We start from the raw sequence: 56,442 nt of genomic DNA on the forward strand, positions 1-56,442 counted from the left end.
GGGGTGAGCCGGTCCCCGCCCAGCGCGAGCTCCCAGGAGAAGGCGAACAGCGCGGCGGCGTCGAAGAAGGCGGTGCCGTCGGTGGCGGAGCCGGGCGCGGCCTGCCGGACGACGGCGGTCGCCGTGAGGGTACGGGCCAGCTCGCGCGGCCAGTGCACCACGACCCCGGCCCGCTCCAGCCGGGTCGCGGCCGTGCCGAGGAGGTCTTCGAGCTCCGGGTCGGACAGCGCGAGCACATCGGGTACGGGCTGGTCGAGCAGGCGCAGCAGCGGCGGCCAGACCCGGCCGGCCCGGCGCAGGGCGAGTACGGCGTCGATCCGGGCGCGCGGCCCGAACCCGCTCGCGGCGGCTCCGGCCCACAGCGCGGCGGCGTCCGTCACCAGGGTCGGGTCGGCGAGGCTGTGCACCTGGACCACGGCGGACCCGGCGCGGCGGACCTCCTCCGGTTCCGCCTCGTCGAAGAGCCGGAAGCCGGACAGGTCGAGCCGCAGGGAGATCCCCACCCCGGCGTCGGCGCCCGCGGCGACCTGCGCCGCCCACTCCCCTATCCCGGGCACCGGCTGCGGCTGCGCCGCCGCGAACGGCGGCCCGGCGGCGAAGGGCGCGGCCGGGGTGCGGGGCAGGGTGTCGGCGACGGCGTCGAGGAAGGCCCGGACCAGGGCCTCCGGCTCGGGAAGGGCCAGCGGGCGGCGCCCGGGGAGCGGGGTGGCGTACCCCTCGTACGGGAGCGCGCCGGCGACGGCACGCAGATACGCCACGTCCTCGGCGTCGAGCGGGCCGGCCCGCCAGGCGTCGATCCCCTCCGGGGTGAGACCGGGCAGCAGCCGGCCCCGCGCGGCGAGGCCCAGCGCCTGCACGGCCGCGGTGCCCCAGGCCCGGGTGGCGGGGTGGGCGGCCGGGCTGTGCGCGGCCCGGGCCAGCAGGGGCAGGGCCTCGGCCACGGGCAGGGCCACCGCGGGCACGGTGCGGGTACGGACCCCGGTGCCGTGGGGCCGCACCACCTGGAGCGGCTGCGGGGCGCCGGCCTCCTCGGGCAGCGGCTCCCCCTCGGGGCACCAGAACGCCACCCGCCCCTCGCGGGGGACGGCGGCGGGGAGGAAGACGGCGGCCCTGCGCAGCAGCGGCCGCCACGGCGACGGCGGCATGGTCACGGGGTCCCCCTCCCTGGTCTCCGGCTCCGCCCGGTCATGGCGGATCCACTGCCGCCGAGTCTAGGCGGGCCCACTGACAAGGGCACTGACCTGGGCTTACGGGCCCCCGGCACCGGCGGCCCGCGTGGGACCATGGAAGAGAGGTCTCCGTCAGGGCGAGGCGATGGGCATGCGCACCGGAAACGAACCGCTGACCGCCCGCAGCCCGCTGCGGCTGCGGTTCTGGCTCAGTCTGTGGGGGCTGGTGTGGGCCGCCGCCGGGGCGGCCGCGTTCTCACTGGCCGGACGGCCCGGGTGGGCCGCGGCCTGCGCGGCGCTGGCGGTGGTGGCGGCCGTGGACCTGGCCGTCGTGGTGCGGCACATCCACCAGGGCCCGCACTACCAGCCCGGCCCGGACATACCCCCGTACGAGCCCCCGCGCGGCCGCTGACGGCACCCGGCCGGGGCACCGGCCCCGGCCGCCGCCGGCTCAGCCCTCGAAGCGGGCCGCGGCCAGGTACTCGGGCTGCGGGTCGAGGGCGGCGGCGAGCCGGAAGTGCCGGCGGGCCTGCTCGTGCCGCCCGGAGCGCTCATGGGTGCGGGCCAGCGCGAAGTGGGCGAAGGCGTTGTCGGGCTCGCGCTCCAGGACCAGCTCGAACTCCAGCTGCGCGGGCCGCAGCTGCGCCGCCGCGAAGAAGGCCCGGGCGCGCAGCAGCCGGGCCGCGGTGTTCTCGGGATGGGCGGCTATGACGGAGTCGAGCAGCCGGACCGCGCCGCGCGGGTCCCGGGCCGCGAGGAGCTGCTCGGCCGCCCGGTAGTCGATGACGTGCGTCTCGGGAGTCGGGGAGCCGGAGGGCTCCGGCGGCGACGGCGGTGTGGGCGTGGTGTCGGGCACGATGTGTCTCCTTCCCTCTGCGCACGCCGTCAACGCGCGTCCGCGCCACGGTTGTTCCCCCGTCCCCCGGCGGCCACCCTCCGTGACCGCCGCCGTCGCCCGGCGGACGGGGCACGTACCCGCGCCGCGGCCCCGGCGACCGCCCCGTCACTCCGCGCGCGCCGCCGCCCGCTCGCCGAGGCGTTCCCACACCTGGCGCACCTGGGGTTCCAGCGCCTCCAGCGGGCCGTCGTTGTCGATCACCAGCGTGGCCACCGCCAGCCGCTGCTCCCGGGTGGCCTGCGCGGCCATCCGGGCCCGGGCCTCCTCCTCGGTCATCCCGCGCAGCGCGGTCAGCCGGGCCAGCTGGGTCTGCGGGGCGGCGTCCACGACGACGACCAGGTCGTACAGCGGCGCGAGGCCGTTCTCCGTGAGGAGCGGTACGTCGTGCACCACGATCGCGCCGGGCCCCGCGGCCCGCTCCAGCTCGGCGGACCGGGCCCCGACCAGCGGGTGGACGATCGCGTTGAGGGTGCGGAGCTTCTCGGGGTCGGCGAAGACGATCGCCCCCAGCTTCGGCCGGTCCAGCGTCCCCTCACCGGTCAGCACGGACTCACCGAAGGCCTCCACCACGGCCGCGAGGCCGGGCGTACCCGGCTCGACGACCTCCCGCGCGATCCGGTCGGCGTCCACGACGACCGCCCCGTACCCCGCCAGCAGCCGCGAGACCTCGCTCTTGCCGGCACCGATTCCGCCTGTCAGGCCCACCTTCAGCATGCCCAGCACCCTAGCGCGCGGCCCCGGACGGCCCCACCCCGTCCCCCCGGGTCCCGGCTACCCCTCGCCCTCGCGCTCCGCGAGGAACCGCTCGAACTCGCGGCCGATCTCGTCCGCCGTGGGGATCTCCGCCGGTTCGGCGATCATGTTGCCCCGGGTCTCGGCCCCGGCGGCGGCGTCGTACTGGTGCTCCAGGCCCTGGACGAGGCTGACGAGTTCCTCGTCGCCCTCGCGGATCTGGCGGTCGATCTCCGTCTGGGTGCGGTGCGCCTCGGTCCGCAGGGCGTGCGCGACGGCCGGCAGGACCAGCCCGGTCGCGGCCGTGATCGCCTCCAGCGCGGTCAGCGCCGCGTCCGGGTAGGGGGAACGGGCGACGTAGTGCGGGACGTGCGCCGCGACGCCGAGCACGTCGTGCCCGGCCTGGCCCAGGCGGAACTCGACCAGCGACTGGGCGCTGCCGGGGACCTGCGCCTCGTCGAAGGGGCTGCGGTGGCCGGGCATGAGGTCGGTGCGGTTGCCGTGCGGGGTGATGCCGACGGGCCGGGTGTGCGGGACGCCCATGGGGATCCCGTGGAAGTTGACCGAGAGCCGGACGCCGAGCCGCTCGACGATCTGGCGGACGGCGACGGCGAAGCGCTCCCACTCCACGTCCGGCTCGGGGCCGGAGAGCAGCAGGAAGGGCGCGCCGGTGGCGTCCTGGACGAGGCGGACCTCCAGCCGGGGCTCCTCGAACTCCGTCCAGTGGTCGCGCTGGAAGGTGAGCAGCGGGCGGCGGGCCCGGTAGTCCACCAGCCGGTCGGAGTCGAAGCGGGCCACGACCTGGTGGGGCAGGGTGTCGAGGAGCCGTTCGACGATCTGCTCCCCGGTCTCGCCGGCGTCGATGTACCCCTCGAAGTGGTAGAGCATGACCAGTCCGGCCGAGTCCTGGGCGAGCGCCAGGTCGGCCACCGCCAGACCCTTGGCGTCCCATTCGTACAGACCCTGTGGATCAAGCACCCTCACCACTCCTCCCTCGCGCCGTGTTCTCTGCTGGCAACGTCCAAGGGGGCCCGGTCATTCCCCAGTTGGCCGGATTCACGAGAACGCAACACCTGCCGGGAGGTCCGGGAACGCGAGGAGGCCCGCCCCCCGGAGGGGACGGGCCTCGTCGTTCAGCTCACTTCACGCCGGAGCGTGGAGCACTCGCTGCGCTGCGATCAGCTCTGGCCGCCGGCCAGCTTCTCGCGGAGCGCGGCCAGGGCCTCGTCGGACGCCAGGGCGCCGGAGGTCTCGTCCGCACCCTCGGAGGAGTAGGAGCCACCGGAGATGCCCGCACCGGCGTTGCCACCGGCGGCCGGGGCGGTCTCGCCCGCGGCGGCAGCGGCCTCGTCGGCCTCGCGGCTCTTGATGACCTGCGCCTGGTGCTGCTCGAAGCGGACCTGCGCCTCGGCGTACTGGCGCTCCCACGTCTCGCGCTGGGTCTCGTAGCCCTCGAGCCAGTCGTTGGTCTCGGGGTCGAAGCCCTCGGGGTAGATGTAGTTGCCCTGGTCGTCGTAGGACGCGGCCATGCCGTACAGGGTCGGGTCGAACTCGACCGACGCCGGGTCGGCACCGAAGGACTCGTTGGCCTGCTTGAGGGACAGCGAGATCCGGCGACGCTCGAGGTCGATGTCGATGACCTTGACGAAGATCTCGTCGTTGACCTGGACGACCTGCTCCGGGATCTCCACGTGGCGCTCGGCCAGCTCGGAGATGTGGACCAGACCCTCGATGCCCTCGTCCACGCGGACGAACGCACCGAACGGAACCAGCTTGGTGACCTTACCCGGGACGACCTGGCCGATCTGGTGGGTCCGGGCGAACTGCTGCCACGGGTCCTCCTGCGTCGCCTTCAGCGACAGGGAGACGCGCTCGCGGTCCATGTCCACGTCGAGAACCTCGACGGTGACCTCCTGGCCGACCTCGACGACCTCGGACGGGTGGTCGATGTGCTTCCAGGACAGCTCGGAGACGTGCACGAGGCCGTCGACGCCGCCCAGGTCCACGAACGCACCGAAGTTGACGATCGAGGAGACGACGCCGGAGCGGACCTGACCCTTCTGCAGGGTGGTGAGGAACGTCTGGCGAACCTCGGACTGGGTCTGCTCGAGCCAGGCGCGGCGGGACAGGACCACGTTGTTGCGGTTCTTGTCCAGCTCGATGATCTTCGCCTCGAGCTCCTTGCCCACGTAGGGCTGGAGGTCGCGGACGCGACGCATCTCGACCAGGGAGGCCGGGAGGAAGCCGCGGAGGCCGATGTCGAGGATGAGACCACCCTTGACGACCTCGATGACGGTACCGGTGACGATGCCGTCTTCTTCCTTGATCTTCTCGATCGTGCCCCAGGCACGCTCGTACTGAGCGCGCTTCTTGGACAGGATCAGGCGGCCTTCCTTGTCCTCCTTCTGGAGAACCAGGGCCTCGATCTCGTCGCCGACCTTGACGACCTCGTTCGGGTCGACGTCGTGCTTGATCGAGAGCTCGCGGCTCGGGATCACGCCTTCCGTCTTGTAACCGATGTCGAGCAGGACCTCGTCCCGGTCGACCTTCACGATGACGCCGTCGACGATGTCGCCGTCGTTGAAGTACTTGATCGTCTCGTCGATCGCGGCCAGGAAGGCTTCCGCGTTACCGATGTCGTTGACCGCTACCTGCGGAGTGGTGGTGGCGGTGGTCTCGGTGCTGCTCGTCATGTGGGAAAGGGCTCCGGTTACGGACAGAAAGTCGTAGGTACTGCTACGCCGGGAGCCCTTATCGGCATCTGCCGATGAAGCCGGACAGCCAAGGAAGCCCATCCCCCGCAAGGGGTAGGGGCCTCGAAAACCGAGGGGACATTCAACAGATGCAAGCGCAGCCTGCTAGGTCTGAGGAGCACAGGCTCGCAGCGCAACTTGTAGCATACGGGGGCAGCCGGACAGGGTCAATGCGCGAAGGCGCACACCGCGGGCGGATCGCCCCATAACCGGCACAATTCATGGGCGGGAACGCCCTGATGAGCGATCCGCACGAATTTTCAGCCGTCCGGGTGCCGTACCGGCCATCCGCAGACTACGACGACGGGCCCCATGAACCAAGAGGACTACGCCCCCGAAGACGCCGCCGAAGACGCCCCCGGTGAGGACGCGTACGAGGACGACGCCGAGGCCACCCGGCGCGAGGCCGGGGAGGCGGAGAGCAGCCGCGCCAGCCGCGGCTGGTGGGACCGCAACGCCGACGAGTACCAGAGCGAGCACGGCGCCTTCCTCGGCGACGACCGCTTCGTCTGGGGGCCCGAGGGCCTGGACGAGGAGGAGGCCGCGCTGCTGGGCCCCGCCTCCTCCCTCAAGGGCAAGGACGTCCTGGAGATCGGCGCCGGCGCCGCCCAGTGCTCCCGCTGGCTCGCCGCCCGGGGCGCCCGCCCGGTGGCCCTGGACCTCTCGCACCGCCAGCTCCAGCACGCCCTGCGCATCGGCGGCGAGGTGCCCCTGGTCGAGGCGGACGCCGGCCGGCTGCCCTTCCGCGACGGCTCCTTCGACCTCGCCTGCTCCGCCTACGGGGCGGTCCCCTTCGTGGCCGACCCGGTGGGCGTCATGCGCGAGGTGCACCGCGTGCTGCGCCCCGGCGGCCGCTGGGTCTTCTCCGTGACCCACCCCATCCGCTGGGCCTTCCCCGACGAGCCCGGCCCCGAGGGGCTGTCCGTGGCCGCCTCCTACTTCGACCGGACCCCGTACGTCGAGCAGGACGAGCAGGGCCGCGCGGTGTACGTCGAGCACCACCGCACCCTCGGCGACCGGGTCCGCGACGTGGTCGCGGGCGGCTTCCGGCTGCTGGACCTGGTGGAACCGGAGTGGCCGCGGTGGAACACCCAGGAGTGGGGCGGCTGGTCCCCGCTGCGCGGCAACCTGATCCCGGGCACGGCGATCTTCGTGTGCGAGAGGGACTGAGCCCTTGACCTCCCCGCTCCGCCGGTCCGCCCTCGACGCCCTCCCCGTACGCGAGGCCGTCCCCGCCCTGCTGGCGGCGCTGGACGGCCACGGCACGGCCGTGCTGTGCGCCCCGCCCGGCACCGGCAAGACCACCCTGGTCCCGCTGGTGCTGGCCGGGCTGGCCGGCGACGGCCCGCGGCGGCGGGTGGTGGTCGCCGAGCCCCGGCGGATCGCGGCCCGCGCGGCGGCCCGGCGGATGGCCTGGCTGCTGGGCGAGGCGGTCGGGGGCTCGGTGGGGTTCACGGTGCGCGGGGAGCGCGTCGTGGGCCGGGACACCCTCGTGGAGGTGGTGACCACCGGGGTGCTGCTGCAGCGGCTGCAGCGCGACCAGGAGCTGGCCGGCGTGGACGTGGTGGTCCTGGACGAGTGCCACGAGCGGCACCTGGACGCCGACACCGTCGCCGCCTTCCTGCTGGACGTGCGCGAGACCCTGCGCCCGGAGCTGCGCCTGGTGGCGGCCTCGGCGACGACGGACGCGGCGGGCTGGTCGCGGCTGCTGGGGGACGCGCCCGTGGTCGAGGCCGCGGGGGTCTCGTACCCGGTGGAGACGGTGTGGGCGCCGCCGGCCCGGCCGGTGCGGCCGCCGCACGGGATGAGGGTGGATCCGGCGCAGCTGGCGCACGTGGCCTCGGTGGTGCGGCGGGCGCTGGCGGAACGTTCCGGCGATGTGCTGTGCTTCCTGCCCGGCGTGGGCGAGATCGCCCGGGTCGCCGGGCAGCTGGGCGGGGTGGACGCGGAGGTGCTCCAGGTCCACGGGCGGGCTCAGTCGTCCGTCCAGGACGCGGCGCTGACGGCGTCGGAGCACCGGCGGGTGATCCTCGCGACGGCGGTCGCGGAGTCGAGCCTGACGGTGCCGGGCGTACGGGTGGTCGTGGACTCGGGGCTGGCCCGCGAGCCGCGCGTGGACCACGCGCGGGGGCTGGGCGCGCTGGCGACCGTACGGGCCTCCCGTGCGGCGGGCCGCCAGCGGGCGGGGCGGGCCGGGCGCGAGGCACCGGGCACCGTGTACCGGTGCTGGGCCGAGGCGGAGGACGGGCGGCTGCCGGCCTTCCCCTCCCCCGAGATCCGGATCGCGGACCTGACGCAGTTCGCGCTCCAGGCCGCCTGCTGGGGCGACCTGGACGCGTCGGGACTCGCGCTGCTGGACGCGCCGCCGGCCGGGGCGATGGCCGCCGCCCGGGAGGTGCTGTCGGCCGTCGGCGCGGTGGACGCGGCCGGCCGGCCGACCGCCCGGGGCCTGCGGATGGCCCGGCTGGGGCTGCACCCCCGGCTGGCGCGGGCGCTGCTGGACGGCACCGAGCTGCTGGGGGCGCGGCGGGCGGCGCAGCTGGTGGCGCTGCTGAGCGAGGAGGCTCCGCGCGAGTACGGCGACGACCTGGCCGCCGCCTGGCGGCGGGCCCGTCGCGGGGGTGACGCGTACGCGTCCCGCTGGGGGGCGGAGGCCGGCCGCCTGCTGCGGGCGCTGGGCCCCGCCGGTGGCGGGGCCGCTGCGCGGGACGATTCCCCCACCCCGCCCCTTCCCGAAACCCGGGGCTCCGCCCCGGACCCCGCGCATCAAACGCCGGTGGGGCCATATGCAGCCCCGCCGGCGTTTGAGGCGCGGGGGTCTGGGGGCGGAGCCCCCAGGGGGTCCGGGGCGCATCCCCGGGGAACGGGCGAAGGGCGGGGCGGGGAGCTGCCCCACGGCGGCGCCCGCGCCGCCGGGAACGACGACCACGCCGCCGGGCTGATCGCGGCGCTGGCGTTCCCCGAGCGGGTGGCACGGGCCAAGGGTTCGGGGGCGTTCCTGATGGCCTCCGGGACCGGGGCCGAGCTCCCCGAGGGGTCCTCGCTGCGGCACGCGCGGTGGTTGGCCGTGGCCGTCGCCGACCGGGCCCCGCACTCGGCATCCGCGCGCGTCCGGCTGGCCGCCGTGCTGGACGAGGACACCGCCCGGGCCGCGGCCGCCCACCTGCGTACCGAGGGCGAGGAGGTGCGCTGGGAGGACGGTGACGTGGTGGCGCGGGCCGTCGAGCGGCTCGGGGCGGTCGAGCTGGTGGCGCGCCCGCTGCGGGAGCCCGGTCCGGCGCTCGTACGGGCCGCCCTGCTGGACGGGCTGCGCGCCGAGGGGCTCGGCCTGCTGCGCTGGTCCCCCGACGCGGTGGCGCTCCGGGCCCGCCTCGGCTTCCTGCACCGTACGCTCGGCGGCGCCTGGCCCGGCGTGGCGGAGGACGCGACGCTGCTGGAGCGGGCGGACGACTGGCTGGAGCCGGAGCTGTCGCGGGCCCGCCGCCGCGCCGACCTGGGCCGCATCGACGCCGGCCAGGCCCTGCGGAGGCTGCTGCCCTGGGCCACCGGCGAGGCGGTCCGGCTGGACGAGCTGGCTCCGGAGCGGATCGAGGTGCCGAGCGGGTCCCGGATCCGGGTGGACTACTCCGCCGAGCAGCCGGTCCTGGCGGTGAAGCTCCAGGAGCTGTTCGGGCTGGCCGAGACGCCGAGGGTGGCGGGGGTCCCCGTACTCGTGCACCTGCTGTCGCCTGCGGGGCGGCCCGCCGCCGTCACGGCGGACCTCGCGTCCTTCTGGCGGGGCGGCTACCGGGCCGTGCGGGCCGAGCTGCGCGGGCGGTACCCGAAGCACCCGTGGCCCGAGGACCCGGCGACGGCCGAGCCCACCCGGCACACGAGCGCCCGGCTCAGGGGCCGCTGACCGGCGCGCCCGGGGCCCGGCGGCCCCGGGCCTCCAGCCAGAGGGCGGCCGCGAGGAGGGCGAGGCCGGCGAGGGCGAGGCCGGCCGGGGCGTAGGTGTGCAGCGCGAGGACCTTCGTACGGTTGGCGGCGACGAGGTCGCGGGTGTACCTGGCGTAGTCCTCGCGCATCGTGACGTGCCCGGCGAAGGCGGTGAGCCGGCCCTCGGGGGCGCTCGCCGCGATGCCGCCGCGCATCTCCTGCTGGATGTCCTGCTCGGCGTTGACGGGGGCGCCGGTCACCGGGTCGACCCAGAAGCGGGCCTTGACCGTGTACCAGAGGGTGGTTCCGGTGGTCTGCTCGATGGTGGCCGGGTCGATGCCCTCGATCGGCATCTTCTTCGGCATGGGGACCTTGGTCCAGGGGACGGTCTGCTCGAAGTAGTAGACGTCCATGCCCCGGTAGGTGCGGGGGCCGACGTAGTGGATCGGCGAGGAGGTCCGGGTCTGGGCGTCGAAGTAGAGGTAGTCGCGCGGCTCGGTGAAGAAGGGCCACTTGAACTCGATGCCCTCGCGCGTGACGGGGTCCCCGTCGACCATCTCGCCGGTGGCGTGCACCGGGTCCTGGGTGTGGGCGTCGAAGACGTAGCGCTCGGGGATCCGGGAGACCATCTTGCCGTCCGGTCCCATGATGTAGGTGAGGGTGTCCCAGACGACGACGTCCTTGCCCGCGTCGGCCTCGATCCGCCGGGACGCCTCGACGTCGCCCTTGAGGGTCTGGACGATGGTCACCTTGTCGACCTTCCTGGGCTGCATCCCGCCGGTGTAGTCGAGGAGGGTGGCGTCCTTGGCCTCCAGGACCACGGCCTGGTACTGGTTCGCCGGGATCTTGGCCAGGCGGGGGTACGCGTACCAGCGCAGCAGCGGTGCGAGGGCTGCGCAGAACACGGCGAAGGCAAGCAGGACGAGGCTCGCTCTGCGTCGCACGGCCGGACCTCCTTACTCCTGTCCGGGCGCGGGGGGCGCGGTGGTGAGCAGGGGCTTGGGCGAGGTCCTGCCTTCGGGCACCCCGAACGCCGTGACGGCGAGGACGAGGGCCAGCGCGGCGGCCAGCCCGACGGCGGCGGCGGCGAGTGCGCGCACGGCGGGGCCTCCCTGGATCTGATGGGTCGTCAGGGAGGCGTACCGTAGCAACGCGGGGACCAGATGAGAACCGTCGGGCGGGCCCGGGCCCTAAGGGGCGGCGGGGGCGGGCTTCGTGGAGGCCGAGGGGCTCGGGGAGGCGCTCGGCTTCGGGGTGGGCGTGGGGGTGGCGCTCGGCTTCGGGGTCGGCGAGGGCTTCGGGGTCTGCGTGGGGCCGGGCGTGGTACTCGGCGTGGGCGTGGGGCTCGGCGTCGAGGTCGGGCTCGGCGTGGGCGTCGGGGTGGGGCTCGGCTTCGGCGTGGGCGTGGGCGTCGGGGTGGGACTCGGCGTCGGGGTGGGACTCGGCGTCGGCGTGGGGCTCGGCGTCGGCGTGGGGCTCGGCTTCGGCGTCGGCGTCGGGGTCGGCTTCGGGGCCGGGGTGCCCGGGGCGGGGAGCGGGGCCGGGCCGGTGCCGTCCGGGACCTCGTGCGCGCCCTGGAGGTAGTACGCGTACCAGGTGCGCACCGTCCGCAGGTACTCCGCCGACCGGTTGTACGAGAGCACGGCCCGGTCCAGTCCGGCGCCCGTCCTCAGGTCGCGGCCGCCCGCGCACAGGTAGCGTCCGGCCGCCAGGGCCGCGTCGTAGACGTTGCCGGGGTCGCGCCGCCCGTCGCCGTTGCCGTCCTGGCCCCAGGCGGCCCAGGTGGAGGGGATGAACTGCATCGGGCCGACGGCCCGGTCGTGGCGGGCGTCGCCGTCGTAGGCCCCGCCGTCGGTGTCGGAGATGTCCGCGAAGCCGTTGCCGTCGAGCACGGGCCCCAGGATCGGCCGCAGGGTGGTCCCGTTCGCGTCGACCCGTCCGCCGTCGGCCTGCCCGGACTCGACCTTGCCGATCGCCGCGAGCAGCTGCCAGCGCAGCCCGCAGCCGGGGTCGTCCGCCCCCACCCGCTGCTCGGCCCGCCGGTACGCGGCGAGCACGCTCGCCGGGATGCCCTGCGCGCCCTCACCCGCAGGCCGGACCACCGCCTCCGCGAGGGACGGCGCCGGTACGGGCTGCCCGCCGGGGGCCGCCTCCCCGTCCGGCAGGAGGGCCGGCGGCGGCACGGGGGCGGCCAGCGGCGGCAGTTCGGTCAGGTAGGAGGAATCCCCGCCGGAGTCCGGCGCGGCGGCGGGCGGCCGCGCGGCCCCCTCCCCGGCGGCCGCGATCCGCTCCGGGCCCGCGAGCGCGGGGCCCTGGGAGGCCGTCATCGCGGCGGCCACCAGCGCCGATACCAGTGCCGCGGCCGCGCCACGGCGCAGGCCGCGGCCGAATATTCGTGCCGACATGAGCGGGACCCCTCCACTGGACGTCCGGACGTCCGCGTGACCCTACGTCAACTCCCTGCACACGGCACGCAGTACGGGCCTGACATTCACCACATCCCCACGTGCCTGCGCGGGTCACGCATAATGTCCCGACATCGGCTACCCCCGGGAGGCTCCGTGCCGTTCACTCTCAGCCACGCGGCCGCCGTACTTCCGGCCATCCGCCGCACGGGCCGGGCGCGGGGGCCACTGGTCGCCTCGGCCCTGGTGCTGGGGTCGTTCGCGCCGGACTCCTTCTTCTTCGCGGACGCGGTCGTCGGCGGCCTCATGGGCTACGGGGACTTCGCGCACTCCCTCCTGGGCGTGGTGACCGTCGACGCCCTGCTGACCGCCGTCCTCGCCGCGTGCTGGATCCTGCTGCGCGAGCCGCTGGTCGCGCTGCTCCCGGCCGGCTCGCGCGGCCGCGTCCACGCCCTGGTGCGCGGTGAGCACTGGCGGGGGCGCCGACTGCCCGCGCTCGCGCTGCGGTTCTACCTCTCGGCCGTCGCCGGCTCGCTCACCCACGTGGTGTGGGACGCCTTCACGCACGGCGGCCGCTGGGGCACGGACGCACTGCCGTGGCTGAACCGGCCCCTCGCCCTCGGCCTGCCCCCGTACACCTTCCTCCAGTACGGCACCTCCGCGATCGCCGCCTGCGCCCTGCTCTGGTTCACGGCGAGCGGGCTGCGCCGGCTGCCGAAGCGGCCCGTGCCGCCCGCGGTGCCGGTGCTCGGCCGCGGGGAGCGGTGGGGCGCCCTGCTCCTGATCGCCGTCTGCACGGCCGTCTGGGTCACCCTGCGGGTGATGCGCTTCCTCACCTTCCACGACCGGATCCACAGCCCCCTCGACATCATCCCCACCGTCTGCTTCGGAGCCGGCGGCGGCCTCACGGTGGGCCTGCTGCTGTACGGGGCCCTGGTGCGGCTGCGCCACCGCCACGACCGCGACCGGCCCCCCGCCCGGACCGGGAAGCACGGACGCCCGTCCCCACCGCGTAGGCGGGGACGGGCGCCGGGCGCGCGGACGGGCCGCCGGGGTCAGTGCGCGGCGGACTCCCAGTCGCCGCCGACGCCCACGGACACGTCCAGCGGGGCCCGCAGCTCCACGGCGGCGCCCATCTCGCGGCGCACCAGCTCCTCGACGCGCTCCCCCTCGCCGGGGGCGATCTCCAGGACGATTTCGTCATGGACCTGGAGCAGCATCCGCGAGGACAGCCCGGCCTCGGCCAGGGCCTTGTCCACGCGGAGCATCGCGACCTTGACGATGTCGGCGGCGGTGCCCTGGATCGGGGCGTTCAGCGCCATCCGCTCGGCGGCCTCGCGGCGCTGGCGGTTGTCGCTGTTGAGGTCGGGCAGGTAGCGGCGGCGCCCGAAGACGGTGGCCGTGTAGCCGGTGGCCCGGGCCTCGTCGACCACGCGCTGGAGGTAGTCGCGGACCCCGCCGAAGCGCTCGAAGAAGGTCTCCATCAGGCCGCGCGCCTCGGCGGGCTCGATGTTCAGCTGCTGGGCGAGACCGAAGGCGGAGAGCCCGTACGCCAGGCCGTAGGACATGGCCTTGATCTTGCGGCGCATCTCGGCGTCGACCTGGGAGCGCTCCACCCCGAACACCTGGGAGGCGACCGTGGTGTGCAGGTCCTCGCCGGAGTTGAACGCCTCGATCAGGCCCTCGTCCTCGGAGAGGTGGGCCATGACCCGCAGTTCGATCTGGCTGTAGTCGGCCGTCATCAGCGACTCGTAGCCCTCGCCGACGACGAAGCCGCGGCGGATGGCCCGGCCCTCGTCCGTGCGCACCGGCACGTTCTGCAGGTTGGGGTCCGTGGAGGACAGGCGGCCCGTGGCGGCGGTGGTCTGGCTGAAGCTGGTGTGCACCCGGCCGTCGGCGGCGATCGACTTGACCAGGCCCTCGACGGTCACGCGGAGCTTGGCCTGCTCCCGGTGGCGCAGCATGATCACCGGCAGTTCGTGGTCGGTCTGCGTGGCCAGCCAGGCCAGCGCGTCCGCGTCCGTCGTGTAGCCGGTCTTCGTCTTCTTCGTCTTCGGCAGGTCCAGCTCGCCGAAGAACACCTCCTGGAGCTGCTTGGGCGAGCCCAGGTTGAACTCGTGCCCGACGGCGGCGTGCGCCTCCTTGACCGCCTGCTGCACGGCGCCCGCGAACTGCTGCTCCATGCCCTCCAGGTGGTCGCGGTCGGCGGCGATACCGGCCCGCTCCAGGCGCGCCAGCAGCTCGGAGGTGGGCAGCTCCATCTCGTGCAGCAGCTCGACGGCGCCGACCTCGGGGAGCTTGGCGGTGAAGGCCTCGCCCAGGTCCAGGACCGCGCGGGCCTGCGCCATCAGGGCGTCCGCCTCGGCGGTGTCGTCCGCGCCGAAGGCCAGCTGCCCGTCGGCGGCCGGCGGCTGGAGCTCACGGCCCAGGTACTCCACCGACAGCACGTCCAGCGCGAAGGAGCGCCGGCCCGGCTTGACCAGGTAGGCGGCGAGCGCGGTGTCCATGACGACGCCCGCCAGGGTCCAGCCGTGCTCCGGGAAGACCCGCATCAGACCCTTGGCGTTGTGCACCGTCTTCGGCGCGGACGGGTCCGCCGCCCAGGCGGCGAAGGCCTTCTCGTCGGCCTCGTCCAGCTCGGACGGGTCGAACCAGGCCGCCGCCCCGCCGGCGGCGGCCAGCGCCACCTCGGAGACGTTGCCCTGGCCCAGCGCCCAGCTGTCCACGGTCGAGACGCCGAGCGGGCCGCCCGCGTGCGCCGCGAGCCAGGGGGCCAGCTCGCCCGCGCCCAGCACCGACCCGTCCAGCTCCACGCCGGCCGCCGGGGCCGGCGCCTCCTCCCGGTCCGCGCCCGGGTCCACGGCCAGCAGCCGCTCGCGCAGCGAGGCGTTGCGGATCTCCAGCACGTCCAGCACGCCCGTGACCGCGGAGCGGTCGTAGGGGGCGCGGGCCAGGTCGGCGGGGGTCTTGGCCAGCTCCACGTCCTTGACCATCTCGGTCAGCACCCGGTTGAGCTTCACGGCCTCCAGGTGGTCGCGGAAGTTCTGCCCGGCCTTGCCCTTGACCTCGTCGGCCCGCTCCACCAGCTCCGCGAACGAACCGAACTGGTTGATCCACTTCGCCGCCGTCTTCTCGCCGACGCCCGGGATGCCCGGCAGGTTGTCGGACGGGTCGCCGCGCAGGGCCGCGAAGTCCGGGTACTGGCGCGGGGTGAGCCCGTACTTCTCCACGACCTTCTCCGGCGTGAACCGGGTCAGCTCGGAGACGCCCTTGGTCGGGTAGAGGACGGTGGTGTGCTCGGAGACCAGCTGGAAGGAGTCCCGGTCGCCGGTGACGATCAGGACGTCGAACCCGAGGGCCTCGGCCTGCGTCGCCAGCGTGGCGATCACGTCGTCGGCCTCGAAACCGTCGACCGCGAACCGCGGCACCTTCATCGCGTCCAGGAGCTCGCCGATCAGCTCGACCTGCCCCTTGAACTCGTCGGGGGTCTTGGAGCGGTTCGCCTTGTACTCGGGGAACTCCGTCGAACGCCAGGTCTTGCGGGACACGTCGAACGCCACCGCGAAGTGCGTGGGCGCCTCGTCACGCAGGGTGTTCGCCAGCATCGACGCGAAGCCGTAGATGGCATTGGTCGGCTGGCCCGTCGCCGTCGTGAAGTTCTCCGCCGGCAGCGCGAAGAACGCCCGGTACGCCAGGGAGTGCCCGTCCATGAGCATCAGGCGGGGGCGGTCCGCTGCGGTCGTCTGCTCGGTCTTCTTCGATGCTGTCTCTGCCACGCCCCCGATCCTAGGCGCCCCCACCGACAAATCCGCCGTCGGCGATGTCGGCGGAGCGTGACAGGATCGGGGCGTACGAGAAAACTGCTCGAAGGGGAGCGACATGGCCACCAAGCCGCCCGCAGGTGATCCGGTACAGGACGCGCCGCACGTGGGGCCCCCTCGGCACGCCGCGGCCGGCCTGCCGGCCATCGGGCACACCCTCAAGATCGCGAACGAGCAGATGGGCCTGGTCCGCACCGCGCGGACCCTCCTCAAGGTCAACCAGAAGGACGGCTTCGACTGCCCCGGCTGCGCCTGGCCCGAGGGCGACAAGCGGCACACCGCCGAGTTCTGCGAGAACGGCGCCAAGGCCGTCGCCGAAGAGGCCACCCTGCGCCGCGTGACCCCCGCCTTCTTCGCGGAGCACCCCCTCTCCGATCTCGCCGGGCGCTCCGGCTACTGGCTCGGCCAGCAGGGCCGCATCACCGAGCCCATGTACCTGCCCGAGGGCGGCGACCGCTACGAGGCCGTCGGCTGGCAGCGCGCCTTCGAGATCATCGCCGAGGAGCTGAACGCCCTCTCCTCCCCCGACGAGGCCGTCTTCTACACCTCCGGGCGCACCAGCAACGAGGCCGCGTTCCTCTTCCAGCTCTTCGCCCGCGAGTTCGGCACCAACAACCTGCCGGACTGCTCCAACATGTGCCACGAGTCCTCCGGCTCGGCGCTCAGCGAGACCATCGGCATCGGCAAGGGCAGCGTCTCCCTCGAAGACCTCCACCAGGCCGAACTGATCATCGTCGCCGGGCAGAACCCGGGCACCAACCACCCCCGCATGCTCTCCGCCCTGGAGAAGGCCAAGAACGCCGGCGCGAAGATCATCTCGGTGAACCCGCTGCCCGAGGCCGGCATGGAGCGGTTCAAGAACCCCCAGACCCCCCTCGGCATGGTCAAGGGCACCCCCCTCAACGACCTGTTCCTCCAGATCCGCATCGGCGGCGACCAGGCCCTCTTCCGCCTCCTCAACAAGCTGGTCATCGAGACGGACGGCGCCCTCGACGAGGACTTCATCCGGGAGCACACCCACGGCTACGAGGAGCTCGCCGAGGCCGCGAAGGAGGCCGACTGGGACGAGACCCTCAAGGCCACCGGCCTGACCCGCCCCGAGATCGAACGCGCCCTCGCGATGATCCTCGCCTCGAAGCGCACCATCGTCTGCTGGGCCATGGGCCTGACCCAGCACAAGCACGCCGTCGCCACCATCCGCGAGGTCGTCAACCTCCTCCTGCTCCGCGGCGACATCGGCCGCCCCGGCGCCGGCGTCTGCCCCGTGCGCGGCCACTCCAACGTCCAGGGCGACCGCACCATGGGCATCTTCGAACGCCCCGCGCCCGCCTTCCTCGACGCCCTCGACCGCGAGTTCTCCATCACCTCGCCCCGCGCCCACGGCTACGACGTGGTCCGCGCCATCGAGGCGCTGCGCGACGGCAAGGCCAAGGTCTTCTTCGCCATGGGCGGCAACTTCGTCGGCGCCACCCCCGACACCGACGTCACCGAGGCCGCGATGCGGGGCGCCTCCCTGACCGTCCACGTCTCCACCAAGCTCAACCGCTCCCACGCGGTGACCGGCCGGCGCGCCCTGATCCTGCCCACGCTCGGCCGCACCGACAAGGACGTCCAGGCGAACGGCAAGCAGTTCGTCACCGTCGAGGACTCCATGGGCATGGTCCACGCCTCCCGCGGCAACCTCGCCCCCGCCTCCCCCCACCTGCTCTCCGAGCCCGCCATCGTCGCCCGCATGGCCCGCGCCGTCCTCGGCACGGCCTCCCGGACCCCCTGGGAGGACTTCGAGCGCGACTACGCCGTCATCCGCGACCGCATCGCCCGCGTCGTCCCCGGCTTCGAGGACTTCAACGCCCGCGTCGCCCGCCCGGGCGGCTTCCAGCTCCCCCACGCCCCCCGCGACGAGCGCCGCTTCCCCACGAAGACCGGCAAGGCCAACTTCACCGCCGCCCCCGTCGAGTACCCCGAGGTCCCGGCCGGCCGGCTGCTCCTGCAGACCCTGCGCAGCCACGACCAGTACAACACCACCATCTACGGCCTCGACGACCGCTACCGCGGCATCACCGGCGGGCGCCGCGTCGTCATGGTCCACCCCGACGACGCCGCCGAGCTCGGCCTCGCCGACGGCTCCTACACCGACCTCGTCAGCGAGTGGAAGGACGGCGTCGAGCGCCGCGCCCCCGGTTTCCGCGTGGTCCACTACCCCACCGCACGCGGCTGCGCCGCCGCCTACTACCCCGAGACCAACGTCCTGGTCCCCCTGGACTCCACCGCCGACACCAGCAACACCCCCGCCAGCAAGTCCGTCGTCGTGCGCTTCGAGCAGGCCTGATAGAACGGCCCCAGATGGTTAACGATCGTTGACGAACGGAGCAGGCCCATGGCCGACGAGCAGCAGCACGCCGTGAAGTTCCCCCAGGAGGTCCTCGACGAGTACGCGGCCCTGGGCATAGACCTGCCCGCCCTGTTCTCCGCGGGCGCCCTCGGCGAGCGCATGGAGATCAAGATCCTGGAGGCCTCCGCCGACCGGGTCGTCGCCACGATGCCCGTCAAGGGCAACACCCAGCCCTACGGCCTGCTGCACGGCGGCGCCTCGGCCGTCCTCGCCGAGACCCTCGGCTCGGTCGGCGCCATGCTGCACGGCGGCAGCAAGAAGATCGCCGTCGGCGTCGACCTGAACTGCACCCACCACCGCGGCGCCCGCGACGGCATCGTCACCGGCACCGCCACCCCCGTCCACCGCGGCCGCTCCACCGCCACGTACGAGATCGTCATCACCGACGACCAGGACCGCCGCGTCTGCACCGCCCGCCTCACCTGCCTCCTGCGCGACACGGAGTCCTGACCTCCGGATCCCACGCGACACGAAGCCTTAACAACCGGTCCGGGACGGGCCGTTGTGCAGCTCTCGGCGCCGGTCTAGCGTTCCCGCATGGGATCCGGACCGGCGCCGCGGCACATCACCGCCGCCCCCGCGGCAACGCCGCCGCACACCCCCCGCCAGGCCCCGCCCCGCCCCGGCGGCACCCCGTGACCGGCGGCGGGATAGGCCCCCTGGAGCCCGGCGAGGGCACCTGGGACGGCGAGGGCACCTGGGACCGGGAGGGCGGGCACCCGGGTCCCCGCAGGCCCGCCCCTCCCCGCTGGACCGAGCGGCCGCGCGCCTTCTACGCCCGCCACCGCCGCGCCGTCCTCACCGTCGCCTCGGTGGCCGTCCTGGCCGCAGCGGCCGTACGGATCCAGGCCACCCGCCACGCACCCCCGGCGCCGGCGCCGCCCGCCGCACCCTCCCAGACGCTCTCCCTCGTCTACGGACAGCCGGTGGAGCCGGCCCTCGACGGCGCCGCCTTCGCGTTCACTGTCCGTGTGCGGACCTCGTCCGGTCCGCCGGTCACGGTGGAGCGGATCGGGCAGCCGTCACCGGCGCTGAGCGTGACGATCCGGCCACTCCTGCCCGCCACGGTCGCGGCGGGGGAAGTCCACGAGCTCCTCGTGGTCATTCAGGCAAAAGACTGCGTGCATGTAGCACGGAATTCCGGACTGCCATTCCTCGAAGTAACCCTGAGTAATGGATTCCAGAAAGAGGATCACAGTTACATCCCCGGTGACCGATATGCCAGGGATCTTTCCGTCGCGCTGACCAGGGCGTGTCCCGAAGATCGAGACACGGGCAGCCCGGCGCCGTCATGAGCAAAAACCCTTAGAGTCATGGCGCGTCAGGACCCAAACCGCCGCATGGTCCTGCGCCGTCTCACCATCCGGACAAGACGAACCAGCCGGAATTCCCCCGTTCCACCCGCCCCCATCCGCTATGTATTACGCCGTGGCATAACAAGAGAGTCACATCATTGGCCTCAGCCCTCCATATCCCCCGAAGAGCCGCCTAGAGTCACGGCCAGTTACCGCGACCGCCGGATTTCCTCAGTTCGGTTCCCCGCGTTCGACTCGACGCGTCCCACGGGGGACGCGGCGCCAGGAAAGGACTGAACGTTGCGTTCTCGTCAGCTCATCGCCGTGACCGCCGCCCTCGCCGCGGGCGCCCTCACTCTCACCGCCTGCGGCTCGCGCAACGACAGCGGAGGCTCCGCCGGCGGTGACGGTGGCACCACCGTCGTCATCGGCGTCGACGCCCCGCTCACCGGCGACCTCTCCGCCCTCGGCCTCGGCATCAAGAACTCCGCCGAGCTCGCCGTCAAGCAGGCCAACGAGAAGAAGTACGTCAAGGGCGTCACCTTCAAGTTCGAGGCCCTCGACGACCAGGCCCAGGCCACCTCCGGCCAGCAGAACGCCACCAAGCTCGTCGCCAACAAGGACGTCCTCGGTGTCGTCGGCCCGCTGAACTCCTCCGTCTCGGAGTCCATGCAGAAGGTCTTCGACGACGCCAAGCTCACCCAGATCTCCCCGGCCAACACCAGCCCCTCCCTGACCCAGGGCCCCAAGTGGGCCGAGGGCCAGAAGGCCCGCACCTACAAGAGCTACTTCCGCACCGCGACCACGGACGCCATCCAGGGCCCCTTCGCCGCGCAGTACCTCTTCAACAAGGCCGGCAAGAAGAAGGTCTTCATCATCGACGACAAGAAGACCTACGGCGCCGGCCTCGCCGGAACCTTCAAGGGCGAGTTCACCAAGCTCGGCGGCCAGGTCGCCGGCGAGGGCCACATCGACCCCGACTCCAAGGACTTCTCCGCCGTCGTCACCCAGGTGAAGTCTTCGGGCGCCGACGTCGTCTACTACGGCGGCGAGTACCCCGCGGCCGGCCCGCTCAGCAAGCAGATCAAGGCCGCCGGCGCCAACATCCCGCTCGTCGGCGGCGACGGCATCAAGGACAAGAAGTACGTCGAGCTCGCCGGCCCCGGCGGCCAGGGCGACCTCTGCACCTCCGTCGGCGCCCCCGTCGAAACCCTGCCGTCCGCCAAGGAGTTCATCGAGAACTACAAGAAGGCCGGCTACAAGGACGACTACTCCGCCTACGGCGGCTACGCCTACGACTCCGCCTGGGCCATCATCGAGGGCGTCAAGAAGGTCGTCGACGCCAACAGCGGCAAGCTCCCGTCCGACGCCCGCGCCAAGGTCCTCGAGGCCGTCCAGGGCGTCTCCTTCGACGGCGTGACCGGCAAGGTCTCCTTCGACGAGTTCGGCGACGCCACCAACAAGCAGCTGACCGTCTACAAGGTCGACGGCGACGACTTCAAGTCCGTCGAGTCCGGCACCCTCGCCGGCTGACCCTCCGCCAGTCCCCTGTAACACCCCTCACTTGCCGCGCGGGGCGCGAACCAAGCGCCCCGCGCGGTGTCACATCCGTCGAAAGACTCGGAGGACCTGCGGTGCACGAACTGCCGCAACAGCTGGTCAACGGCCTGCTACTGGGATCCATGTACGGGCTCGTCGCCATCGGCTACACCATGGTCTACGGCATCGTCCAGCTCATCAACTTCGCGCATGGCGAGATCTTCATGACCGGCGGCTTCGGAGCCCTCACGGTCTGGCTGATGCTCCCCACCGGCACCACCATGTGGATCGCGCTGCCGCTCATGCTCATAGGCGCGGTCATCGTCGCCACCCTCATCGCCGTCGGCGCCGAACGCTTCGCCTACCGACCGCTGCGCAGCGCACCCCGCCTCGCACCGCTCATCACCGCCATCGGCCTCTCCATCGTCCTCCAGCAGGCGGTCTGGGCCTGGTACCCCGACGCGAAGTCCTCCGTCAAGTTCCCCGAGATCCCCGGCGGCCCCTTCCACATCGGCAGCATCACCATCCAGACCGGTGACCTCTTCCTCGTCCTCGCCGCCCCCATCTCCATGGCCTTCCTCGGCTTCTTCGTCAAGAAGACCCGCACCGGCCGCGGCATGCAGGCCACCGCGCAGGACCCGGACACCGCCAAGCTCATGGGCATCAACACCGACCGCATCATCACGATCGCGTTCGCACTCGGCGCCACCTTCGCCGCCGTCGGCGCCGTCGCCTACGGCCTCAAGTACGGCGAAGTCCAGTACCGCATGGGCTTCATCCTCGGCCTCAAGGCCTTCACCGCCGCCGTCCTCGGCGGCATCGGGAACATCTACGGCGCCATGGTCGGCGGCCTGGTCCTCGGCCTCGCCGAGACCCTCACCACCGCCTACATCGCCGACGTCCCCGGCATGCACCAGCTCGGCGGCCAGTCCTGGGGCAACACCTGGGCGTTCGTACTCCTCATCCTCGTGCTCCTCTTCCGGCCGCAGGGCCTCATGGGCGAGCGCGTGGCGGACAGGGCGTGAGAACCATGACGACCATCACCGCGGACACCCCGCAGACCACCGCAGCCGACACCGGCTTCATCGCGATCCCCGAGAAGACGGCCCGCCTCCTCGCCACCGCCGGCGGCCTCCTCACCGTCATCTCCTGCTTCCTGTCCTGGACCTGGACCCACGAGTTCCCCGGAGACCTCACCGTCTACGGCTACCCCGGCGGACTCCAGTGGCTCGTCCTCGTCGGCGGCGCCCTCACCACCCTCTTCGGCCTCGCCTCCTACGGCATCAAGGGCCTCGGCTGGCTCACCCCCGGCGGCGCCGACGCGGCCATCAAGCTCTCCGCACTCGCCGCCTTCGCCACCGCCTGGTACACGGTCATCACCATCACCGTCCAGCTCGGCGGCATCGTGAACCTGGAACCCGGCGGCTACATCGTCGCCCTCACCACCCTCGCCAGCCTCGCCGGCGCCCTCGCACTGCCCTTCGCCCGCCCCACCCTCGAAGGCCCCGACCCCGACGACGGCGCCTGGGACACCTTCAAGCACAACGCGGGCAACACCTGGACCACCGCCAAATCCGCCTTCGCAGCCCGCACCCCCGCCCCGCCCCGCGCCGTCCCCTCCTGGGCCGAGATCCTCCTCATCGCCGCCGTACTCGCCATCGCCCTCGGCATCTTCACCTACGGCATCACCACCCCGTACCAGGAACTCTTCGTCGGCTTCCTGATCACCGCGGGCTTCGGCTTCGGCGCCCTCAACAAGAGCGGCCTCGTCGCCCGCTTCACCGCCCTCACGGCCAAGCACCGCAACGTCGCCCTCATCGGCGCCTTCGTCGCCGCCATGGCCTTCCCCCTCACCCAGACCGACGACCAGTACGCGACCGTCGGCGTCAACATCCTCATCTTCGCCACCGTCGCCCTCGGCCTGAACATCGTCGTCGGCCTCACCGGCCTCCTCGACCTCGGCTACGTCGCCTTCCTCGGCGTCGGCGCCTACACCGCGGCCCTGGTCTCCGGTGCCCCGAACTCCCCCTTCGGCGTGCAGTTCCCCTTCTGGGCGGCCATCCTCATCGGCGCGGTCGCCTCCATGGTCTTCGGCGTCCTCATCGGCGCGCCCACCCTGCGCCTGCGGGGCGACTACCTCGCCATCGTGACGCTCGGCTTCGGTGAGATCTTCCGCATCACCATGAACAACTTCGACGGCGTCTCCGGCCCCAACGTCACCAACGGCTCCAAGGGCATCTCCAACATCCCCAACGTCGACCTCTTCGGCTTCGACTTCGGCGCCAGCCACACCATCGCCGGCTTCACCATCGGCCGCTTCGCCAACTACTTCCTGCTGCTGCTCCTGGTCACCCTCATCGTGGTCATGGTCTTCCGCCGCAGCGCCGATTCCCGCATCGGCCGCGCCTGGGTCGCCATCCGCGAGGACGAGACCGCCGCCGAAGCCATGGGCATCAACGGCTTCCGCGTCAAGCTCATCGCCTTCGCCCTCGGCGCCACCCTCGCCGGCCTCGCCGGCGCCGTACAGGCCCACGTCCAGTACACGGTCACCCCCGACCAGTACCAGTTCGCCAACTCCCTCCCGCCGAACTCCGCGTTCCTGCTCGCCGCGGTCGTCCTCGGCGGCATGGGAACCATCTCCGGGCCCCTCGTCGGCGGATCCCTGCTCTTCCTGATCCCCAACAAGCTCCAGTTCCTCGGCGACTACCAGCTCCTCGTCTTCGGCGTCGCACTCGTCATCCTGATGCGCCTGCGCCCCGAAGGCCTCATCCCCAACCGGCGCAACCAGCTCGAACTCCACGCGGACCTCGACGCGCCCACGGTCCTCGGCAAGGCAGGGGCCTGACCCATGACGACCACCACCACCGAAACGGTCCTCGACGCACGCGGCGTCACGATGCGCTTCGGCGGCCTCACCGCCGTCAAGAACGTCGACCTGACCGTACGCAGCGGCGAGATCGTCGGCCTCATCGGCCCCAACGGCGCCGGCAAGACCACCTTCTTCAACTGCCTCACCGGCCTCTACATCCCCACCGAGGGAGAGGTCCGCTACAAGGGCACCGTCCTGCCGCCCAAGTCCTTCAAGGTCACCGCGGCCGGCATCGCCCGCACCTTCCAGAACATCCGTCTCTTCAACAATATGACGGTCCTGGAAAACGTCCTCGTCGGACGCCACACCCGCACCAAAGAAGGCCTCTGGTCCGCCCTCCTGCGGCTCCCCGGCTTCCACAAGGAAGAAGCCGCCAGCCGCGAGAAGGCCATGGAACTGCTCGCGTTCATCGGCCTCGACCACAAGGCCGAACACCTCGCCCGCAACCTCCCCTACGGCGAACAGCGCAAGCTGGAAATCGCCCGCGCCCTCGCCAGCGACCCCGGCCTCATCCTCCTGGACGAGCCCACCGCCGGCATGAACCCCCAGGAAACCCGGGCCACCGAAGAACTCATCTTCGCCATCCGGGACAAGGGCATCGCCGTCCTCGTCATCGAGCACGACATGCGCTTCATCTTCAACCTCTGCGACCGCGTCGCCTGCCTCGTCCAGGGCGAAAAGCTCATCGAAGGCACCGCCGGCGAAGTCCAGAGCGACGAACGCGTCGTCGCCGCCTACCTCGGCGAGCCCTTCGAAGGCGCCCCCGGCGCCGAGGAAGCCGCCGAGGTCGAGGCCGCCGAAGAAGCAGCCGAAGCGGCCGAGGCCGCCGAAGCCGCCGAAGCCGCCGAAGCCGAAGCCTCCGAGGCCGCAGACGCCGCCGAAGCCGCAGACGCCGAGGCGGACAGCACCACCAGCACGGACGGAGAAGCCAAGTGACCGCACTCCTGGAGGTCGAAGACCTCCGCGTCGCCTACGGCAAGATCGAAGCCGTCAAGGGCATCTCCTTCAGCGTCGACGAAGGCCAGATCGTCACCCTCATCGGAACGAACGGCGCCGGCAAGACGACCACCCTGCGCACCCTCTCCGGACTGATCAAGCCCAAGGGCGGCCAGATCAAGTTCCAGGGCAAGTCCCTCAAGAAGGTCCCCGCGCACGACATCGTCTCGCTCGGCCTCGCCCACTCCCCCGAGGGCCGGCACATCTTCCCCCGCATGACCATCGAGGACAACCTCCTCCTCGGCGCCTTCCTCCGCAACGACAAGGAAGGCATCCAGAAGGACGTCCAGCGCGCCTACGACCTCTTCCCCATCCTGGGAGAGCGCCGCAAGCAGGCCGCCGGCACCCTCTCGGGCGGCGAGCAGCAGATGCTCGCCATGGGCCGCGCGCTCATGTCCCGGCCCAAGCTGCTCATGCTGGACGAGCCCTCCATGGGCCTCTCCCCGCTGATGATGCAGAAGATCATGGCCACCATCGCCGAGCTCAAGGCGTCGGGCACCACGATCCTGCTCGTCGAGCAGAACGCCCAGGCCGCGCTGTCGCTGGCCGACCAGGGCCACGTCATGGAGATCGGCAAGGTCGTCCTGTCGGGCCCCGGCCGCGAGCTGCTCGTCAACGAGGACGTCCGCAAGGCGTACCTCGGCGAGGACTGACGCCCCCTGAAACCCGTGAGGCCCGTCTCCCCTCGGGGGGAGACGGGCCTCACGCATGCTCCGGGCCGCTACCTCCCGGCTACTTCCCGGCGGCGTTCTGCTTCTTCTCCTCGGCGTCCTCGATGACCGCCTCGGCGACCTGCTGCATGGACATGCGGCGGTCCATGGAGGTCTTCTGGATCCACCGGAACGCGGCCGGCTCCGTCAGCCCGTACTGGGTCTGCAGGATGCTCTTGGCCCGGTCGACGAGCTTGCGGGTCTCCAGACGCGCGGAGAGGTCCGCGACCTCCTTCTCCAGCGCCTTCAGCTCCGCGAACCGGGACACGGCCATCTCGATGGCCGGGACCACGTCGCTCTTGCTGAACGGCTTCACCAGGTACGCCATGGCCCCGGCGTCCCGGGCCCGCTCGACGAGCTCGCGCTGCGAGAAGGCGGTGAGCATCAGGACCGGGGCGATGGACTCCCCGGCGATCTTCTCGGCGGCGGAGATCCCGTCGAGGACGGGCATCTTCACGTCGAGGATGACCAGGTCGGGCCGGTGCTCCCGCGCGAGCTCGATGGCGGTCTGCCCGTCACCGGCCTCGCCGACGACGGAGTACCCCTCCTCTTCGAGCATCTCTTTGAGGTCGAGACGGATGAGCGCCTCGTCCTCGGCGATGACGACGCGGGTCGTCAGCGGCGGAACGTGCGACTGGTCGGCGTCGGGCGTGGGCGTCGACTCGTGCTCGGCGGTCACGGAGGCTCCTCTTTGCGGGGCATAACAAGCTCCCCCGAGCCTACCCACCTGCGGTAAGGTGGACCCGCAGCGGGTCGGGCTAAACCTTCGATTCCGCGGGCCCCGGTAGCCCAATTGGCAGCAGGCAGTGGATTCAAAACCCACACAGTGTCGGTTCGAGTCCGACCCGGGGCACTTTTCCTTCCTTTCCAAGGTCACGTGATATCCACGTGACCTTCACCCGTTTTAGGGACGCCTGCACAATTCCGGCACGTGGGCGAATTGCGCACGCCACCGTCGATCGCATGTACGACATCCCCACGCGTAAACGCGCCCTGGCTCTGCTCGACAGCGGACGCAGTCTGAACTCCGTCAGCAAGGAAACGGGAATATCCCGGGCGGCCATCCGCTCCTGGCTCACCCGCATCGAGCCGTTGCCCCGCCTCAACCAGTCAGCGCCGTGCTCACGCCCGGCCGACGAGGCTGCCTACTCCTACCTGCTCGGCCTCTATCTCGGTGACGGCTGCATCAGCGAACACCCGCGCGGCGGACACCACCTCCGCGTCTTCTGCGACAACGGCTGGCCCGGCCTCATCGAGCAGTGCCGCACCGCCATCCTGGCGGTGCGTCCGACGGACAAGGTCTACGTGCTGCAGCGCCAGGGCTGCGTTGCCGTCACCAGCTACGGGCGGCACTGGACGTGCCTGTTCCCCCAGCACGCACCCGGGAAGAAGCACGACCGACTCATCGCCCTCGAACCCTGGCAACAGGAGATCGTGGACGCTCACCCCTGGGAGTTCATCCGGGGCCTGATCCATTCCGACGGGTGCCGGATCACCAACTGGACCGTCCGGAACGGGAAGCGGTACGAGTACCCCCGGTACTTCTTCACCAACAAGTCCGACGACATCCGTCGGCTCTGCACCGACACCCTCGCCAAGGTCGGCGTCCAGTGGACGGTCCTCGCGCGGGGCAGTGACCCCTTCAACGTCTCCATCGCCCGCAAGGAATCCGTCGCCCTCATGGACGCCCACGTCGGGCCGAAGTACTGACGTCCAGGGCGTAAACGGTGCAGGGCCGGTCCAGGACCGTGTCCTCGCGGAGCGGGGTGAAGCCGAGGCGCGTGGCGACGGCGGTCGAGGCCGTGTTGCCGTGGTGGATCATGGCCGTGATGCGGTCCAGGCCCAGGGGGCCGAAGCCCCAGTCGAGGACGGCGCGGGCCGCTTCCGTCGCGTAGCCGTGGCCCCAGTGGGGGCGGGCGAAGGTCCAGCCGATCTCGGTTTCGCCGAACCGCTCCCACCAGTTCAGGCCGCAGCGGCCGATCGTTTCGCCGGTGTCGCGGAGTTCGACGGCGCAGAGGCCGTGGCCGCGGTCGGTCCATTGGCGGTGGATGGCCTGGAGGCGGGCCGCGGCCTGCTCCCGGGTGTAGGTGCCGACGAAGCGGGCGACCTCCTCGTCGGCGTGGAGCCGTACCCACCAGTCGGTGTCGTTCTCGGTGAGGGGGCGGAGTCGGAGGCGTGCGGTGGTGATCACTGGGTTGCGCTTTCCGTGCGGCGGATGGCGGTGTGGGCGGCTTCGGCCGCGATGAGGGCGAGGGTAATGAGGGCGGCGCCGAGGGGGCCGAGCCGGTGGGGGCCGAGCCAGGTCAGGCCGGCCTGGCCGACGACGGGTGCGAGGGCGACGCCGATGTAGACGGTCGCGGAGGCGAGGCCGGTGAGGAGGGGGGCGGCGGCCGGGAGGGTGGTGATGAGGCGGTGGGTCTGGGGGGCGAGGAGTCCCCAGCCGCAGGCTCCCCAGACGAGGAGGGCGGCGAGGGTGGTGGGGAGGTGGGCGGTGGTCCAAGGGAGGAGGGCGAAGTCGAGGGCGGCGAGGGTGAGGGCGGTGTTGATGACGCGGCGGCTGCCGTAGCGGTCGGTGAGGCGGCCTGAGGCGAGGGTGCCTGCGGTGGCGGCGAGGCCCCAGGTGAAGAGGAGGGCGGCGAGGGTGGTGGTGCTGTTGCCGGTGGCGCGGTCGAGGGAGGGGGCGATGAAGGAGTAGACGGTGTAGAGGCCGGTGTAGGCGAGGAGGGTGGTGAGGAGGGTGAGGCCGATGCGGTGGTCGGTGAGGGGGGTGAGGCGCGTGCGGAGGGGGACGGTGGGCGGGGTGGGGAGGGTGGGGAGGAAAAGGGCGGTGCCGGTGGCGGCGAGGAGGCCGAGGGCGGAGACGAAGAGCATGGTGGTGCGCCAGTCGTCGGTGAGGCCGGCGAGGGCGGTGCCGAGGGGTGCGCCGAGGGCGGTGGCGGCGCTGAGGCCGGTCATGACGGTGGCGATGGCGCGGCCGCGGCGTTCGGGTGGGGCGAGGGTGGCGGCCGCGGCGACGGCGGCGGGGGTGATCATGGCGCCGCCGAGGCCGGCGAGGGCGCGGGCGGCGAGGGCGGTGGTGAAGTGGGGGACGTAGGCGGTCAGGAGGTTGCCGGTGGTGAAGAGGGCGTATCCGGTGAGGAAGAGGGTGCGGCGGGGCCAGCGGGTGGTGAGGGCGGCCGTGACGGGGCCGAGGAGGGCGTAGGTGAGGGCGTAGGCGGTGAGGAGCCAGCCGGCGGTGCTGGTGGGGATGTCGAGGGTGTGGGCGGCGTCGGGGAGGATGCCGGCGATGACGAAGCTGTCGGTGCCGATGGCGAACATGCCGGTGGCGAGGATGAGGAGTGGGCGGTGCACGGGTGTGGGGTCTCCGGAGGCTGTTGATGTAACTGGATTGGTTACGACAGTGGGCCGAGAAGAGGCCGGTCCCGGGGGCCGGCCGGTGTCAGGACGGGGTCAGGGCGGTGTCAGGACGGGGTGGCGATCGTCTCTCTGAGGACGTCGGCGATGGTGACGCGGGCCAGTTCGCGTTTCATGGATTCCTCGGCGCGGTCGTAGGTGTCGCGCAGGACGGGTGGGATGCCGATGCCGACGGGGCACTTCTGGTTGGGGGTGCCTGCGTGGAGGGCGAGGAGGGGGTCGGGTTCGACGGCGAGGTAGACGTCCCTGAGGGTGATGTCCTGTGGGGGGCGGGTCAGTCGCCAGCCGGCGCCGGCGCCGCGCCGGGATTCGACCAGGCCGGCGTCGCGGAGGTGGCCGAGGGTGCGGCGGATGACGACGGGGTTGGTGTTGACGCTGTCGGCGATCTGCTCGGAGGTGACGATGCCGTCGGGGCGCCGGGGGCAGACGTAGGCCATCCAGGTGAGGGTGTGGGTGGCCACGGTCATGCGGCTGCTGTTCGCGCCCATCGGTGTCTCCGGGTCTCCCGTAACGACTGTTGTAACTGATTCTGTTACGGCTGCGGGTCGTGTGTCCAGTACGGCCGCCGGAATCTAGCCTTGAGTTTCCAGTGGGTGGAGACCTCAGGGTGGGGGCATGGACGGCGCGGCGGAGTTTTTTTCGATCGGGGAGCTGGCCCGGAGGTCGGGGCTGGCGGTGCGGACCATTCGGTTCTACTCCGACGAGGGGATCGTCGTGCCGGCCGGTCGTAGTCGTGCCGGGTACCGGCTGTACGACGTCGGGGCGCTGGTGCGTCTGGAGCTGGTGCGGACGTTGCGCGAGCTGGGTGTGGATCTGCCCGCCGTGCGGCGGGTGCTGGATCGGGAGTCGTCGGTGGCGGAGGTGGCCGCCGTGCATGCCGATGCGGTGGAGGTTCAGCTGCGGGTGCTGCGGATGCGTCGGGCGGTGTTGCGGTTGGTGGCCGAGCGCGGGTCCAGTCCTGAGGAGGTCGGGTTGATGCACAGGGTGACGCGGTTGTCGGCGCGGGAGCGGCGGCGGCTGGTGGACGTGTTGGTGGAGGGGGCCGAGGAGTCGGTGGCGGCGATGGTGCGGGTGGCGGCGCCGGATCTGCCGGAGGATCCGTCGGCCGAGCAGGTGGCGGCGTGGGTGGAGCTGGTGGAGCTGATGGGTGACGCGGAGTTCGGCGAGGTGTTCCGGCGGTCTCCGGGGGTGGAGGGGCCGGTGGATCCGCGGGTGGAGCGGTACTGGCGGCTGGTGTGGGCGGTGAACGGGTGGGAGGTCGTGCCGGGGTGGGTGCGCGAGGGCTCTGCCTGACCCCGTTCGCGCCGGATCGGGCCGGGTCGTTCGGCGGGGGTGCGTGAAGGGCGTGCCGGGCGGGCCGGCCCCTGCGGGAGGGGTCGGGCAGGCCCTAGGGGGTGTCCGCAAAGTAGCGCCGTCCGCCCGGAGGGCGGGCCCTGCGGCGTCCGGTGCGTGCTCTCGGCGTGCCGGGCGGAAGTCCGCGTACTGGACGTACTCGGTCTTCCGCCCGGTGCGGCGAGAGTGCGTGCCGGGCGTCGCGGGGCAGGCGGGACTTTGCGGACACCCCCTAGGTTGGGGTGTACTCAAGTCCGGTTTGAAGGGGTGCCTCGGTGAGCGAGAAGGCTCGGAAGCTGTTCGACGCGTTGGATCTGAACCATGACGGTGAGCTGACGCGGCTGGAGGTGATCTCGGCCCTGCGGTCGAAGGGGCCGACGCTGGCGGCTCGGGGGGATCTGCCGTTCTGGGGTCTGGGGGACGCGGACGCGTCGTCGGCGTTGTTCGACGCGGCGGACAAGAACGGTGATCAGGTGCTGAGCTTCGAGGAGTTCGAGGCGGAGGTGGACCGGCGGTTCGGCTGGTAAGGGGGGTTTGCCCCACCTGGTGTCGGGTGGGTGGCGGGATGCCGCCGGGGGCCGGTCCCCGGTGATCGTTGGGTGTGGCACGCGTTGGGGTGCCGTTTCGGCGATTTCCGGGGAGGGTCCGTGGGTGGGTGGTTGAGGCGGGGGCGTCGGCGTATGGCGGCCGTGGTGGCGGTGGGGGTGCTGGCGTCGGGGGTGGCGGCGCAGCCGGTGGCGTTCGCGGCCGGCCGGCCGGATTCGGTTCAGCGGGGTCTGGACGGCCTGGTGCGCGGTGGCGGGGTGCCGGGGGCGCTGGCGACCGTGACGGATGGGCGGGGGCACTCGCGGACTTATACGGCCGGGGTCGGTGACGTGGCCACGGGTGCGGGGGTGCCTCGGGACGGGCAGGTGCGGATCGGGAGCAACACGAAGGTGTTCACGGCCGTGGTGGTGCTCCAGCTGGTGGGTGAGGGGCGGCTCGGGCTGGACGACGAGGTGGAGGAGCACCTGCCGGGGGTGGTGCGCGGGGATGGTTTCGACGGGCGGTCGATCACCGTGCGGCAGCTGCTCCAGCACACGAGCGGGATCCCGGACTACGAGGCGGAGGTCGGGGAGGCGATCGAGCGGGGGCGCTATGTGGAGCCGCGGGAGGTGCTGGAGATCGCGTTCCGGCATCCGGCGACGTCCCGGGACGGGAGGACGTTCGGCTACAGCAATACGAACTACGTGCTGGCCGGTCTGATCGTGGAGAAGGTGACGGGGCGGTCGCTGGCGTCGGAGATCGACCGGCGGGTGGTGCGGGAGCTGGGGCTTCGGCACACGTATTTTCCGGCGCCGCGGGATCGGGGCATTCGGGAGGCGCATCCGCGCGGCTACCACCAGGACGTGGTGGGCGGGCCGCTGCGGGAGGTGACGGTCATCGATCCGTCGGCGGCGTGGGCCGCGGGTCAGATGGTGTCGACGAACTCGGACATGAACCGGTTCTTCAGCGCGTTGCTGGGGGGTCGTCTGCTGCGGCCGGAGCAGCTGCGGGCGATGCGGACGACGGTGGGGATCGGGGATTCGGGTGCGGGGTACGGGCTGGGTCTGATCCGGCGGCCGTTGTCGTGCGGTGGGGAGTACTGGGGGCACGGCGGTGACATCACGGGGTTCGAGACGCGGGGTGGGGTGGGGCCGGACGGGCGTGCGGTGAGTGTCGCGGTGACGGCGGATCCGGCTGATTACGGGGTCACGGAGCGGTTGGAGGGGCTGGTGGACGAGGCCCTGTGCCGTTGAGCGGTGTGGGTGTGCGGGTGCGCCGCCGGGGTCCCTTCTCGTGGGCCCCGGCGGTGTCGTCGTGTGGGGGTGGCGTCAGTGGACGGGGTCGCCGATGTGGTGGATGCGGACGAGGTTGGTCTTGCCGCTGACGCCGGGGGGTGAGCCGGCGGTGATGACGACGATGTCGCCGGGGCGGCAGCGGCCGATGCGCAGGAGTTGTTCCTCGACCTGGGCGACCATGGCGTCGGTGGAGTCGACGTGGGGGCCGAGGAAGGTTTCGACGCCCCAGGTGAGGTTGAGCTGGGAGCGGGTGGCGGCGTCGGGGGTGAAGGCGAGGAGGGGGATGGGTGAGCGGTAGCGGGAGAGCCGGCGGACGGTGTCTCCGCTCTGGGTGAAGGCGACGAGGTACTTGGCGTCGAGGAAGTCGCCCATTTCGGCGGCGGCGCGGGCGACGGCTCCGCCCTGGGTGCGGGGCTTGTTGCGGTCGGTGAGGGGCGGGAGGCCCTTGGCGAGGATGTCCTCTTCGGCGGCTTCGACGATGCGGGCCATGGTGCGGACCGTTTCGACGGGGTGTTTGCCGACGCTGGTCTCGCCGGAGAGCATGACGGCGTCGGTGCCGTCGATGACGGCGTTGGCGACGTCGGAGGCTTCGGCGCGGGTGGGCCGGGAGTTGTCGATCATCGAGTCGAGCATCTGGGTGGCGACGATGACGGGCTTGGCGTTGCGCTTGGCGAGTTTGATGGCGCGCTTCTGGACGATGGGGACCTGTTCCAGGGGCATTTCGACGCCGAGGTCGCCGCGGGCGACCATGATGCCGTCGAAGGCGGCGACGATGTCGTCGATGTTCTCGACGGCCTGGGGCTTTTCGATCTTCGCGATGACGGGGAGGCGCCGGCCTTCCTCGTCCATGACGCGGTGGACGTCCTCGATGTCGCGGCCGGTGCGGACGAAGGAGAGGGCGATGACGTCGGCGCCGGTGCGCAGGGCCCAGCGGAGGTCTTCGATGTCCTTGTCGGAGAGGGCGGGGACGGAGACGGCGACGCCGGGGAGGTTGAGTCCCTTGTGGTCGGAGACCATGCCGCCTTCGATGACGCGGGTGTGGACGCGGGGGCCGTCGACGGCGGTGACTTCGAGGGTGACGCGGCCGTCGTCGACGAGGATGCGTTCGCCGGTGGTGACGTCGTCGGCGAGGCCCTTGTAGGTGGTGCCGCAGGTGTGGCGGTCGCCTTCGTGGTCTTCGACGGTGATGGTGAACTCGTCTCCGCGTTCAAGGAGTACGGGTCCTTCGTGGAAGCGGCCGAGGCGGATCTTCGGGCCTTGAAGGTCGGCGAGGATGCCGACGCTGCGGCCGATCTCGTCGGAGGCCTTGCGTACGCGCTGGTAGCGCTCCTCGTGTTCGGCGTAGGTGCCGTGGCTGAGGTTGAGGCGGGCGATGTCCATTCCGGCTTCGACCAGGGCTTTGATCTGGTCGTAGGAGTCGGTGGCGGGGCCCAGGGTACATACGATTTTCGCTCGGCGCATGGGGGGAGCGTATGCCCTACCGAGGGGTAGGACACGAGGTGGACGTGTCTGCTCAACAACCTTTGGGCAAAGGCTTGTTGACATTTGTTGAATGTGCGTGGGGATGCTCTGATGAGCACCCCCACGGGGTCACCGCTTCGGCGTTTCGTACGGGTTTCAGAGCCGGGGCGGGGTCATCGTGAAGCGGGCGTTCACCTGGGCGTGGACGGTCTGCCGCTGGGGTTCGAGGTCGAGGGGCGGGGCGCCCGCGTCCTCGGCCCCGGCGAAGCTCATGGAGCGGTAGGCGGCGGGGGCGGCCATGGCGAGCGGGACGGCGTTCTCGGCGTCGAGGTCGGCGAGTTCGACGAGGGCGGCGAGGTCGGCGCCGAGGGCGCGGGCGTACTCGCGGGCGCGCTGGACGGCTTCGAGGACGGCCTGGCGGCGGGCTTCGCCGTGGGCGGGTGAGGTGGGGCGCAGGGCCCACCAGGGGCCGTCGACGCGGGTGAGGTCGAGGTCGGCGAGGCGGGTGGTGAGTTCGCCGAGGGCGGTGAAGTCGTTCAGCTCGGCGGTGATGCGGACGGTGCCGTGGTAGGCGCGGACGCGTTCGCCGCGGCCGTGGCGGGTGAGTTCGGGGTTGATGGAGAAGGCGCCGGTCTCCAGCTTCTCGACGGGCTCGCCGTAGCTCTTGACGAGGTCGAGGACGGCGTTGTTGCGGCGGGTGAGGTCGTCGAGGGCGCTGCGGCGGTCGGTGCCGCGGGCGGTGACGGTGATGCCGATGCGGGCGATCTCGGGGTCGACTTCGAGGCGGGCCTCGCCGCGGACGGCGACGCGGGGCACTTCGGGGGTGCCGTAGGGCTGGTGGGCGGCCGGGGTGTGCGGGGCGTCCTGGGTCATGGTTTCACTGTCGCACCGTCGCCCGTTCCGGTCTGGTCATCGGATCGAAACCTGGGTGGGGGTGTTGCGGCTTGTTACCCATCGGTCAGAATCTACGCGCGTTGTCCACGCGTTTTGACGCTGTACTGACACACGCCTGACCAGGGGAGAGTGACATGGGGTTCGACCGTAGGACGTTCATGGGGGCTTCGGCCGCGACGGGTGCCGCCGTGGCGCTGGCGGGGGCCTCGGCCGCGCCGGCCGCCGCCGCGCCGGCCGCCGCAGCCGCGCCGTCGGCGAGGCAGCGTACGTACGCGTTCACCGTGATGGGGACGACCGACCTGCACGGGAACGTCTTCAACTGGGACTACTTCACGGACAAGGAGTTCGACGACAAGGCGCACAACGACATCGGCCTGGCGAAGATCTCGACCCTGGTGAACCAGGTGCGGGCGGAGAAGGGGCGGTGCAACACCCTCCTGATCGACGCCGGTGACACCATCCAGGGCACGCAGCTGGCGTACTACTACGCCAAGGTGGACCCGATCACCGCGCGCCGGGGTCCGGTGCACCCGATGGCTCAGGCCATGAACGCGATCGGCTACGACGCGGCGGCCATCGGCAACCACGAGTTCAACTACGGCATCCCGGTGCTGCGCAAGTTCGAGGAGCAGTGCCGCTTCCCGCTGCTGGGGGCGAACGCGCTGGACGCGAAGACCCTGAAGCCGGCGTTCGCCCCGTACAGCATGCACCGGCTGCGGACCCCGCACGGGCGGGACGTGAAGGTGGCGGTGCTGGGGCTGACGAACCCGGGCATCGCGATCTGGGACAAGGCGAACGTGCAGGGGAAGATGACCTTCCCGGGGCTGGAGGAGCAGGCGGCGAAGTACGTGCCGCGGCTGCGGTCCATGGGCGCGGACGTGGTGATCGTCTCGGCGCACTCGGGTTCGAGCGGTACGTCCTCCTACGGTGACCAGTTGCCCTACATCGAGAACGCGGCCGCTCTGGTGGCCGAGCAGGTGCCGGGGATCGACGCGGTCCTGGTGGGTCACGCGCACACGGAGATCCCGGAGTACCGGGTGAAGAACAAGGCGACCGGCAAGGACGTGGTGCTGTCGGAGCCGCTGAAGTGGGGGCAGCGCCTGACGCTGTTCGACTTCGAGCTGGCGTGGGACCGGGGCCGCTGGTCGGTGTCGAAGGTGTCGGCGAAGGTCCTGAACTCGAACACGGCCGCCGAGGACCCGAAGATCACGAACCTGCTGGCGGACGAGCACCGCAAGGTGGTGGCGTACGTCAACCAGGTGATCGGCACCTCGAAGCAGGCGATGAGCTCGGCGGACGGCCCGGTGAAGGACGTGCCGATCATCGACCTGATCAGCCACGTGCAGGCGGAGACGGTCAAGGCCGCCCTGGCGGGCACGGAGTGGTCGGCGCTGCCGGTGCTGTCGCAGGCCTCCTGCTTCTCGCGGACGGCGGCCATCCCGGCCGGGCAGGTGACGATCAAGGACGCGGCGGGCCTGTACCCGTTCGAGAACACCCTGGAGGCGCGCCTGCTGACGGGTGCGCAGCTCAAGGACTACCTGGAGTACTCGGCGAAGTACTACGTCCGGACGGCTCCCGGTGACGTGGTGGACCCGGCGAAGCTGACGAACGCGGAGTCGACCCCGGACTACAACTACGACGCGCTGTACGGGCTGTCGTACGACATCGACATCGCGCAGCCGACGGGGTCGCGGATCTCGGGGCTGTCCTTCCAGGGCAAGCCGGTGGACCCGGCGGCGCGGTTCGTGCTGGCGGTGAACAACTACCGGGCGTCGGGCGGCGGCAACTTCCCGCACGTGCCGCAGGCCAAGCAGCTGTGGTCGAACTCCGAGGAGATCCGCACCACGATCATCCAGTGGGTGAAGGCCAAGGGGACGATCGACCCGGCGCAGTTCGCGTCGGTGGACTGGAAGCTGACGCGGGCCGGGGTACCGGTCTTCTAACACCGCCCGTTCCCGCCGGGGCCGGGACCCGCCACGGGGCGGGTCCCGGCCCCGGGTGCGTTCAGGGGTGGTCGACGAGGGGGAGGAGGTCGACGGCGGGGCGGGGGCGGGTGTGTTCGCGCTGTTCCAGGCCGAAGGTGGTGAAGGCGGTGCGGTCGGGCTGGGGGTAGGGCTCTTTGCCGGTGAGGGTGTTGAGGATGGCGGCGCTGCGCCAGGCGGCGAGGCCGAGGTCGGGGGCTCCGACGCCGTGGGTGTGGCGTTCGCCGTTCTGGACGAAGACGGTTCCGGTGACGGAGGGGTCGAGGACCATGCGGTAGCGGTCGTCGATGCGGGGGCGGCCGGAGGAGTCCTTGCGCATGTAGGGGTCGAGGCCGGCGAAGAGGCTGGTCAGGGGGCGCTCGCGGTAGCCGGTGGCGAGGACGACGGCGTCGGTGGTCAGGCGGGAGCGGCTGCCCTGCTGGAGGTGTTCGAGGTGGAGTTCGACCTTGGTGGTGGCGACGCGGCCGGCGGTGCGGACGGTGACCCCGGGGGTGAGGACGGTGTCGGGCCAGCCGCCGTGGAGGCTGCGGCGGTAGAGCTCCTCGTGGATGGCGCCGATGGTGGCGGCGTCGATGCCCTTGTGGAGCTGCCACTGGGCGGGGACGAGGCGGTCGCGGACGGGTTCGGGCAGGGAGTGGAAGTAGCGGGTGTAGTCCGGGGTGAAGTGTTCGAGGCCGAGCTTGGAGTACTCCATGGGGGCGAAGGAGGGGGTGCGGGCGAGCCAGGTGAGGCGTTCGCGGCCGACGGGGCGGGCGCGCAGGAGGTCGAGGAAGACCTCGGCTCCGGACTGGCCCGATCCGATGACGGTGACGTGTTCGGCGCCGAGGATGCGGGCGCGGTTGTCGAGGTAGTCGGCGGAGTGGATGACGGGGACGGTGGGGGCCTCGACGAGGGGGCGCAGGGGTTCGGGGACGAAGGGGGCGGTGCCGATGCCGAGGGCGAGGTTGCGGGTGTAGGTGCGGCCGAGGGCCTCGGCCTCTCCGTCGGTGTCGAGCTGGGTGTAGTCGACTTCGAAGAGGTCGCGTTCGGGGTTCCAGCGGACGGCGTCGACCTGGTGGCCGAAGTGGAGTCCGGGCAGGCGGCCGGCGACCCAGCGGCAGTAGGCGTCGTATTCGGCGCGCTGGATGTGGAACTGCTCGGCGAAGTAGAAGGGGAAGAGCCGTTCCTTGTGCTTGAGGTAGTTGAGGAAGCTCCAGGGGCTGGCGGGGTCGGCGAGGGTGACGAGGTCGGCGAGGAAGGGGACCTGGAGGGTGGCTCCGTCGATGAGGAGTCCGGGGTGCCAGCGGAAGTCGCGGCGCTGGTCGTAGAAGGCGGTGGCGAGGCGGTCGGCGCCCTGGGCGGGGAGGCCGTGGCTGAGGGCGGCGAGGGAGAGGTTGAAGGGGCCGATGCCGATTCCGACGAGGTCGTGGGGTGCATCGTGCTGGGCGGTCATCGGTGGGTTCTGCCTTCCAGGTGGGCGATGAGGGTGTCCAGGTCCCCGGCCGTGGTGTGGGGGTTGAGGAGGGTGGCTTTGAGCCAGAGGCGGCCGTCGGCGGTGGCGCGGCCGAGGACGGCGGTGCCGTCCTGGAGGAGGGTGCGGCGCAGGGTGGCGAGCCGGTCGTCGTCCGTGGGGGTGGGTCGGAAGAGGACGGTGGTGAGGGTGGGGCGGGCGTGGAGTTCGAAGCCAGGGTGTGCGTCGAGGAGGTCGGCGAAGTACTCGGCCGTGGCGCAGGTCCGGTCGATGAGGTGGGCGAGGCCGTCGCGGCCGAGGGCGCGCAGGGTGGTGGCGATCTTGACGGCGTCGGGGCGGCGGGTGGTGCGCAGGGAGCGGCCGAGGAGGTCGGGGAGGCCGGCTTCGGTGTCGTCGGTGGCGTTGAGGTAGTCGGCCTGGTGGGCGAGGGGGGCCAGCAGGCGGGTGTCGGGGACGGCGAGGAGGCCTGCGGCGACGGGTTGCCAGCCGAGTTTGTGCAGGTCGAGGGTGATGGAGCGGGCGCGTTCGAGGCCGGTGAGCCTGGGGCGGTGGCGGGGGCTGAGGGCGAGGGTTCCGCCGTAGGCGGCGTCGACGTGGAGTTCGGCGCCGTGGTGGTCGCAGACGTCGGCGAGGGCGGGGAGGGGGTCGATGAGTCCGGCGTCGGTGGTGCCCGCGGTGGCGGTGACGAGGACGGGGCCGGGGGTGGTGGTGAGGGCGGTGTCGAGGGTGGCGGGGTCGAGGGTGCCGGTGGGGGTGGGGAGGGCGTGGGCGGGGGGCAGGCCGAGGAGCCAGGCGGCGCGGGGGATCGAGTGGTGGGCGTTGGCGCCGTGGACGACGGTGAGGCGGGGGCCGTGGCGTTCGCGGGCGAGCAGGAGGGCGAGCTGGTTGGCTTCGGTGCCGCCGGTGGTGAGGAGGGCGTCGGGGCGAGGGGTGGGGTAGAGCTCCGCGGCAAGGGCGGTGGTGAGGAGTTCCTCGACGACGGAGGCGGCGGGGGCCTGGTCCCAGGAGTCGAGGCTGGGGTTGAGGGCGCTGACGGCGAGGTCGGCGGCCGCGGCGACGGCGAGCGGGGGGCAGTGGAGGTGGGCGGCGCAGAGGGGGTCGGCGGGGTCGGCGGCGCCTGCGGCGAGGGTGTGGACGAGGGTGGCGAGGGCCTCGTGGCCGCCGGTGCCGTGGGCGGGGAACACGTCGCCGAGTGCGGCGCGGACGCGGGCGGCGGTGGCGTCCGGGCCGCCGGCGGGGAGGGGGCCGCCGCGGTCGGCGGCGCCGGTGCGCAGGGCGGTCAGGACGGTGTCGAGGAGGGGCCGCAGGGCGTCGGCGCCGCCCCGTCCGCCGGCGAGCGGGGGCGTGGGCAGGGGCGCGGTCATGGCGGGCCTCCGGGGCTGGGCGGGCGGGGTGCGCGGGCCTGGGCTGCTCGGTGGCCGAGGCCGGGCGGAACACCCGGCCGGTACAACGATCAGACCCGAATGGGGTAACCCTCGAGATGGGGGCGGGGGTCGGTTTTCGGCCGTCCGACCGGTAGGGGGCGGGGTGCGGGCGGGGCGGGCGGTGGCCGGATGGGGATGGGGAAATCTTGGAATTCCGGGCTCTGGGCCGCAGGTCGCGCCGGTACTACAGTGCGGTCGGCACGGGGCGCGCGTGCGGTGCGGGAGGGGACCCGATGGCTGGATCCGGAGTGTTGGCGAAGGTGGCCGGCGCGGTCGGCGGGAAGACGGCGGCGGTGGTCGCGGCGGGGGCCGTCGTGGTCGCCGGTGCGGCCGGTGCGGGGGTGTGGTGGACCTCGCAGGGGCCGGAGCCGGTGGTGGTGGTCCAGCGCTCCACGTCGGTGACGGTGCCGGCGGGCGCCGAGCAGCGGACGGTGGCGGGGTGTCTGCCGCACGAGACGGCGCTGGGCGGCGGGTACGCGATCGCGGGGGCGGGGTTCGCGACGAACAGCCATTTCATCGGGGGTGCGTGGCTGGCCGCGGCGTTCAACCCGGGTGACGCGGCGTCGACGCTGACCTCGTACGCGTTGTGCGTGAACGCGAAGCCGCAGATGGAGGGTGACCCGGACTTCCGGTCGACGACGTACGCGTTCCTGGACCGGGGGAACAAGCTCGCGGGGCCGGAAGGCATTCACGACGCGACGACCGACGGTCCGTTCAAGGGGGCGCCGACCACGTCGCAGGCCACACCGCGCTGCTCGGACGGATACACGATGGTGGGTGCCGAGTTCAAGGCCGACCGGGTCCGGCCGGGGCGGCCGGTGGCGCCGGTTCCGCTGGACCGGCTGACACCCGGGGCGGGGAAGCCCGGTCCGGGTGGTTCGGCGGCCGGTGGGAGCGACTTCGTGTTGCGGCTGAACCCGGGAACGGAGCTGAGCTCCCGTCCGTTCCCGTTGGGGGACTCCACCGACGTGCTGCGCATGACGCAGCTGAAGAACCCGCCCGCCCCACAGGCGAACTTCGCGGTGGATGTGCGGCCGGTGTGCGTGAAGCTGAAGAGCGTGTCGGTGGTGACGGCCCAGGTGGCGGTCGCGGCGGGCGGCAGTGCGCAGGCGACGGTGGCCTGTCCGAAGAACCGGCTGATGCTGGGGGGCGGCTTCAACTTCCCGGCGGCCAACGAGACCGGCGCGTTGGAGGCCCCGCAGCGGTACTTCGGTGACGGCTGGCTGTTCGCCGGGACGAACGGGCCCGCGGTGGCGGGTACGCCGTCGGGGGGCCGGGTGCGGGAGTGGCACGTCACGGGGGTCAACCAGCAGAGGAAGGGCGGCCTCTACCACGATTCGGCGTGGATCGAGCACAGTGACGCCGAGACCTCGACGGGCAACGTCTACCTCGACGCGCAGGCGCACGGCGGGGACGACCAGATGCTCCGGCCCTCCTCGGTACCGGACGCCCAGCCGATGACCGCCAGCGCTCTGTGCGCGACGATCGACGCGAAGGCCACCTCTCCGGCGAAGGGGCCGTCGCCGACGTCGGTGGGGAGGCCGGACCTCCCTGTGGTGCCGGGGACGGATCCTTCCGTTCCGGTGTCGGGGTCGCCGTCGGTGTCCCCGTCCGCTTCCGCGTCGCCGTCGCAGTCCCCGGGGCGCGGCGCCCCGCCCTCGTCCGGCTCCCCCGACTCCCCCAACTCCCCCTCCCCCGGCCGTCCCACGAACGGCGGCAACCCGCAGCCGTCGACGAGCGCCCCGCAGCAGCCGCAGCCCCCGGCGGTGGCGATCCGGCAGCCGGGGAGCGGCGGGCAGCTGCGGCGCGGCTGTGAGGAGAGCTTCTCGGGTTCGGCGCGGACCCGGCCGGGTGACCGGGCCATCACCGATCCGCAGTACACGTCCTGGCAGCTGAAGGGCCCGAACGGGCCGGTGGCGGTGGGGGCCGGCCCGTCGGGCGGCTTCCTGGTGCCGCTGCTGCCCGACGGGACGTATCCGCTGGTGTTCACCGCGACCGACCCGGACAGCGGCCTGGCGGCCAGTGCCCAGGTGCCGGTGCGGATCGTCGGCTGTGTCCGTTAGGCCTCAGGCCCCGCGTACGCGCAGGGTGCGGGCGAGGTCGTCGAGCTGGTCGACGAGGACGCGGCGCAGCATCGGGATGACCTCCGGGTCCTCCAGGGCGGCGTGGCCGGCCCGGAGGTTGGCCTCGTCGGCGTGGTGGACGGGGAAGGCCCAGCGGCCGGCGGCCTCGCCGATGGCGGGGCCGCGGCGGGCTCCGACGGCGATCGCCTCGGGGTAGTAGCGGGCGACGTAGTCCTGTACGAGTTCGGTCTGTTCGGGCTGCCAGAAGCCGTTCGCGGTGGCGGTGAACAGGTAGTTGGACAGGGTGTCGTCGTGGAAGAGGGCCTGCCAGGCGGCGGCCTTGGCCTCGGGGGTGGGCAGGGCGGCGCGGCAGCGGGCGGCGCCCTGCCGGCCGGTGGCGCTGGGATCGGCGGCGAGGGCGGTGTCGATGGCGTCCTCGTCGACGGCGCCGAGGACGGCGAGGCGGGCGAGGATGCGCCAGCTCAGCTCGGGGTCGAGTTCGGGGCCGCCGGTGACGGTGCCGTCGGCGAGCCAGGCGGCGATGGTGTCGGGCTGGGTGGCGCTGTCGATGAAGGCGCGGACGGCGGCGAGGCGCAGGCCGGGGTCGGTGCCGTCCTCGGTGCGGCGCAGGAGGTCGCGGGCGATGGTGGTGAGGGTGGCGAGGGCCGCGGTGCGTTCGGCGGGGGCGGTGTAGAGGTCGGCGACCTGGTGGCGGGCGAAGGCGAGGACGCCCTGGACGACGGCGAGGTCGCTCTCGTCGGGGAGGTGGGCCTCGGCGGTGGCGAGGTAGGCGGCGGGTTCGAGTTCGCCGTCGCGGACCATGTCGCGCAGGGAGCCCCAGACGACGGCGCGGGTGAGCGGGTCGGGGATGCGGGAGAGGCCGCGCAGGGCGGTTTCGAGGGAGGTCGCGTCGAGGCGGACCTTGGCGTAGCTGAGGTCGCCGTCGTTGAGGACGAGGAGGTCGGGGCGGGGGCCGGCGCCGGAGATGACCTCGTCGCTGGGGACGTCGAGGTCGAGGAGGTCGGTGCGCTCCAGGAGGCCGTCGGTGGCGCGGGTGTAGGTGCCGGCGGTGATGCGGTGGGGGCGGCTGCCGTGGCGGTCGACGGTGAGGGTCCAGCCGCCGGCGCCTTCCTGGATCTCGGGGGTGAGGGTGTCGATGCCGGTGGTGCGCAGCCAGATGTCGGCCCAGGCGTGGACGTCGCGGTCGGTGTGGGCGGCGAGGGAGTCCACGAAGTCGGCGAGGGTGGCGTTGGCGAACTTGTGCCGGGCGAAGTGGGTGTTGATGCCGGCGAGGAAGTCCTTCTCGCCGAGCCAGGCGACGAGCTGGCGCAGGGCGGAGGCGCCCTTGGCGTAGGAGATGCCGTCGAAGTTGAGGAGGGCCGAGGCGGTGTCGGGGACGTCGTCGGGGCCGGGGGCGACGGGGTGGGTGGAGGGGCGCTGGTCGGCGGCGTATCCCCAGGGCTTGCGCTCCATGCCGAACTCGGTCCAGGTGCCGGTGAAGCGGGTGGCTTCGGTGAGGGTCTGGTAGCCCATGTACTCGGCGAAGGACTCGTTGAGCCAGATGTCGTCGAACCAGGCGAGGGTGACGAGGTCGCCGAACCACATGTGGGCCATCTCGTGGGCGATGACCATGGCGCGGCGCTGGCGTTCGGTGTCGGTGACGGCGGAGCGGAAGACGAACTCGTCGCGGAAGGTGACCAGGCCGGGGTTCTCCATGGCGCCGGCGTTGAACTCGGGGACGAAGGCCTGGTCGTAGGAGTCGAAGGGGTAGGGCTCGGTGAACTTCTCGTGGTAGCGGTCGTAGCAGGCGGTGGTGACGGAGAGGATCTCGTCGGCGTCGGCGTCGAGGTGGGGGGCGAGGGACTTGCGGCAGTGGATGCCGAAGGGGAGTCCGGCGTGCTCGGTGGTGACGCTGTGCCAGGGGCCGGCGGCGACGGCGGCGAGGTAGGTGGAGATGACGGGGGTGGGGGCGGAGGTCCAGACGCCGGCGCCGTCGCCCTCGCGGTCGCCGGTGCGGGTGGTGATGCCGTTGGCGAGGACGGTCCAGTGGGCGGGGGCGGTGACGGTGAACTCGAAGACGGCCTTGAGGTCGGGCTGGTCGAAGGCCGGGAAGACCCGCTGGACGTCGTCCATGAACATCTGGGTGTAGACGTACGTCTCGCCGTCGGCGGGGTCGGTGAAGCGGTGGAGGCCCTCGCCGGTGCGGGAGTAGCGCATGCGGGCGTCGACGCGCAGTTCGTGGGGGCCTTCGGCCAGGCCGGTGAGGGGGAGGCGGTTGCCGGTGAGGCCGGCGGGGTCGAGGGGCCGGCCGTCGAGCGTGGCGGAGCGCAGTTCCTCCGGCTTCAGTTCCACGAAGGTGTCCGCGGGGGTGCGGGCGCTGAAGCGGATGACGGTGGTGGAGTCGAAGGTCTCGTCGCCGGTGGTGAGGTCGAGGGTGACGGCGTAGTGGTGGACGTCGAGGAGCTGGGCTCGGAGCTGCGCTTCGTTGCGCGTCAGTGCGGACATGGGGCCATGCTGCCGGATGGGCCGCCGCTGTCCTAGGCCGTATCGGTCCGGTGGCGGGCGGGGTCGCCCGCCCGCCTCCGGGGGCCGGTCACTCCTCGCCGGCGGCGATGGTCTCGTGGTGGCGGATGACCTCGGCGATGATGAAGTTGAGGAGCTTCTCGGCGAAGGCCGGGTCGAGCTTGGCGTTCTCGGCGAGCTGGCGCAGGCGGGCGATCTGGCTGGCTTCGCGGCCCGGGTCGGCGGGGGGCAGCTGGTGGCGGGCCTTGAGGTGGCCGACCTGCTGGGTGCATTTGAAGCGTTCGGCGAGCATGTGGACCACGGCCGCGTCGATGTTGTCGATGCTGTCGCGCAGGCGGGCCAGTTCGGCGGTGACGTTCTCGTCGATCGCGGCGGGGTCGGTGCCGCTGTCGCGGTCGCTGGTGTTCATGGTCAACGAGCTTACGTGGCGGGCGGGCGTGTCACCCCTGGCATGTCGCTGGGTGAGACGGGCCGTGCGGCCGGGGTTCACAGGGGCAGGGTGGCGGTGACGAGCCAGCCTCCTTCGGGGGCGGGGCCCGCGGTGAGGCGGCCGCCGAGGGCTTCGGCGCGTTCGGCCATCCCGGCGAGGCCGTAGCCGCCGCCCCGGGCCTTCTCGGAGAGCCGGGCGGGGTGTCCGCCGTCGTCGGCGACGCGTACTTCGAGGCCTGCGGGGACGGTGCGCAGGCCGATGCGGACGGCGGTGGCGGTGGCGGCGTGTTTGCCGATGTTGGTGAGGGCTTCGAGGACGATGCGGTGGGCGGTGGCGGCGACGTCGCCGGGGACGCGCTCGTCGAGGCCCTGCTCGATGTAGAGGACGACGGGCGGTCCGGCGAAGCGGCGGGCGAGGTCGCGGAGGTCGGCGAGGCCGGCGACGGGGGCGGTGGCGGGGGCGGCGGGGGTGCCGTCGTCCTCGCGGAGGACGCGGACGAGGCGGCGCATGGAGCCGAGGGCTTCGTCGCCGGCGGTTTCGATGCGGCCGAAGACCTCGGCGGCGCGTTCGGCGGTGACGCGGGTGAAGCGGGCGGCGCGGGCCTCGACGACGATGCCGGTGACGTGGTGGGCGACGAGGTCGTGGAGTTCGCGGGCGAGTTCGAGGCGTTCGGCGGCGCGTACGGCGTGCAGTTCGCGCAGGCGCTGGACGGACTGGAGGCGCAGCAGGAGCGAGTAGGCGGTGACGACGACGGTGAGGACGGAGAAGAGGAGGGTGAAGCGGCCGGGGTCGGCGTCGCGTACGGGGACGGCCATGCAGCCGAGGCCGAGGAGGGGGCCGAGGACGGCGGCGGTGCGGGCGCGGGCGTGCAGCAGGACCTGGGAGAGCAGGACGAGGAGGGCGACGGCCTCGCCGGCGCCCCAGACGACGGTGGGCCGGTCGCCGAGGACGAGCAGGAGGGTGACGGTCCAGGTGGTGGCGGCGGCGAACCAGGCGCGGGCGAGGAGGGGCAGGCCGGGCCAGGGGGCGGCGCTGAGGCAGACGAGGACGCCGGAGACCCAGACGGTGGCGTGCGGGGGGCTGGGCTGCCGGGCGAGGACGACGCCTTCGAAGGAGACGAGGGCGAGGAGGAGTACGGAGAACAGCAGCCGGATCCCGCCGGCGGCGCGGGGGTGGCGGCGGGCCCAGGAGGCGAGGGGGCTCACGGGGGTTCAGGGGGTGGTGGCGGCGAGGCCGCTCTCCCAGGCCCAGGCGGCGATCTCGACGCGGTTGCGGGCGGTGATCTTGGCCTGGACGTTGGCCAGGTGGGTCTTGACGGTGGACAGGGAGACGTACAGCTCGGCGGCGATCTCGGCGTTGGTCAGCCCGCGGGCGAGGCAGCGCACGACGTCCTGTTCGCGTTCGGTGAGGGGCTCGGAGGGGCGCCGGGCGGCCTGGGGGCCGGCCATGCGGGGGGCCATCTCGCGCAGCAGGCGGACGGTGATGGCGGGTGAGACGAGGGCGTCTCCGGCGGCGGCGGCCCGTACGGCTTCGACGAGCATGGCGGGGCTGGCGTCCTTGAGGAGGAAGCCGGAGGCGCCGCCGTGGAGGGCCGCGTGGACGTATTCGTCGAGGTCGAAGGTGGTGACGATGACGATGCGGGGGGTGTCCTGGCCGGAGAGGCGGCGGGTGACTTCGAGGCCGTCGACCCGGGGCATGCGGATGTCGAGGAGGAGGACGTCGGGGCGGTGGGCGGCGACGGCGTCGAGGGCGGCCTGTCCGTCGGGGGCGTCGGCGACGACCTCGATGTCGGGCTGGCTTTCGAGGATCATCCGGAAGCCGGTCCTGACCATGTCCTGGTCGTCCGCGATGACCACTCTGATCGTCATGCGCCGCCTGCCCCACTGTCGCCCGTTGCCGCCGGTGGGTCCGCCCCGGCGGGTGCCGGGGTGTCCCGGTCCCATGGGACCCGGGGGCGGGGCGGCCCGCAACCGGACGGCCGGGGGCTCGCCCTTCCGGCCGGTTCGGGTCCGGCCGGAAGGGCGAGGTGCGTGGGCGGGGCTGCCGTGCGGTCGGACAGGCCCTACAGGCCGGCGGCGGCGTTGCGGATGTCGGCGGCGAAGGTGGAGACCTCGGAGTAGACGCCGGGGTATCCGGCGCGGGCGCAGCCCTCGCCCCAGCTGACGATGCCGACCTGGATCCAGGCGTTGGTGTCGTCACGGCGGAACATGGGGCCGCCGGAGTCGCCCTGGCAGGTGTCGGTGCCGCCCTGGTCGTAGCCGGCGCAGATCTCCTCGGAGGGGACGAGGGAGCTGCCGTAGGCGGCCTGGCAGGCGGCGTCGGAGACGAAGGGGACGGTGGCCTTGAGGAGGTAGCGCTGCTGGGCCCCGCCTTCCCGGGCGGCGCCCCAGCCGGCGATGGTGAAGGTGCCGTTGTCGTAGGCCTTGGTGTCGGCGATCTTGAGGGTGGGGAGGTTGATCGGCTTGGCGAGCTTGATGAGGGCCCAGTCCTTGCCCTGGCCGTTGTAGCCGGGGGCCTGGAGCACCTTGGTGGACTTGACCTTGACGGCGCTGCCGCTCTGGAGGTCGACGACGCCGGCGGTGGCGGTGATGGAGGTGTTGTTGCCGGAGCCGTTCACGCAGTGGGCGGCGGTGAGGACGATCTGCTGGGTGTAGAGGGCGCCGCCGCAGCCCATGGAGAGGCGGACCATGAAGGGGAACTCGCCCTGGGCGGCGCGGGTGCCGCCGACGACGGGGGTCGGGGAGGCGCTGGCGCCGGTGGGCTGGAGGCTGACGGCGGCGAGGGCCACGGCGCCGACGGCGAGGCCGCGCTTGAGGATTCGGGCAAGAGTGGACACGGTCAACACACTGCCTTTCGTGGGGGGGTTGGGCCGTGCGTGCCATCCGGTGAATGACGAGTCCATGACACATCGATGGCGGGAAGGCAACAAGGACGCGTTTTTGGACAATCCCCGCCACCGCGCCGGGCCGTGACGGGGATTCACCCCCCGGCCACGAAAAGTTTCCTACCGGCCAGTAGACACGGGTGGGATTCTGGCCAACTCTGGGCACGTACATGCCAAGCCCGCGACCTGTCGAGCTGTTCCGAGGAGCGCCCCCACATGCGCAGCACCCGCCGCACCCGCACGTCCCGTACCGCCGCCGCCACCGTTGCCGCGGCGGCCGCCGTGATGACCCTGCTGCCGGCCGGCGCCGCCGCCGCGGCCCCGGCCGCCACGCCCGCGCCCGCGCCCGCTCCGGCGGCGGTCACGGCCTCGGCTCCGGGTGGCAACGCGGCGATCCTCGGCATCGACTACGCCACCTGGCAGCGCGACGTGGCCGCCGTCGTCGACGCCGCCCGCCCCGCCATCGAGCAGCGGATCGCGGCCGCCCCGGCCGGCGAGAAGCCCGCCATCGTCCTGGACATCGACAACTCCTCCCTGGAGACGGACTTCCACTGGTTCTGGACGTTCCCGACCCCGGCGATCGAGAAGGTCCGCGCGCTGACGCAGTACGCCGCCGAGCGCGGGGTCGCCGTCTTCTTCGTCACCGCCCGCCCCGGGATCGTGTACTCCCTGACCGAGCGGAACCTGAAGGCGGTCGGCTACCCGGTGACCGGGCTGTACGTCCGTGACCTGCCGGCCCTGTTCGGCCAGGTCAGCGCGTACAAGACGGCCAAGCGCGCCGAGATCGAGGCGCGCGGGTACACGATCATCGCCAACATCGGGAACAACGAGAGCGACCTGGTCGGCGGCCACGCCGAGCGCACCGTCAAACTCCCGGACTACGGCGGCAAGCTGTCCTGACCCCCGGCCGGCCCGCGCCCCGGCGGATCCGGTGCGCCGAAAACGGTTCGAGACGCCGGTGTGGCGGGTAGTCATATCCCATCGCACGAGTGCCGGGCCCGGCCCCTCGCCAGGGGGCCGGGCCCGTCGCCGTTGCTCAGGCCCTCACGCCGTCCTCGGCGCGGGGCAGGTCTGCCAGGCCAGGTGGTAGAGCGTGCTGACGCTGGCGTCGGTGGAGTCCATGGCCATGAAGCTGGTGGCCGTCTGCGGGTTCGAGGTGCCGGCGTTCACCCGCAGCTCGGTGTTGATGTTGAAGTTGCGCTTCTCCCCGCAGGGGGCCCAGACCAGGTCCGCGTAGTCCGTCTTGTCGCTGGTCTGCCAGTTGTCGTTCAGGGGTCCGGTGAAGGTGTGGGCGCGCTGGGTCGTCTGCGGCATCCCCTGGAAGTAGTAGTTCGCCTTCTCCTGGCCCGAGGCCCCGGGCTGGAGGAACGCGAACCCCCGGTAGTCCGCCTGGACGATCGCGTAGGTGAACCCGGACGGCACGTGGACGCGCAGGTTGAGCTGGCAGTTCTTGCGGAAGGCCGTGGGCGGGGCGCCGGGGCCGACCTGGGCGAGGTAGTCGCTGTAGGTGACGGTGAAGGCCGTGTTGTCCGGGGCCACGGCCACTTCGGCGGTGCCCTCGCGGCAGCCGGAGCCGTTCACGGTGGCGAGCTCGATGACGATCTTGTCGGGCGGGACGGTGATCCGCGGACGGCCGGCGCCGTCCGGGGCGGCGGCCCCCGCGGGGGCGGAGGTCGCGATGAGGGCGGCGGCCGCACCGGCGGTGAGCAGGGTGCGGGACAGGCGGTGAGACATCGGTGTCACTCCTGACTCCTGGCTCTCGGTCCCGGCCCGGGGCCGGGGCTCCTGCGACGACGGGCACCCCGCGTCAGGCGGCGGGGCACTCCTTCCACTCGAAGTGGTAGACCGTGCTGACGCTGCCGTCCGTCGAGTCCATGCTCATGAAGCTGAGGTTCTGCGAGCCTGAGGTGCCGGCGTAGACCCGCAGCTCGGTGTTGACGTTGAGGTTGCGCTCCTCGCCGCAGGGGGCCCAGACGAGGTCCGCGTAGTCGGTCTGGTCGCTCGCCTGCCAGTTGTCGGTGAGGGGGCCGTTGAACTGGTGGGTGCTGCGGGCCGTCTGGGCGCTGCCCTGGAAGTAGTAGTTCGCGCGCTCCTGGCCGTAGGCGCCGCGCTGGAGGTGGGCGAAGCCGCGGTAGTCGGCGCGGGCGATGGCGTACGTGAACCCCTGGGGGACGCGGATCCGCAGCGCCAGCTGGCAGTTCTTGCGGAAGTCCGTCCCGCCGGAGCCGGCGCCGGTCTGGGCGAGGTAGTCGCTGTAGGTGACGGTGAAGGCCGTGTTGTCGGAGGCGGCGGCGACGCCGGCGGTCCCCTGGGGGCAGCCGGAGCCGTTGACCCCGGCGACCTCGACCGTGACGCGGCCGGGCGGGGGGACGGAGGGGGTGTCGGCCGGGACCTGCGCGTGGGCGGGGGCGGGGGCGGCGAGGGCCGTCAGGGCCGTGACGGCGGCGCCGAGCGCGATTCTGCGGAGGGGCATGAGGGTCTCCGTTCGTGCGGAGGGGGGCCCGGTTTGGGCATGGACATGCCACCACGCTGGCGCTGGGCGGGGGAGGGTTCGATATGGCCATCGGGTGCGCGTGGGGCCGCCGCCCCTGCCCGCTGGCCGGTTCCGGCGAGCGGCGGGCCGCCCCTCCGCCGGTCGGCGGCGTCTTCGCCCGGCGGGGCCCGCCCCGGGCACCGGCCCGGATGTCCGGAACCCGGCCCGGGGGTCCCGCTGCGCGGTGCGTACTCCCCGCCCCGCCCTTCCACCGTTCCCGCCTCACACGCCGGCGGGGCTGGAATTGCCCTGCGGGCAATCCAGCCCGCGCGGCGTTTGAGCGCAAAGGGGTCCGGGGCTTGTCCCGGGATACGGTGAAAGGGCGGGGCGGGGAGACGGCTCCGCGCAGCGGCACCCGGCCCCGGCCCGCTAGCGGGATCCGTACACCGGCAGGGGTGGCCGCGACGCGGACAGGAGCTTGGCGGCGGCCTCCCCCGCCTCCGCCGGCGTCCAGCGGGAGCCGCGGTCGGCGGTGGGCCCCGGCCGCCACCCCTCCATCACCGTGATGCGGCCGCCCTCCGCCTCGAACACCCGCCCCGTCACCCCGGCGGACGCCTCCGCGCCCAGCCACACCACCAGCGGGGACACGTTCTCCGGCGCCATCGCGTCGAAGGCCCCCGCCGCCGGGGCGGCCATCGTCGCCGCGAAGGTCTCCTCGGTCATCCGGGTCCGCGCCGCCGGGGCGACCGCGTTGACCTGGACCCCGTACCGGCCCATCTCGGCCGCCGCCACCAGCGTCAGCCCGAGGATCCCCGCCTTGGCCGCGCTGTAGTTGCCCTGCCCCACGGAGCCCAGCAGCCCCGCCCCCGACGACGTGTTGACCACCCGGGCCGCGACCGGCCTGCCGGCCTTCGCCTCGGACCGCCACCAGGCGGCCGCCGCCCGCAGCGGCAGGAAGTGGCCCTTGAGGTGGACCCGCATCACCGCGTCCCAGTCCTCCTCCCCGAGGTTGACGAGCATCCGGTCCCGCAGGAACCCGGCGTTGTTGACCAGGGTGTCCAGCCGCCCGAAGGCGTCCAGGGCGCAGGCCACCAGCGAGTCCGCCCCCTCGGTGGTGGCGACGTCCCCGCCGTGCGCCAGCGCCTCCCCGCCCAGCGCCCGGATCTCCTCCACCACCCCGGCGGCCGGACCGCCGGGCCCGGGGAGGCCGTCGAGCCCGACCCCGAGGTCGTTGACGACGACCCGCGCCCCCTCCGCCGCGAAGGCCAGGGCGTGAGCCCGGCCCAGCCCCCGCCCGGCGCCCGTCACGATGACCACACGTCCGTCCGCGATACCCATGCAGGTTCTCCTCACTCCGATCCGCATCCGCCGGCCCGTCCGGCCACCGGCCCCGCATCCCGCCACCCGCCCGGCCTCCCTGTCGGTCACCCTCCGGCCGGCCCGTCACTCCGCCCGCGTCACCCCGCCGGCCCGCCCGCACCCCCTGCCCGACCGGCGCCTGACCCACCCGGTCCGCCCGGTCCGCCCGGTCCGCCCGGTCCGCCCGGTCCGCCCGCCCGTCCGCCCGTCCGCCCGTCCGCGCTCCGGTCCGCATGCCCGGCCGCCGGCGGCCCCTGCGTTCCGCCGCCGGCCGGCGCCCGGTTGGCCGTCGCCGCCGTCAGGAACGCCGGGCGTTCCCCGCCGCCGTGCACGAGCAGGGCGGCCCCGCTCACGTACGCCGCCCGGTCCGAGGCCAGGAACACCGCCGCCTCCCCCACGTCCGCGGGCTCGGCCAGCCGGCCCAGCGGCACGGTGGCGGCGACGGCCGCGACGCCCGCCGCGTCCCCGTAGTGCAGGTGCGCCAGCTCGGTGCGGACCATGCCGAGGACGAGGGAGTTGACCCGTACCTCCGGGGCCCACTCCACGGCCATCGAGCGGGCCAGGTTCTCCAGCCCCGCCTTCGCCGCCCCGTACGCCGCCGTGCCCGGCGAGGGCCGGGTCCCGCTGACGCTGCCGATCATCACCACCGACCCCCGGCTCTCCCTCAGCCACGGGTAGGCGGCCAGCGAGGCCGTCATCGGCGCCACCAGGTTGAGGGCGACGACCCGCGCGTGCCGCTCGGGCCCGCCCTCCCCCAGCAGCCGGTACGGGCTCCCGCCGGCGTTGTTGACCAGGCAGTCGAGCCGCCCGTACCGCCCCGCGACCCCGTCGAGGAACTCCCCGACGGCGGCCGGGTCGCGCAGGTCCACCGAGGTGAACGCGGCCTCCCGGCCGCCCTGCGCCACCGGCCGGTCCGGCGGGCGCCGGGCACAGACGGCGACCTCCGCCCCCGCCGCGAGGAACGCGCGGGCGATCCCGGCGCCGACGCCCCGCGTTCCGCCGGTGACGACCACGACCCTCCCCTTGAGCTCCATCGGCTGCTACCTTCCTCACCTAACAAATGTTTGGTGGAAAGGTAGCTGATCCGCTCATGGGTGTCTCCACCTCCGGCCCGGACAAGGGCATCGCACTCGTCACAGTGGACTTCCCGCCCGTCAACGCCCTTCCCGTACACGGCTGGTACGAGCTCGCCGACGCCGTGCGCGCCGCCGGCCGCGACCCCGAGGTCCGCTGCGTGGTCCTGGCCGCCGGCGGCCGGGGCTTCAACGCCGGGGTCGACATCAAGGAGATGCAGCGCGACGCCGGCCACTCCGCCCTCATCGGCGCCAACCGGGGCTGCTACGAGGCCTTCGCCGCCGTCTACGAGTGCGAGGTGCCGGTCGTCGCGGCCGTCCACGGCTTCTGCCTGGGCGGCGGCATCGGCCTGGCCGGCAACGCCGACGCGATCGTCGCCTCCGAGGACGCCGTCTTCGGGCTGCCCGAACTGGACCGGGGGGCCCTCGGCGCCGCCACCCACCTGGCCCGGCTCGTCCCGCAGCACCTGATGCGCGCCCTCTACTACACCTCCCGCACCGCCACCGCCGCCGAACTGCACGCCCACGGCTCGGTGTGGCGGGTGGTCCCCCGTACGGAACTGTCCGCCGCCGCCCTGGAACTGGCGGCCGAGATCGCGAAGAAGGACGGCACCCTCATCCGGCTGGCCAAGGCCGCCATCAACGGCATCGACCCCGTCGACGTGCGCCGCAGCTACCGCTTCGAGCAGGGGTTCACCTTCGAGGCCAACCTCAGCGGCGTCGCCGACCGGGTCCGCGACACCTTCGGGAAGGCACAGGGAGGCACCGCATGACGGACAAGACCATGACCCCCGACGAGGTCGCCGGACGGCTGCGCAGCGGGATGACCCTGGGCATCGGCGGCTGGGGCTCCCGGCGCAAGCCGATGGCCCTGGTGAGAGCACTGCTCCGCTCCGGGATCACCGATCTCACCGTAATCTCCTACGGCGGCCCCGACGTCGGTCTCCTCGCCGCCGCCGGGCGGATCCGGCGCCTGATCGCCCCCTTCGCCACCCTGGACTCCATCGCTCTGGAGCCGCACTTCCGGGCGGCCCGCGAGAGCGGCTCCCTCGCCCTCACCGAGTACGACGAGGCCATGTTCATGTGGGGCCTGCACGCCGCCGCGAACCGGCTGCCCTTCCTGCCCGTCCGGGCCGGCCTCGGCTCCGACGTCATGCGGGTCAACCCCGAGCTGCGCACCGTCACCTCCCCCTACGCCGACGGCGAGGAGTTCGTCGCCGTCCCCGCCCTGCGCATGGACGCGGCCCTGGTCCACCTCAACCGCGCCGACCGCCTCGGCAACGGCCAGTACCTGGGCCCCGACCCGTACTTCGACGACCTCTTCTGCGAGGCCGCCGACACCGCGTACCTCTCCTGCGAGCAACTGGTGGAGAGCGCCGAGCTCGCCAAGTCCGGCCCCCCGCAGTCCCTCCTGGTCAGCCGGCACTCGGTCACCGGGGTGGTGGAGACCCCGAACGGCGCGCACTTCACCTCCTGCGTGCCCGACTACGACCGCGACGAGGCCTTCCAGAAGCTCTACGCGACCACCCCCTGGCCCGAGTTCGCCGCCCGCTTCCTCTCCGGGGCGGGCGAGCACGACTACCAGAGCGCCGTCCGGACCTGGCAGGAGGAACAGCGATGACCACGCGCGCCGAGTACTGCGTGATCGCCTGCGCCGAGGCCTGGCGCGGCGACGGGGAGGTCCTCGCCAGCCCGATGGGCCCCATCCCATCCTTCGGGGCCCGGCTGGCCAAGCGGACCTTCTCCCCCGACCTGCTGCTGACCGACGGCGAGGCCATGCTGGTCGGCCTGGACGGGACGGTGGAGGGCTGGCTGCCGTACCGCCGCCACCTGGCCATGGTCACCGGCGGGCGGCGGCACGTGATGATGGGCGCGAGCCAGATCGACCGGTACGGCAACCAGAACATCTCCTGCATCGGCGACTGGGAGCGGCCCTCCCGCCAGTTGCTCGGGGTGCGCGGGGCCCCCGTCAACACCCTCAACAACCCGGTGAGCTACTGGGTGCCCCGGCATTCGCCGAGGGTGTTCGTCGAGCGCGTCGACATGGTCAGCGGGGTGGGGTACGACCGCGCCGGGGCGGCCGGGCCCTCGGCGTCCCGCTTCCACCGGCTGCCGCGCGTGGTCAGCGACCTCGGGGTCTTCGACTTCGGCGGCCCCGGCCGCTCGATGCGCCTGGCCTCCCTGCACCCGGGGGTCACGGTGGAGGAGGTCCGCGCGGCCACCGGGTTCGAGCTCGCGATCGGCGCGGACGTCCCGTACACCCGTGAACCCTCCGCCGAGGAGCTGCGGCTGATCCGCGAGGTGATCGACCCGAAGGGCCTGCGCGACCGGGAAGTGCGGGGCTGACGTGGCGGCGAGGGAGCTGGAGACGGCGTTCACCAAGCTGGTCGGGGTCCGGTACCCGATCGTGCAGACGGGCATGGGCTGGGTGGCCGGCCCGCGCCTGGTGTCGGCGGCGGCCGAGGCGGGGGCGCTGGGCATCCTGGCCTCGGCGACGATGACGACCGATCAGCTGCGGGCGGCGGTGCAGGAGGTGCGCTCCCGTACGGACGCGCCGTTCGGGGTCAACCTGCGGGCGGACGCCGGGGACGCGGCCGAGCGGGTCCGGCTGATCATCGACGAGGGCGTGCGGGTGGCCTCGTTCGCCCTCGCCCCGTCCCGGGAGCTGATCGCCCGGCTCAAGGACGCCGGGGTGGTGGTGATCCCCTCGGTGGGGGCCCGCCGGCACGCCGAGAAGGTGGCGGCCTGGGGCGCCGACGCGGTGATCGTGCAGGGCGGCGAGGGCGGCGGGCACACCGGGGACGTGGCCACGACGGTGCTGCTGCCGCAGGTGGTCGACGCGGTGGACGTCCCCGTCGTCGCGGCGGGCGGCTTCCGCGACGGGCGCGGGCTGGTCGCGGCCCTGGCGTACGGGGCCGCCGGCATCGCGATGGGCACGCGGTTCCTGCTGACCTCCGACTCGACCGTCCCGGACGCCGTCAAGGCCGAGTACCTGAAGGCGACCGTCAAGGACGTCACCGTCACCACCGCCGTGGACGGGCTGCCGCACCGGATGCTGCGCACCGAGCTGGTGGCCTCCCTGGAGCGGGCGGGCCGTGCGCGGGCGCTGGCGCGGGCGGTGCGGCACGCGGCCGGGTTCCGGCGGCTGTCGGGGCTGTCCTGGTCCCGGATGGTGCGCGACGGCCTGGCGATGAAACACGGCAAGGACCTGTCCTGGAGCCAGGTCCTGCTCGCCGCGAACACCCCGATGCTCCTGAAGGCGTCCATGGTCGAGGGCCGTACGGACCTCGGTGTCATGGCATCGGGCCAGGTCGCGGGGGTGATCGACGACCTTCCGTCGTGCGCGGAGCTCGTCGGCCGCGTCATGGCCGAAGCGCACGCCGTGCTGGACCGGCTGCACGCCGCCGGTCCGCACCCGCTCGGCACCCTGCCACCACCAGGGTGATCCCTTCTCCGTCACAGGAGTCGTCCGTATGAGACGTGCCCGCATCCGCCTGGCGACCGCGGCGACCGCCGCCGCGCTCGTCGTCGCAGCCCTGCCCGCCACCGCGTACGCGGCGGCGGCTCCCGCAGCCGCGCCCGGTGCCAGGCACCACCGGCTCCAGTCGCCGGCCCCGGCGATCCGGCAGATCCCCCTCCAGGGAGCCGTCAACCTCCGGGACGTCGGCGGGTACGCCACCTACACCGGCGGCCGGGTCCGCCAGGGGCTGGTCTACCGCTCCGACGCCCTGAGCAAGCTGACCGCGGCGGACATCACCACCGTCGCCGGTCTCGGCCTCACGAAGGCCGTCGATTTCCGCATTCCGACGGAGCTCCAGTACGACGGCGCCGACAAGCTGCCGCCGGGGCTCACCGTCACCTCCCGCCCGGTCAGCGACCTGGGCCTGTACGCCACCCTCGTCGCCGCGATATCCAGCGGCGACCCCGTCAAGCAGGAGCAGATGCTCGGCGGCGGGCGGGCCGAGGCCTACATGCGGGACGTCTACCGCACGTTCGTGACGAGCGCCGAGAACCGGGCGCGGTTCGCGGCGACCCTGCGGGAGATCGCGGACGGCGACCAGGGTCCGCTGCTCTACCACTGCACGTCCGGCAAGGACCGGACGGGCTGGATGAGTTACGTCCTGCTGCGCGCGCTGGCCGTGCCGAAGGAGACGGCCGAGAGCGACTACCTGGCCTCGAACACCTTCCGGGCCGCGTACGACGCCCAGGTCCGGGCGGGTCTCAAGCAGTCGGGCCGGATGCAGAACCCGGACCTGCTGATCCCGCTCCAGGAGGTCCGCCAGGACTACCTGGACGCCGCGACGACGCGGATGGAGGCCGACTACGGGAGCTTCTACGGCTATCTGACGGACGGTCTGGGCCT

General features: G+C 72.7%; 49 protein-coding genes, 1 tRNA gene and 1 pseudogene (2 of these 51 only partly in view). 25 read left to right on the forward strand and 26 right to left on the reverse strand.

Features of this window, described 5'->3' with window-relative positions; translation table 11 throughout:
- Window positions 1–1,145, reverse strand: the 5' end (the start) of a protein-coding gene (locus ABT403_RS11435; protein WP_344154881.1) for an SCO1167/SCO6262 family helicase. It extends 1,675 nt beyond the left edge of the window; only the first 1,145 of its 2,820 coding nucleotides appear in the window; its start codon is at window positions 1,143–1,145; the stop codon falls past the left edge of the window.
- Between the two features lie 175 nt (window positions 1,146–1,320).
- On the opposite strand from ABT403_RS11435, the gene ABT403_RS11440 reads away from it, so the two are divergent.
- Window positions 1,321–1,581 (forward strand): DUF6343 family protein, encoded by a 261-nt coding sequence (locus tag ABT403_RS11440; protein ID WP_344154347.1) that lies wholly within the window; start codon window positions 1,321–1,323, stop codon window positions 1,579–1,581.
- A 39-nt stretch (window positions 1,582–1,620) separates the two neighbouring features.
- Here the strand turns inward: ABT403_RS11440 and ABT403_RS11445 are convergent, their stop codons facing one another.
- The 4 genes from ABT403_RS11445 to rpsA all read right to left on the reverse strand — a co-directional run bounded on the left by ABT403_RS11445 (window position 1,621) and on the right by rpsA (window position 5,492).
- The gene (locus tag ABT403_RS11445; protein ID WP_344154344.1) at window positions 1,621–2,025 is read right to left on the reverse strand and encodes a tetratricopeptide repeat protein; all 405 of its coding nucleotides are present in this window, start codon (window positions 2,023–2,025) and stop codon (window positions 1,621–1,623) included.
- 147 nt (window positions 2,026–2,172) lie between these two features.
- Window positions 2,173–2,781, reverse strand: coding sequence for a dephospho-CoA kinase (gene coaE / locus ABT403_RS11450; protein ID WP_344154341.1), 609 nt, complete (start codon window positions 2,779–2,781; stop codon window positions 2,173–2,175).
- A 57-nt stretch (window positions 2,782–2,838) separates the two neighbouring features.
- Window positions 2,839–3,777 (reverse strand): PAC2 family protein, encoded by a 939-nt coding sequence (locus ABT403_RS11455; protein WP_344154338.1) that lies wholly within the window; start codon window positions 3,775–3,777, stop codon window positions 2,839–2,841.
- A gap of 200 nt (window positions 3,778–3,977) precedes the next feature.
- Window positions 3,978–5,492, reverse strand: coding sequence for a 30S ribosomal protein S1 (gene rpsA, locus ABT403_RS11460; protein WP_042812805.1), 1,515 nt, complete (start codon window positions 5,490–5,492; stop codon window positions 3,978–3,980).
- A 372-nt stretch (window positions 5,493–5,864) separates the two neighbouring features.
- Here rpsA and ABT403_RS11465 point away from each other — a divergent pair, with 372 nt between their 5' ends.
- Together ABT403_RS11465 and ABT403_RS11470 are read left to right on the forward strand one after the other, a co-directional pair.
- Window positions 5,865–6,722 (forward strand): class I SAM-dependent methyltransferase, encoded by an 858-nt coding sequence (locus tag ABT403_RS11465; RefSeq protein ID WP_344154329.1) that lies wholly within the window; start codon window positions 5,865–5,867, stop codon window positions 6,720–6,722.
- A gap of 4 nt (window positions 6,723–6,726) precedes the next feature.
- Window positions 6,727–9,450: an ATP-dependent RNA helicase gene (locus ABT403_RS11470; RefSeq protein WP_344154325.1), complete on the forward strand. Its 2,724-nt coding sequence runs from the start codon at window positions 6,727–6,729 to the stop codon at window positions 9,448–9,450.
- On the opposite strand, the gene pgfA is transcribed toward ABT403_RS11470, so the two are convergent.
- The 3 genes from pgfA to ABT403_RS11485 all read right to left on the reverse strand — a co-directional run bounded on the left by pgfA (window position 9,437) and on the right by ABT403_RS11485 (window position 11,875).
- Window positions 9,437–10,414 carry a cell envelope lipid trafficking protein PgfA gene (pgfA, locus tag ABT403_RS11475; RefSeq protein ID WP_344154322.1) on the reverse strand — a complete coding sequence of 326 codons (978 nt, stop codon included), beginning with the start codon at window positions 10,412–10,414 and terminating at the stop codon, window positions 9,437–9,439. The genes ABT403_RS11470 and pgfA overlap by 14 nt on opposite strands.
- Window positions 10,415–10,426: 12 nt before the next feature.
- A complete protein-coding gene (locus ABT403_RS11480) occupies window positions 10,427–10,570 on the reverse strand; it encodes an SPW_0924 family protein (protein ID WP_344154319.1) in 144 nt (47 codons plus the stop codon).
- Window positions 10,571–10,660: 90 nt separating this feature from the next.
- A complete protein-coding gene (locus ABT403_RS11485; RefSeq protein ID WP_344154316.1) occupies window positions 10,661–11,875 on the reverse strand; it encodes a lytic transglycosylase domain-containing protein in 1,215 nt (404 codons plus the stop codon).
- A 123-nt stretch (window positions 11,876–11,998) separates the two neighbouring features.
- Here ABT403_RS11485 and ABT403_RS11490 point away from each other — a divergent pair.
- A pseudogene (locus ABT403_RS11490) lies at window positions 11,999–12,742 on the forward strand (DUF4184 family protein); the annotation flags it as partial.
- A 188-nt stretch (window positions 12,743–12,930) separates the two neighbouring features.
- Here ABT403_RS11490 and polA read toward each other — a convergent pair.
- On the reverse strand, window positions 12,931–15,651 hold the full coding sequence (polA, locus tag ABT403_RS11495; RefSeq protein WP_344154313.1) for a DNA polymerase I: 2,721 nt from the start codon (window positions 15,649–15,651) through the stop codon (window positions 12,931–12,933).
- Between the two features lie 103 nt (window positions 15,652–15,754).
- Here polA and ABT403_RS11500 point away from each other — a divergent pair, with 103 nt between their 5' ends.
- The 8 genes from ABT403_RS11500 (at window position 15,755) to ABT403_RS11535 (ending at window position 25,440) form a co-directional block, all read left to right on the forward strand.
- Window positions 15,755–18,025 (forward strand): FdhF/YdeP family oxidoreductase, encoded by a 2,271-nt coding sequence (locus ABT403_RS11500; RefSeq protein ID WP_344154309.1) that lies wholly within the window; start codon window positions 15,755–15,757, stop codon window positions 18,023–18,025.
- 48 nt (window positions 18,026–18,073) lie between these two features.
- Window positions 18,074–18,538, forward strand: coding sequence for a PaaI family thioesterase (locus tag ABT403_RS11505; RefSeq protein WP_344154306.1), 465 nt, complete (start codon window positions 18,074–18,076; stop codon window positions 18,536–18,538).
- A 362-nt stretch (window positions 18,539–18,900) separates the two neighbouring features.
- A complete protein-coding gene (locus ABT403_RS11510) occupies window positions 18,901–19,383 on the forward strand; it encodes an RNA-binding protein (RefSeq protein ID WP_344154303.1) in 483 nt (160 codons plus the stop codon).
- 300 nt (window positions 19,384–19,683) lie between these two features.
- Complete coding sequence (locus ABT403_RS11515; RefSeq protein ID WP_344154300.1) at window positions 19,684–20,916, forward strand: branched-chain amino acid ABC transporter substrate-binding protein; 1,233 nt, start codon at window positions 19,684–19,686, stop codon at window positions 20,914–20,916.
- 101 nt (window positions 20,917–21,017) lie between these two features.
- Window positions 21,018–21,947: a branched-chain amino acid ABC transporter permease gene (locus ABT403_RS11520; RefSeq protein ID WP_344154297.1), complete on the forward strand. Its 930-nt coding sequence runs from the start codon at window positions 21,018–21,020 to the stop codon at window positions 21,945–21,947.
- Between the two features lie 5 nt (window positions 21,948–21,952).
- Window positions 21,953–23,767, forward strand: a complete 1,815-nt coding sequence (locus ABT403_RS11525) for a branched-chain amino acid ABC transporter permease (RefSeq protein WP_344154294.1) — start codon at window positions 21,953–21,955, stop codon at window positions 23,765–23,767.
- A 3-nt stretch (window positions 23,768–23,770) separates the two neighbouring features.
- Window positions 23,771–24,727 (forward strand): ABC transporter ATP-binding protein, encoded by a 957-nt coding sequence (locus tag ABT403_RS11530; RefSeq protein ID WP_344154291.1) that lies wholly within the window; start codon window positions 23,771–23,773, stop codon window positions 24,725–24,727.
- Window positions 24,724–25,440, forward strand: a complete 717-nt coding sequence (locus ABT403_RS11535) for an ABC transporter ATP-binding protein (protein ID WP_344154288.1) — start codon at window positions 24,724–24,726, stop codon at window positions 25,438–25,440. The genes ABT403_RS11530 and ABT403_RS11535 overlap by 4 nt, the downstream gene beginning before the upstream one ends.
- A gap of 79 nt (window positions 25,441–25,519) precedes the next feature.
- On the opposite strand, the gene ABT403_RS11540 is transcribed toward ABT403_RS11535, so the two are convergent.
- The gene (locus tag ABT403_RS11540) at window positions 25,520–26,176 is read right to left on the reverse strand and encodes an ANTAR domain-containing response regulator (RefSeq protein WP_079425828.1); all 657 of its coding nucleotides are present in this window, start codon (window positions 26,174–26,176) and stop codon (window positions 25,520–25,522) included.
- Between the two features lie 99 nt (window positions 26,177–26,275).
- Here ABT403_RS11540 and ABT403_RS11545 point away from each other — a divergent pair.
- Window positions 26,276–26,350: transfer RNA gene (locus ABT403_RS11545), tRNA-Leu, on the forward strand.
- A 110-nt stretch (window positions 26,351–26,460) separates the two neighbouring features.
- Entirely contained in the window at window positions 26,461–27,207 is a 747-nt protein-coding gene (locus tag ABT403_RS11550; RefSeq protein WP_344154282.1) for a transcriptional regulator, read from the forward strand.
- Here the strand turns inward: ABT403_RS11550 and ABT403_RS11555 are convergent.
- From ABT403_RS11555 to ABT403_RS11565, 3 genes are all read right to left on the reverse strand, one after another.
- Complete coding sequence (locus ABT403_RS11555) at window positions 27,176–27,688, reverse strand: GNAT family N-acetyltransferase (protein ID WP_344154279.1); 513 nt, start codon at window positions 27,686–27,688, stop codon at window positions 27,176–27,178. The genes ABT403_RS11550 and ABT403_RS11555 overlap by 32 nt on opposite strands.
- Complete coding sequence (locus tag ABT403_RS11560) at window positions 27,685–28,848, reverse strand: MFS transporter (protein ID WP_344154276.1); 1,164 nt, start codon at window positions 28,846–28,848, stop codon at window positions 27,685–27,687. Before ABT403_RS11560 ends, ABT403_RS11555 begins: the two co-directional genes overlap by 4 nt.
- Before the next feature lie 110 nt (window positions 28,849–28,958).
- On the reverse strand, window positions 28,959–29,399 hold the full coding sequence (locus tag ABT403_RS11565; protein WP_344154273.1) for an Rrf2 family transcriptional regulator: 441 nt from the start codon (window positions 29,397–29,399) through the stop codon (window positions 28,959–28,961).
- A gap of 127 nt (window positions 29,400–29,526) precedes the next feature.
- Here ABT403_RS11565 and ABT403_RS11570 point away from each other — a divergent pair, with 127 nt between their 5' ends.
- The 3 genes from ABT403_RS11570 to ABT403_RS11580 all read left to right on the forward strand — a co-directional run bounded on the left by ABT403_RS11570 (window position 29,527) and on the right by ABT403_RS11580 (window position 32,021).
- A complete protein-coding gene (locus ABT403_RS11570; protein ID WP_344154270.1) occupies window positions 29,527–30,204 on the forward strand; it encodes a MerR family transcriptional regulator in 678 nt (225 codons plus the stop codon).
- A gap of 314 nt (window positions 30,205–30,518) precedes the next feature.
- Window positions 30,519–30,770 (forward strand): EF-hand domain-containing protein, encoded by a 252-nt coding sequence (locus tag ABT403_RS11575; protein WP_079431655.1) that lies wholly within the window; start codon window positions 30,519–30,521, stop codon window positions 30,768–30,770.
- A gap of 153 nt (window positions 30,771–30,923) precedes the next feature.
- A complete protein-coding gene (locus ABT403_RS11580) occupies window positions 30,924–32,021 on the forward strand; it encodes a serine hydrolase domain-containing protein (RefSeq protein WP_344154263.1) in 1,098 nt (365 codons plus the stop codon).
- Window positions 32,022–32,096: 75 nt separating this feature from the next.
- Here the strand turns inward: ABT403_RS11580 and pyk are convergent, their stop codons facing one another.
- A complete protein-coding gene (gene pyk, locus ABT403_RS11585; RefSeq protein ID WP_344154260.1) occupies window positions 32,097–33,524 on the reverse strand; it encodes a pyruvate kinase in 1,428 nt (475 codons plus the stop codon).
- Between the two features lie 156 nt (window positions 33,525–33,680).
- Window positions 33,681–34,397, reverse strand: a complete 717-nt coding sequence (locus tag ABT403_RS11590; protein WP_344154257.1) for an SIMPL domain-containing protein — start codon at window positions 34,395–34,397, stop codon at window positions 33,681–33,683.
- Window positions 34,398–34,552: 155 nt separating this feature from the next.
- Between ABT403_RS11590 and ABT403_RS11595 the strand changes: the two genes are divergently transcribed.
- Window positions 34,553–36,361 carry a bifunctional metallophosphatase/5'-nucleotidase gene (locus ABT403_RS11595; RefSeq protein WP_344154254.1) on the forward strand — a complete coding sequence of 603 codons (1,809 nt, stop codon included), beginning with the start codon at window positions 34,553–34,555 and terminating at the stop codon, window positions 36,359–36,361.
- 61 nt (window positions 36,362–36,422) lie between these two features.
- Here the strand turns inward: ABT403_RS11595 and ABT403_RS11600 are convergent, their stop codons facing one another.
- Window positions 36,423–37,832, reverse strand: a complete 1,410-nt coding sequence (locus ABT403_RS11600; RefSeq protein WP_344154251.1) for a lysine N(6)-hydroxylase/L-ornithine N(5)-oxygenase family protein — start codon at window positions 37,830–37,832, stop codon at window positions 36,423–36,425.
- On the reverse strand, window positions 37,829–39,202 hold the full coding sequence (locus tag ABT403_RS11605; protein WP_344154877.1) for a pyridoxal phosphate-dependent decarboxylase family protein: 1,374 nt from the start codon (window positions 39,200–39,202) through the stop codon (window positions 37,829–37,831). The genes ABT403_RS11600 and ABT403_RS11605 overlap by 4 nt, the downstream gene beginning before the upstream one ends.
- A 305-nt stretch (window positions 39,203–39,507) precedes the next feature.
- Between ABT403_RS11605 and ABT403_RS11610 the strand changes: the two genes are divergently transcribed.
- Window positions 39,508–41,337, forward strand: a complete 1,830-nt coding sequence (locus ABT403_RS11610; RefSeq protein WP_344154248.1) for a hypothetical protein — start codon at window positions 39,508–39,510, stop codon at window positions 41,335–41,337.
- A 3-nt stretch (window positions 41,338–41,340) separates the two neighbouring features.
- On the opposite strand, the gene pepN is transcribed toward ABT403_RS11610, so the two are convergent.
- The 5 genes from pepN to ABT403_RS11635 all read right to left on the reverse strand — a co-directional run bounded on the left by pepN (window position 41,341) and on the right by ABT403_RS11635 (window position 47,135).
- Window positions 41,341–43,842 (reverse strand): aminopeptidase N, encoded by a 2,502-nt coding sequence (gene pepN, locus ABT403_RS11615; protein WP_344154245.1) that lies wholly within the window; start codon window positions 43,840–43,842, stop codon window positions 41,341–41,343.
- A gap of 88 nt (window positions 43,843–43,930) precedes the next feature.
- Window positions 43,931–44,269: a chorismate mutase gene (locus tag ABT403_RS11620; RefSeq protein WP_344154242.1), complete on the reverse strand. Its 339-nt coding sequence runs from the start codon at window positions 44,267–44,269 to the stop codon at window positions 43,931–43,933.
- Between the two features lie 77 nt (window positions 44,270–44,346).
- Window positions 44,347–45,495 carry a sensor histidine kinase gene (locus tag ABT403_RS11625; protein ID WP_344154239.1) on the reverse strand — a complete coding sequence of 383 codons (1,149 nt, stop codon included), beginning with the start codon at window positions 45,493–45,495 and terminating at the stop codon, window positions 44,347–44,349.
- Between the two features lie 6 nt (window positions 45,496–45,501).
- Window positions 45,502–46,158 (reverse strand): response regulator, encoded by a 657-nt coding sequence (locus ABT403_RS11630; RefSeq protein ID WP_344154236.1) that lies wholly within the window; start codon window positions 46,156–46,158, stop codon window positions 45,502–45,504.
- 194 nt (window positions 46,159–46,352) lie between these two features.
- Window positions 46,353–47,135 carry a serine protease gene (locus ABT403_RS11635; protein ID WP_425580134.1) on the reverse strand — a complete coding sequence of 261 codons (783 nt, stop codon included), beginning with the start codon at window positions 47,133–47,135 and terminating at the stop codon, window positions 46,353–46,355.
- Between the two features lie 255 nt (window positions 47,136–47,390).
- Between ABT403_RS11635 and ABT403_RS11640 the strand changes: the two genes are divergently transcribed.
- Window positions 47,391–48,074 (forward strand): HAD family acid phosphatase, encoded by a 684-nt coding sequence (locus ABT403_RS11640; protein WP_344154230.1) that lies wholly within the window; start codon window positions 47,391–47,393, stop codon window positions 48,072–48,074.
- A 144-nt stretch (window positions 48,075–48,218) separates the two neighbouring features.
- Here the strand turns inward: ABT403_RS11640 and ABT403_RS11645 are convergent, their stop codons facing one another.
- From ABT403_RS11645 to ABT403_RS11660, 4 genes are all read right to left on the reverse strand, one after another.
- Complete coding sequence (locus ABT403_RS11645; RefSeq protein ID WP_425580133.1) at window positions 48,219–48,908, reverse strand: DUF4360 domain-containing protein; 690 nt, start codon at window positions 48,906–48,908, stop codon at window positions 48,219–48,221.
- Window positions 48,909–48,981: 73 nt separating this feature from the next.
- Complete coding sequence (locus ABT403_RS11650) at window positions 48,982–49,647, reverse strand: DUF4360 domain-containing protein (protein ID WP_344154227.1); 666 nt, start codon at window positions 49,645–49,647, stop codon at window positions 48,982–48,984.
- A gap of 429 nt (window positions 49,648–50,076) precedes the next feature.
- Window positions 50,077–50,985 (reverse strand): SDR family oxidoreductase, encoded by a 909-nt coding sequence (locus ABT403_RS11655; RefSeq protein WP_344154224.1) that lies wholly within the window; start codon window positions 50,983–50,985, stop codon window positions 50,077–50,079.
- A 119-nt stretch (window positions 50,986–51,104) separates the two neighbouring features.
- The gene (locus ABT403_RS11660; protein WP_344154222.1) at window positions 51,105–52,040 is read right to left on the reverse strand and encodes an SDR family oxidoreductase; all 936 of its coding nucleotides are present in this window, start codon (window positions 52,038–52,040) and stop codon (window positions 51,105–51,107) included.
- A gap of 56 nt (window positions 52,041–52,096) precedes the next feature.
- Here ABT403_RS11660 and ABT403_RS11665 point away from each other — a divergent pair, with 56 nt between their 5' ends.
- The 5 genes in view from ABT403_RS11665 to ABT403_RS11685 are tightly spaced (at most 28 nt apart) and all read left to right on the forward strand, a layout consistent with a single transcriptional unit that may run on beyond the window.
- The gene (locus ABT403_RS11665) at window positions 52,097–52,852 is read left to right on the forward strand and encodes an enoyl-CoA hydratase family protein (protein WP_344154219.1); all 756 of its coding nucleotides are present in this window, start codon (window positions 52,097–52,099) and stop codon (window positions 52,850–52,852) included.
- The gene (locus tag ABT403_RS11670) at window positions 52,849–53,700 is read left to right on the forward strand and encodes a CoA transferase subunit A (protein WP_344154216.1); all 852 of its coding nucleotides are present in this window, start codon (window positions 52,849–52,851) and stop codon (window positions 53,698–53,700) included. Before ABT403_RS11665 ends, ABT403_RS11670 begins: the two co-directional genes overlap by 4 nt.
- Window positions 53,697–54,425, forward strand: a complete 729-nt coding sequence (locus ABT403_RS11675; RefSeq protein WP_344154213.1) for a CoA-transferase subunit beta — start codon at window positions 53,697–53,699, stop codon at window positions 54,423–54,425. The genes ABT403_RS11670 and ABT403_RS11675 overlap by 4 nt, the downstream gene beginning before the upstream one ends.
- Before the next feature lie 16 nt (window positions 54,426–54,441).
- Window positions 54,442–55,524 carry an NAD(P)H-dependent flavin oxidoreductase gene (locus tag ABT403_RS11680; protein ID WP_344154871.1) on the forward strand — a complete coding sequence of 361 codons (1,083 nt, stop codon included), beginning with the start codon at window positions 54,442–54,444 and terminating at the stop codon, window positions 55,522–55,524.
- Between the two features lie 28 nt (window positions 55,525–55,552).
- Window positions 55,553–56,442 carry the 5' portion of a tyrosine-protein phosphatase gene (locus tag ABT403_RS11685; RefSeq protein ID WP_344154210.1) on the forward strand. The gene runs 46 nt beyond the window's last position, so only the first 890 of its 936 coding nucleotides appear in the window; its start codon is at window positions 55,553–55,555; the stop codon falls past the right edge of the window.

The organism is Streptomyces sp. NPDC000075 (assembly GCF_040301925.1).
Classification (GTDB): Bacteria; Actinomycetota; Actinomycetes; order Streptomycetales; family Streptomycetaceae; genus Streptomyces; species Streptomyces polychromogenes.

Excerpts from the sequence above, each read along its gene's own strand:
- ABT403_RS11590 (WP_344154257.1), bottom strand. The coding sequence starts at position 34,397 with ATGACCCAGGACGCCCCGCACACCCCGGCCGCCCACCAGCCCTACGGC.
- ABT403_RS11630 (WP_344154236.1), bottom strand. The coding sequence starts at position 46,158 with ATGACGATCAGAGTGGTCATCGCGGACGACCAGGACATGGTCAGGACC.
- ABT403_RS11600 (WP_344154251.1), bottom strand. The coding sequence starts at position 37,832 with ATGACCGCCCAGCACGATGCACCCCACGACCTCGTCGGAATCGGCATC.
- ABT403_RS11595 (WP_344154254.1), top strand. The coding sequence starts at position 34,553 with ATGGGGTTCGACCGTAGGACGTTCATGGGGGCTTCGGCCGCGACGGGT.
- coaE (WP_344154341.1), bottom strand. The coding sequence starts at position 2,781 with ATGCTGAAGGTGGGCCTGACAGGCGGAATCGGTGCCGGCAAGAGCGAG.
- ABT403_RS11610 (WP_344154248.1), top strand. The coding sequence starts at position 39,508 with ATGGCTGGATCCGGAGTGTTGGCGAAGGTGGCCGGCGCGGTCGGCGGG.
- ABT403_RS11670 (WP_344154216.1), top strand. The coding sequence starts at position 52,849 with ATGACGGACAAGACCATGACCCCCGACGAGGTCGCCGGACGGCTGCGC.
- ABT403_RS11570 (WP_344154270.1), top strand. The coding sequence starts at position 29,527 with ATGGACGGCGCGGCGGAGTTTTTTTCGATCGGGGAGCTGGCCCGGAGG.
- ABT403_RS11500 (WP_344154309.1), top strand. The coding sequence starts at position 15,755 with ATGGCCACCAAGCCGCCCGCAGGTGATCCGGTACAGGACGCGCCGCAC.
- ABT403_RS11505 (WP_344154306.1), top strand. The coding sequence starts at position 18,074 with ATGGCCGACGAGCAGCAGCACGCCGTGAAGTTCCCCCAGGAGGTCCTC.
- ABT403_RS11660 (WP_344154222.1), bottom strand. The coding sequence starts at position 52,040 with ATGGAGCTCAAGGGGAGGGTCGTGGTCGTCACCGGCGGAACGCGGGGC.
- ABT403_RS11485 (WP_344154316.1), bottom strand. The coding sequence starts at position 11,875 with ATGTCGGCACGAATATTCGGCCGCGGCCTGCGCCGTGGCGCGGCCGCG.
- ABT403_RS11530 (WP_344154291.1), top strand. The coding sequence starts at position 23,771 with ATGACGACCACCACCACCGAAACGGTCCTCGACGCACGCGGCGTCACG.
- pyk (WP_344154260.1), bottom strand. The coding sequence starts at position 33,524 with ATGCGCCGAGCGAAAATCGTATGTACCCTGGGCCCCGCCACCGACTCC.
- ABT403_RS11550 (WP_344154282.1), top strand. The coding sequence starts at position 26,461 with ATGTACGACATCCCCACGCGTAAACGCGCCCTGGCTCTGCTCGACAGC.
- ABT403_RS11640 (WP_344154230.1), top strand. The coding sequence starts at position 47,391 with ATGCGCAGCACCCGCCGCACCCGCACGTCCCGTACCGCCGCCGCCACC.
- ABT403_RS11580 (WP_344154263.1), top strand. The coding sequence starts at position 30,924 with ATGGCGGCCGTGGTGGCGGTGGGGGTGCTGGCGTCGGGGGTGGCGGCG.
- ABT403_RS11525 (WP_344154294.1), top strand. The coding sequence starts at position 21,953 with ATGACGACCATCACCGCGGACACCCCGCAGACCACCGCAGCCGACACC.
- ABT403_RS11675 (WP_344154213.1), top strand. The coding sequence starts at position 53,697 with ATGACCACGCGCGCCGAGTACTGCGTGATCGCCTGCGCCGAGGCCTGG.
- ABT403_RS11440 (WP_344154347.1), top strand. The coding sequence starts at position 1,321 with ATGCGCACCGGAAACGAACCGCTGACCGCCCGCAGCCCGCTGCGGCTG.
- ABT403_RS11465 (WP_344154329.1), top strand. The coding sequence starts at position 5,865 with ATGAACCAAGAGGACTACGCCCCCGAAGACGCCGCCGAAGACGCCCCC.
- rpsA (WP_042812805.1), bottom strand. The coding sequence starts at position 5,492 with ATGACGAGCAGCACCGAGACCACCGCCACCACCACTCCGCAGGTAGCG.
- ABT403_RS11650 (WP_344154227.1), bottom strand. The coding sequence starts at position 49,647 with ATGCCCCTCCGCAGAATCGCGCTCGGCGCCGCCGTCACGGCCCTGACG.
- ABT403_RS11565 (WP_344154273.1), bottom strand. The coding sequence starts at position 29,399 with ATGGGCGCGAACAGCAGCCGCATGACCGTGGCCACCCACACCCTCACC.
- ABT403_RS11645 (WP_425580133.1), bottom strand. The coding sequence starts at position 48,908 with ATGTCTCACCGCCTGTCCCGCACCCTGCTCACCGCCGGTGCGGCCGCC.
- ABT403_RS11655 (WP_344154224.1), bottom strand. The coding sequence starts at position 50,985 with ATGGGTATCGCGGACGGACGTGTGGTCATCGTGACGGGCGCCGGGCGG.
- ABT403_RS11665 (WP_344154219.1), top strand. The coding sequence starts at position 52,097 with ATGGGTGTCTCCACCTCCGGCCCGGACAAGGGCATCGCACTCGTCACA.
- ABT403_RS11620 (WP_344154242.1), bottom strand. The coding sequence starts at position 44,269 with ATGAACACCAGCGACCGCGACAGCGGCACCGACCCCGCCGCGATCGAC.
- pepN (WP_344154245.1), bottom strand. The coding sequence starts at position 43,842 with ATGTCCGCACTGACGCGCAACGAAGCGCAGCTCCGAGCCCAGCTCCTC.